The 57,671-nt window shown below is 66.1% G+C and carries 50 protein-coding genes and 1 tRNA gene (2 of these 51 running past the window's edge); 24 read left to right on the forward strand and 27 right to left on the reverse strand.

Going from position 1 to position 57,671, the window contains the following annotated elements:
• The 5 genes in view from U1739_RS10330 to U1739_RS10350 are tightly spaced (at most 9 nt apart) and all read left to right on the forward strand, a layout consistent with a single transcriptional unit that may run on beyond the window.
• Positions 1–211, forward strand: partial view of a type II toxin-antitoxin system Phd/YefM family antitoxin gene (locus U1739_RS10330; RefSeq protein WP_332707564.1) — the 3' portion only. The gene continues 65 nt to the left of window position 1, outside the view; only the last 211 of its 276 coding nucleotides appear in the window; the start codon falls outside the window, past its left edge; its stop codon occupies positions 209–211.
• Position 212: 1 nt separating this feature from the next.
• Complete coding sequence (locus tag U1739_RS10335) at positions 213–599, forward strand: type II toxin-antitoxin system VapC family toxin (RefSeq protein ID WP_332707567.1); 387 nt, start codon at positions 213–215, stop codon at positions 597–599.
• 9 nt (positions 600–608) lie between these two features.
• On the forward strand, positions 609–1,403 hold the full coding sequence (locus U1739_RS10340; protein ID WP_332707570.1) for a hypothetical protein: 795 nt from the start codon (positions 609–611) through the stop codon (positions 1,401–1,403).
• Positions 1,400–3,232, forward strand: coding sequence for a cobaltochelatase subunit CobT (cobT, locus tag U1739_RS10345; protein ID WP_332707573.1), 1,833 nt, complete (start codon positions 1,400–1,402; stop codon positions 3,230–3,232). The genes U1739_RS10340 and cobT overlap by 4 nt, the downstream gene beginning before the upstream one ends.
• A complete protein-coding gene (locus tag U1739_RS10350; RefSeq protein ID WP_332707576.1) occupies positions 3,225–3,467 on the forward strand; it encodes a ribbon-helix-helix domain-containing protein in 243 nt (80 codons plus the stop codon). Before cobT ends, U1739_RS10350 begins: the two co-directional genes overlap by 8 nt.
• 169 nt (positions 3,468–3,636) lie before the next feature.
• Here the strand turns inward: U1739_RS10350 and U1739_RS10355 are convergent, their stop codons facing one another.
• On the reverse strand, positions 3,637–8,253 hold the full coding sequence (locus tag U1739_RS10355) for an NAD-glutamate dehydrogenase (protein WP_332707579.1): 4,617 nt from the start codon (positions 8,251–8,253) through the stop codon (positions 3,637–3,639).
• 90 nt (positions 8,254–8,343) lie between these two features.
• Positions 8,344–9,573, reverse strand: a complete 1,230-nt coding sequence (locus U1739_RS10360; RefSeq protein ID WP_332707582.1) for a PAS domain-containing protein — start codon at positions 9,571–9,573, stop codon at positions 8,344–8,346.
• A 183-nt stretch (positions 9,574–9,756) separates the two neighbouring features.
• Between U1739_RS10360 and U1739_RS10365 the strand changes: the two genes are divergently transcribed.
• A tRNA-Thr gene (locus U1739_RS10365) sits at positions 9,757–9,832 on the forward strand.
• A gap of 150 nt (positions 9,833–9,982) precedes the next feature.
• Positions 9,983–10,309, forward strand: a complete 327-nt coding sequence (locus U1739_RS10370; protein ID WP_332707587.1) for an Arm DNA-binding domain-containing protein — start codon at positions 9,983–9,985, stop codon at positions 10,307–10,309.
• Positions 10,310–10,665: 356 nt separating this feature from the next.
• Here the strand turns inward: U1739_RS10370 and U1739_RS10375 are convergent, their stop codons facing one another.
• Complete coding sequence (locus U1739_RS10375; protein WP_332707590.1) at positions 10,666–11,535, reverse strand: LysR family transcriptional regulator; 870 nt, start codon at positions 11,533–11,535, stop codon at positions 10,666–10,668.
• Between the two features lie 117 nt (positions 11,536–11,652).
• Between U1739_RS10375 and U1739_RS10380 the strand changes: the two genes are divergently transcribed.
• Positions 11,653–12,531 carry an NmrA/HSCARG family protein gene (locus U1739_RS10380; protein WP_332707593.1) on the forward strand — a complete coding sequence of 293 codons (879 nt, stop codon included), beginning with the start codon at positions 11,653–11,655 and terminating at the stop codon, positions 12,529–12,531.
• Between the two features lie 31 nt (positions 12,532–12,562).
• Positions 12,563–12,946, forward strand: coding sequence for a hypothetical protein (locus U1739_RS10385; RefSeq protein WP_332707596.1), 384 nt, complete (start codon positions 12,563–12,565; stop codon positions 12,944–12,946).
• A gap of 143 nt (positions 12,947–13,089) precedes the next feature.
• Here U1739_RS10385 and U1739_RS10390 read toward each other — a convergent pair whose 3' ends face one another.
• Entirely contained in the window at positions 13,090–14,085 is a 996-nt protein-coding gene (locus U1739_RS10390) for a hypothetical protein (RefSeq protein WP_332707599.1), read from the reverse strand.
• 142 nt (positions 14,086–14,227) lie between these two features.
• Here U1739_RS10390 and U1739_RS10395 point away from each other — a divergent pair, with 142 nt between their 5' ends.
• Positions 14,228–15,019, forward strand: coding sequence for a helix-turn-helix domain-containing protein (locus U1739_RS10395; RefSeq protein WP_332707602.1), 792 nt, complete (start codon positions 14,228–14,230; stop codon positions 15,017–15,019).
• Positions 15,020–15,157: 138 nt separating this feature from the next.
• Positions 15,158–15,607, forward strand: coding sequence for an SgcJ/EcaC family oxidoreductase (locus U1739_RS10400; protein WP_332707603.1), 450 nt, complete (start codon positions 15,158–15,160; stop codon positions 15,605–15,607).
• 123 nt (positions 15,608–15,730) lie between these two features.
• On the opposite strand, the gene U1739_RS10405 is transcribed toward U1739_RS10400, so the two are convergent.
• Both U1739_RS10405 and U1739_RS10410 read right to left on the reverse strand, forming a co-directional pair.
• Entirely contained in the window at positions 15,731–17,350 is a 1,620-nt protein-coding gene (locus tag U1739_RS10405; protein ID WP_332707605.1) for a TPM domain-containing protein, read from the reverse strand.
• Between the two features lie 48 nt (positions 17,351–17,398).
• Positions 17,399–18,241 (reverse strand): DUF3667 domain-containing protein, encoded by an 843-nt coding sequence (locus U1739_RS10410; RefSeq protein ID WP_332707608.1) that lies wholly within the window; start codon positions 18,239–18,241, stop codon positions 17,399–17,401.
• Between the two features lie 344 nt (positions 18,242–18,585).
• On the opposite strand from U1739_RS10410, the gene U1739_RS10415 reads away from it, so the two are divergent.
• The gene (locus tag U1739_RS10415; RefSeq protein ID WP_332707968.1) at positions 18,586–18,912 is read left to right on the forward strand and encodes a DUF4174 domain-containing protein; all 327 of its coding nucleotides are present in this window, start codon (positions 18,586–18,588) and stop codon (positions 18,910–18,912) included.
• 177 nt (positions 18,913–19,089) lie between these two features.
• Positions 19,090–20,244 carry a metallophosphoesterase gene (locus tag U1739_RS10420; RefSeq protein ID WP_332707611.1) on the forward strand — a complete coding sequence of 385 codons (1,155 nt, stop codon included), beginning with the start codon at positions 19,090–19,092 and terminating at the stop codon, positions 20,242–20,244.
• Between the two features lie 131 nt (positions 20,245–20,375).
• On the opposite strand, the gene U1739_RS10425 is transcribed toward U1739_RS10420, so the two are convergent.
• Together U1739_RS10425 and U1739_RS10430 are read right to left on the reverse strand one after the other, a co-directional pair.
• Positions 20,376–22,100: a putative bifunctional diguanylate cyclase/phosphodiesterase gene (locus U1739_RS10425; RefSeq protein WP_332707614.1), complete on the reverse strand. Its 1,725-nt coding sequence runs from the start codon at positions 22,098–22,100 to the stop codon at positions 20,376–20,378.
• Between the two features lie 192 nt (positions 22,101–22,292).
• Positions 22,293–23,360: a winged helix-turn-helix domain-containing protein gene (locus U1739_RS10430; RefSeq protein WP_332707619.1), complete on the reverse strand. Its 1,068-nt coding sequence runs from the start codon at positions 23,358–23,360 to the stop codon at positions 22,293–22,295.
• An 84-nt stretch (positions 23,361–23,444) separates the two neighbouring features.
• Between U1739_RS10430 and U1739_RS10435 the strand changes: the two genes are divergently transcribed.
• The 3 genes from U1739_RS10435 (at position 23,445) to U1739_RS10445 (ending at position 27,059) form a co-directional block, all read left to right on the forward strand.
• Positions 23,445–24,017 carry a hypothetical protein gene (locus U1739_RS10435; RefSeq protein ID WP_332707622.1) on the forward strand — a complete coding sequence of 191 codons (573 nt, stop codon included), beginning with the start codon at positions 23,445–23,447 and terminating at the stop codon, positions 24,015–24,017.
• Positions 24,018–24,259: 242 nt separating this feature from the next.
• Entirely contained in the window at positions 24,260–25,570 is a 1,311-nt protein-coding gene (dctA, locus tag U1739_RS10440; protein WP_332707625.1) for a C4-dicarboxylate transporter DctA, read from the forward strand.
• A 49-nt stretch (positions 25,571–25,619) separates the two neighbouring features.
• Entirely contained in the window at positions 25,620–27,059 is a 1,440-nt protein-coding gene (locus U1739_RS10445; protein WP_332707628.1) for a carbohydrate porin, read from the forward strand.
• Positions 27,060–27,087: 28 nt separating this feature from the next.
• On the opposite strand, the gene U1739_RS10450 is transcribed toward U1739_RS10445, so the two are convergent.
• The gene (locus tag U1739_RS10450) at positions 27,088–28,476 is read right to left on the reverse strand and encodes an aminotransferase-like domain-containing protein (RefSeq protein WP_332707631.1); all 1,389 of its coding nucleotides are present in this window, start codon (positions 28,474–28,476) and stop codon (positions 27,088–27,090) included.
• Between the two features lie 109 nt (positions 28,477–28,585).
• Between U1739_RS10450 and U1739_RS10455 the strand changes: the two genes are divergently transcribed.
• Positions 28,586–29,428, forward strand: coding sequence for a PhzF family phenazine biosynthesis protein (locus U1739_RS10455; protein ID WP_332707634.1), 843 nt, complete (start codon positions 28,586–28,588; stop codon positions 29,426–29,428).
• A 54-nt stretch (positions 29,429–29,482) separates the two neighbouring features.
• Here U1739_RS10455 and U1739_RS10460 read toward each other — a convergent pair whose 3' ends face one another.
• Positions 29,483–30,121, reverse strand: a complete 639-nt coding sequence (locus tag U1739_RS10460) for a TetR/AcrR family transcriptional regulator (protein WP_332707636.1) — start codon at positions 30,119–30,121, stop codon at positions 29,483–29,485.
• Between the two features lie 85 nt (positions 30,122–30,206).
• Between U1739_RS10460 and U1739_RS10465 the strand changes: the two genes are divergently transcribed.
• The 3 genes from U1739_RS10465 to U1739_RS10475 are packed head-to-tail and all read left to right on the forward strand — an operon-like array spanning position 30,207 to position 34,373.
• On the forward strand, positions 30,207–31,640 hold the full coding sequence (locus U1739_RS10465) for an efflux transporter outer membrane subunit (protein ID WP_332707639.1): 1,434 nt from the start codon (positions 30,207–30,209) through the stop codon (positions 31,638–31,640).
• Positions 31,640–32,794: an HlyD family secretion protein gene (locus U1739_RS10470; RefSeq protein ID WP_332707642.1), complete on the forward strand. Its 1,155-nt coding sequence runs from the start codon at positions 31,640–31,642 to the stop codon at positions 32,792–32,794. Before U1739_RS10465 ends, U1739_RS10470 begins: the two co-directional genes overlap by 1 nt.
• A gap of 10 nt (positions 32,795–32,804) precedes the next feature.
• On the forward strand, positions 32,805–34,373 hold the full coding sequence (locus tag U1739_RS10475) for a DHA2 family efflux MFS transporter permease subunit (RefSeq protein ID WP_332707645.1): 1,569 nt from the start codon (positions 32,805–32,807) through the stop codon (positions 34,371–34,373).
• On the opposite strand, the gene U1739_RS10480 is transcribed toward U1739_RS10475, so the two are convergent.
• The 3 genes from U1739_RS10480 to U1739_RS10490 all read right to left on the reverse strand — a co-directional run bounded on the left by U1739_RS10480 (position 34,359) and on the right by U1739_RS10490 (position 40,777).
• Entirely contained in the window at positions 34,359–35,579 is a 1,221-nt protein-coding gene (locus U1739_RS10480) for an MFS transporter (RefSeq protein WP_332707648.1), read from the reverse strand. The two genes, U1739_RS10475 and U1739_RS10480, sit on opposite strands and share 15 nt — an antisense overlap.
• 279 nt (positions 35,580–35,858) lie before the next feature.
• Positions 35,859–38,267, reverse strand: a complete 2,409-nt coding sequence (locus U1739_RS10485; RefSeq protein WP_332707651.1) for a TonB-dependent receptor — start codon at positions 38,265–38,267, stop codon at positions 35,859–35,861.
• Positions 38,268–38,539: 272 nt separating this feature from the next.
• A complete protein-coding gene (locus U1739_RS10490) occupies positions 38,540–40,777 on the reverse strand; it encodes a TonB-dependent receptor plug domain-containing protein (protein ID WP_332707654.1) in 2,238 nt (745 codons plus the stop codon).
• An 88-nt stretch (positions 40,778–40,865) separates the two neighbouring features.
• Here U1739_RS10490 and U1739_RS10495 point away from each other — a divergent pair, with 88 nt between their 5' ends.
• Positions 40,866–41,912 (forward strand): phytase, encoded by a 1,047-nt coding sequence (locus tag U1739_RS10495; protein WP_332707657.1) that lies wholly within the window; start codon positions 40,866–40,868, stop codon positions 41,910–41,912.
• Positions 41,913–41,981: 69 nt separating this feature from the next.
• The gene (locus U1739_RS10500; RefSeq protein ID WP_332707970.1) at positions 41,982–43,604 is read left to right on the forward strand and encodes an NAD(P)/FAD-dependent oxidoreductase; all 1,623 of its coding nucleotides are present in this window, start codon (positions 41,982–41,984) and stop codon (positions 43,602–43,604) included.
• 213 nt (positions 43,605–43,817) lie between these two features.
• Here the strand turns inward: U1739_RS10500 and U1739_RS10505 are convergent, their stop codons facing one another.
• The 9 genes from U1739_RS10505 to hisG all read right to left on the reverse strand — a co-directional run bounded on the left by U1739_RS10505 (position 43,818) and on the right by hisG (position 51,473).
• A complete protein-coding gene (locus tag U1739_RS10505; protein ID WP_332707660.1) occupies positions 43,818–44,918 on the reverse strand; it encodes an NADH:flavin oxidoreductase in 1,101 nt (366 codons plus the stop codon).
• Between the two features lie 64 nt (positions 44,919–44,982).
• Positions 44,983–46,050, reverse strand: a complete 1,068-nt coding sequence (locus tag U1739_RS10510; RefSeq protein ID WP_443025536.1) for an oxidoreductase — start codon at positions 46,048–46,050, stop codon at positions 44,983–44,985.
• Between the two features lie 150 nt (positions 46,051–46,200).
• A complete protein-coding gene (gene msrA, locus U1739_RS10515; RefSeq protein ID WP_332707666.1) occupies positions 46,201–46,713 on the reverse strand; it encodes a peptide-methionine (S)-S-oxide reductase MsrA in 513 nt (170 codons plus the stop codon).
• Positions 46,710–47,159, reverse strand: a complete 450-nt coding sequence (gene msrB, locus U1739_RS10520) for a peptide-methionine (R)-S-oxide reductase MsrB (protein WP_332707668.1) — start codon at positions 47,157–47,159, stop codon at positions 46,710–46,712. Before msrB ends, msrA begins: the two co-directional genes overlap by 4 nt.
• Positions 47,160–47,211: 52 nt before the next feature.
• The gene (locus U1739_RS10525; protein WP_332707671.1) at positions 47,212–48,447 is read right to left on the reverse strand and encodes a chymotrypsin family serine protease; all 1,236 of its coding nucleotides are present in this window, start codon (positions 48,445–48,447) and stop codon (positions 47,212–47,214) included.
• 5 nt (positions 48,448–48,452) lie between these two features.
• Positions 48,453–48,629 carry a DUF4169 family protein gene (locus tag U1739_RS10530; RefSeq protein ID WP_332707674.1) on the reverse strand — a complete coding sequence of 59 codons (177 nt, stop codon included), beginning with the start codon at positions 48,627–48,629 and terminating at the stop codon, positions 48,453–48,455.
• Positions 48,630–48,765: 136 nt separating this feature from the next.
• Complete coding sequence (nusB, locus tag U1739_RS10535; protein ID WP_332707677.1) at positions 48,766–49,233, reverse strand: transcription antitermination factor NusB; 468 nt, start codon at positions 49,231–49,233, stop codon at positions 48,766–48,768.
• Positions 49,234–49,426: 193 nt separating this feature from the next.
• Positions 49,427–50,710 (reverse strand): histidinol dehydrogenase, encoded by a 1,284-nt coding sequence (hisD, locus tag U1739_RS10540; RefSeq protein ID WP_332707680.1) that lies wholly within the window; start codon positions 50,708–50,710, stop codon positions 49,427–49,429.
• Between the two features lie 43 nt (positions 50,711–50,753).
• Positions 50,754–51,473 carry an ATP phosphoribosyltransferase gene (hisG, locus tag U1739_RS10545; protein ID WP_332707683.1) on the reverse strand — a complete coding sequence of 240 codons (720 nt, stop codon included), beginning with the start codon at positions 51,471–51,473 and terminating at the stop codon, positions 50,754–50,756.
• 71 nt (positions 51,474–51,544) lie between these two features.
• Here hisG and U1739_RS10550 point away from each other — a divergent pair, with 71 nt between their 5' ends.
• Complete coding sequence (locus U1739_RS10550; RefSeq protein WP_332707686.1) at positions 51,545–52,636, forward strand: DUF2332 domain-containing protein; 1,092 nt, start codon at positions 51,545–51,547, stop codon at positions 52,634–52,636.
• A gap of 147 nt (positions 52,637–52,783) precedes the next feature.
• On the opposite strand, the gene U1739_RS10555 is transcribed toward U1739_RS10550, so the two are convergent.
• The 4 genes from U1739_RS10555 to U1739_RS10570 form a co-directional block, all read right to left on the reverse strand.
• Positions 52,784–53,668, reverse strand: coding sequence for an alpha/beta fold hydrolase (locus U1739_RS10555; RefSeq protein ID WP_332707689.1), 885 nt, complete (start codon positions 53,666–53,668; stop codon positions 52,784–52,786).
• Between the two features lie 112 nt (positions 53,669–53,780).
• Positions 53,781–54,683, reverse strand: a complete 903-nt coding sequence (locus U1739_RS10560) for a pirin family protein (RefSeq protein ID WP_332707691.1) — start codon at positions 54,681–54,683, stop codon at positions 53,781–53,783.
• Entirely contained in the window at positions 54,673–55,110 is a 438-nt protein-coding gene (locus tag U1739_RS10565) for an NUDIX hydrolase (protein WP_332707694.1), read from the reverse strand. Before U1739_RS10565 ends, U1739_RS10560 begins: the two co-directional genes overlap by 11 nt.
• An 81-nt stretch (positions 55,111–55,191) precedes the next feature.
• Positions 55,192–55,476 (reverse strand): BolA family protein, encoded by a 285-nt coding sequence (locus U1739_RS10570; RefSeq protein ID WP_332707697.1) that lies wholly within the window; start codon positions 55,474–55,476, stop codon positions 55,192–55,194.
• A gap of 39 nt (positions 55,477–55,515) precedes the next feature.
• Here U1739_RS10570 and U1739_RS10575 point away from each other — a divergent pair, with 39 nt between their 5' ends.
• Positions 55,516–56,124, forward strand: coding sequence for a J domain-containing protein (locus U1739_RS10575; RefSeq protein WP_332707700.1), 609 nt, complete (start codon positions 55,516–55,518; stop codon positions 56,122–56,124).
• Between the two features lie 103 nt (positions 56,125–56,227).
• On the opposite strand, the gene U1739_RS10580 is transcribed toward U1739_RS10575, so the two are convergent.
• Positions 56,228–57,671, reverse strand: the 3' portion of a protein-coding gene (locus U1739_RS10580) for a DUF885 domain-containing protein (RefSeq protein ID WP_332707703.1). 377 nt of this gene lie beyond the right edge of the window; only the last 1,444 of its 1,821 coding nucleotides appear in the window; its start codon lies beyond the right edge, outside the window — the gene reads right to left on this strand; its stop codon occupies positions 56,228–56,230.

Consider the following 57,671-nt stretch of genomic DNA (forward strand, 5'->3'; position numbering starts at 1 on the left):
GATCGACCGTGCGCATGCCGGCGAGGAGATCGTGCTCGCCAAGGCCGGCATTCCCTGGGCGAAAATGGTGCCATATGCCGATCCCGCCAAGCCGCGGCGGAAGCCTGGACGCTGGCCGGAACTGCGCAATATTCCCGCCGAAGCGTGGTTCGATCCTTTGCCCGAGGACGAACTGGCCGCGTGGGAAGGCAAATATTCGAACATCATCTGAGATGCACATCCTGATCGACACCCACATTTTGATCTGGTGGTGGGCCGAAGATCCACAATTACCCATGCCACTGCGTGACTTGATAAGTGCAGACGAAACCACGGTCTATGTCAGCGCGATTTCGGCGCTTGAGCTAGGCATCAAGGTCCGATTAGGACGACTGCCGCAAATGGTGCAGCGCCTTCATCAGTTCAACGAAGGTGTCGTCGAGGATGGCTTCTACCACCTCAATATTCATTATGAACATGCCCGCCGCGCCGGCCTTTTGCCGGGCGAACACCGCGATCCGTTCGACCGAGTACTTGCAGCCCAGAGCTTGTACGAGCAGATGCCGATCGTCACGAGCGACCGCGAGATTGCGGCATTCGGTTGCGATGTAATCTGGTAGAGCTGCGGGATGATCCGCCTGCTCAGACTTTCCCCACTGCTGTTGCTGCTCGCTGCCGCGCCCGGCGACTACAAACTCGGCGCGCCGCCGTTACGGCTGCTGCCGTCGACGACAGCGGCGGGTGAGCAGCTCGTCACGCCCGGCGCGATCGTCGCGACCAGCGTGCTCGGGCGCCCCGATGCGGCGATCATGGCGGATGGCGTGACGCTAGCCCAGGCGGGCGAGCAGCGTAGCTTCCCGCGCGGTACCGTGCTCTCTGCGGCGAACGTGCGCGGGCTGCCGGGCGAGCATGAGCGCGTGTTTTGCGAGGATCGCCAGGAAGGATCCACCGCCAAGCTGATGACCGGGCAGATGCTGTTCGGCCTGGTCGGCGCGTTGCGCCCGACCAAACAGGATACGCAATATTGCCTGATCGATGCCGACAAGGATTCGTTCTTCGATCACGCTTTCCTGATCGGCGCGAAGGGCAAGGCCAGATTGCCCTACGCGATCCCGAAGGCGGAATATGGCTTGATCGAGGGCATGCCGCTGGGTGGTGAGGCGACCGTGCGGCTGCGCTATGTCGGGTCGGGCGGGGAGAAGGATGCGGTGGCGTTCGATCTCGAAGCGATCGGCTTCGGGCGGATGCGCGCCTTGGCCGGGGCGCGCCATGTCGTATCGATCGCCAAGCTGCCGGCGCATGAGATCATCGCCGGGGCGGTGCTCACCGTGCTGGCCTATGACGCGAAAAGCGGGGCGGCGACGATCGTCATCAACCGCGACCTTGCGCCGGGGCATATCGTGCTGCCAGAGATGGTCGAATGACCACCGAAACCCCGCTCGATCGATTCAAGGCCGTGCTCGGCGGCACGTCGCGCGCACTGGCCGACGAGCCGGAGATCGAGCTCGCCTTCACCGCCGATGCGCCGACCCAGTCGGGCAAGCATATCAAGGTGCCGATGCCGGCGCGCACCTTGCCGGCCGATCAGGTGGCCGAAGCGCGCGGCTTTGCCGATGGCTTCGCGCTGCGCTTGAAGCATCACAATGTCGCGCTGCATGCGCGGGGCGCGCCGGGCGACGCGGTGGCGCGGGCGGTGTTCGATGCAGTCGAGGGCGCGCGCGTCGAGGCTTTGGGCTCGCGTGGCTTTGCCGGCATCACCGCCAATCTCGCCACCGCGCTCGACATGCGGCTGCGCGCCGATCCGATTACGCGGGCGCGGAACCGGGAGGAAGTGCCGCTTTCGACGGCACTTTCGTTGATGGTGCGCGAGCGGCTGACCGGGCAGCAGGCGCCGGCGCTGACCGCGCCGGGCATGGCGCTGGTGCGCGAGTGGATCGAGAGCAAAGCGGGCAAGGATCTCGACGGCTTGGCGCTGGCGATCGACGACCAGCGCGCCTTTGCCACGCTGGCCACGCGGCTGCTCGAGGATCTCGAGCTGATCGAAGGGGACATGATCCCCGACGAGAGCGACGAGGGCGGCAATGACGACGAGGGCAGCGACGAGCAGCAATCGGACGAAGGCGACGACGGCGAGAGCGACAGCGAGGAAGGCCAGGGCGAGGTCGAAGCGCGCGGCTCCGAGCGCGACGCCGATAGCGAGCAAGGCGAGTCCGGCGAGGAAGGCGAGCAGGAGTTTGACGACGCCGAGGGCGAACCCGGCGATGCCGGCGAGGACGGCATGCTGCCGGTCCGCCCCAATCGCCCGATGCAGGATTTCACCAGCCAGTTCGACTATAAGGCCTGGACCACGTCCTATGACGAGGTGATCGCGGCCACCGAATTGTGCGACGCCGACGAACTGGCGCGGCTGCGCTCCTATCTCGACCAGCAATTGGTCCATCTGCAGGGCGCGGTGACCAAGCTCGCCAACCGCTTGCAGCGCCGGCTGATGGCGCAGCAGAGCCGGTCGTGGGACTTCGACCAGGAAGAGGGCATGCTAGATGCCGCGCGGCTGGCCCGCGTGGTGGTCAATCCGATGCAGTCGCTAAGCTACAAGATCGAGCGCGAGACCGATTTCAAGGACACCGTCGTCACTTTGCTGATCGACAATTCCGGATCGATGCGCGGCCGCCCGATCTCGATCGCGGCGATCAGCGCGGACATTCTCGCGCGCACGCTGGAGCGCTGCGGGGTCAAGACCGAGATTCTCGGCTTCACCACGCGCGCCTGGAAGGGCGGGCAGAGCCGCGAGACCTGGCTCGCCGCTGGCCGCCCGCCGCAGCCCGGCCGCCTCAACGACGTGCGCCACATCGTCTACAAACGCGCCGACGAGCCGTGGCGCCGCGCCAAGCCCAATCTCGGGCTGATGATGCGCGAGGGGCTGCTCAAGGAAAATATCGACGGCGAGGCGTTGCTGTGGGCGCATTCGCGGCTGATCGGCCGGTCCGAGGATCGCAAGATCCTGATGGTCATTTCAGACGGCGCGCCGGTCGACGATTCGACGCTGTCGGTCAATTCCGGCTCCTATCTCGAACGGCATCTGCGCCAGGTGATCGGCTGGATCGAGGGCAAGTCGCCGGTCGAGCTGGTGGCGATCGGCATCGGCCATGACGTGACGCGCTATTACCAGCGCGCGGTGACGATCATGGATGCCGAGCAATTGGGCGGCACGATCATCGAGCAACTTGCGGCCCTGTTCGACAAGAATGATTGATCCGCCGCCAGGCGGGTTCGTCGGGCCGGTCAAGCGCTCGGTGACGATCGCCGGGCACCAGACGTCGATCAGCCTGGAGCCGGTGTTCTGGGCGGCGGTGGAGCGGGCGGCGGCGGTGCGGGAATTGCCGTTGAGTGCGCTGATCGCCGAGGTGGATGCGGTGCGCATCCTGGCGGAGGATCCGCCGAACCTGGCGAGCGCGCTGCGGAGCTGGGTGTTGGCGGAGAGCACCTAATTCCTCCCCCAGCTTGCTGGGGGAGGGGGACCGCCCGGCTTCTTCAGCCGGGTGGTGGAGGGGTTCTGGCCGCGGACGCGGCGCCGATGGCAAGTACCCCTCCACCATTCGCGTGAAGGACGCGAATGGTCCCCCTCCCCGAGCGAAGCTCGGGGAGGAATAAGGGGAGTCACCGCCCGAGCAACACCCGCGCCTGGCCGGCAATCTGCGCCAGCATCGCCGCATTCGGCGCGGTGGCGCTTCGCGCGCGATCGACCACGGCCTTGAATTGCGCCACGCGCTCGGCATTCTTGCTCAGCCAGCTTTCCACCAGCGCCTGCGGGTCCGTCTCGCTGCGCCCGAGGAAATCGAGCCGCAACTGCTGGAAATCGCGCGCCAGGCCGGCGATGAGCAGCCGTTCCCACGGATCGCTTGGGGAAATGCGCGCGGCATTGGCCTGCGCCCAATCCAGCCCCAGCGCCTGGCCGAGCCGGGTAAAGGCCCGCGTCAGCACCAGTTCGTCGAGCCCCAGCCGCTGGCCGAGATCGGCCAGCCCCACGGCCCCGTCCAGTTCGAACAGCCGCACCACTTTCTGCACCAGTTTCCTGGGCGCGCCGACGCCTTCCAGCCGCGCGGCGATGCGCCCGCTCTGCGCACTGGCTTCCTCGAGCAGCAGTGCCTTGGTCTGCTTGTCGAGCGCGGCGATGCCCGGGGCGAGACGGGCGAGCAGTTCGGACGGGCCGGTGCCCGGGCGCGAGATGCGCAGCAGATCGGCGATCTGCGCGCGCGTGCCGACGGCCACCTCGTCGAACAGCGCGATCCGCGCTGCCTCGGGCATTGCCGCTGTCTCGATCTCGCGCCACAGATCGGGCAGGTCGAACAGCCGCTCCGCCACCACGAACAAGGCGGCGATGTCGGACATCGCCGCGCCTTCCTCCTCGGCCAGTTCGAACGGATAGAGCACGCCCATCCGGTTGATGATGCGATTGGCCAGCTTGGTCGCGACGATCTCGCCGCGCAGCCGATGCTCGTCGATCGCCTGGGCGAACTTCTTCTGCATCGCCTTGGGGAAGGCGGCGTGCAGATCGCCGCTCAGCGCCGGGTCGGTCGCCAGATCGCTCTGCTCGATCGCGTCCTGCAGCGCGAGCTTGGCGGTGGCCAGCAACACGGCCAGTTCGGGCCGCGTCAGCCCGCGCAATTCCTGCACGCGGCGCAGCAGATCGTCATTGCTGGCCAGCCCCTCGACCGCCCGATCGAGCCGGCCGGTGCTTTCGAAAATCTCGATCACCCGGACATAGCTCGGCAGCGCCTGCGGCCCGTCATGCTCGGCCACCGACAGCGCCAGCGTCTGCAGCCGGTTATCCTCAAGCACGAGATGCGCGACATCGTCGGTCATCCCGGCCAGGAAGGTGTTGCGCTTGGCGTAGCTGAGGCGCCCTTCGATCATCTCGCGGTTGAGCGCGATCTTGATATTGACCTCGTTATCCGAGCAATCGACGCCCGCGCTATTATCGATGAAGTCGGTGTTGATGCGCCCGCCCCGGTTCGAAAAAGCGATGCGCGCCGCCTGGGTGACGCCGAGATTGGCGCCTTCGCCGATGGCGATGGCGCGCAATTCCTCGGCATTGACGCGCAGCCGATCATTGGCGGGATCGCCGACCTGGATATTGTTCTCGGCCGCCGCCTTCACATAGGTGCCGATACCGCCGAACCAGATCAGATCGACCGGCGCCTTGAGGATCGCGGAAATGAGCGCGGTCGGCTCCATTTCCTCGGCAGTGATGCCCAGCGCAGTGCGGATCTGCTTGCTCAGCTTGATCGTCTTGTCGGTGCGCGGGAACACGCCGCCGCCCTTGGAGATCAAACTCGCGTCATAATCCGCCCAGCTCGAGCGCGGCAGCGCGAACATGCGGTTGCGCTCTTCCCAGCTCGCCGCCGGATCGGGATCGGGATCGAGGAAGATGTGGCGATGGTCATAGGCTGCGACGATCTTGAGCGTCTTGGACAGCAGCATGCCGTTGCCGAACACGTCGCCCGACATGTCGCCGCAGCCAACGACACGGATCGGCTCGGTCTGAACATCGACGCCGCGCTCGGCGAAGTGGCGCTGCACGCTGAGCCACGCGCCCTTGGCAGTGATGCCCATCGCCTTGTGATCGTAACCGACCGAACCGCCGGAGGCGAAGGCGTCGCCGAGCCAATAATCATGCTCCAGCGCGATCGCGTTGGCGACATCGCTGAACGTCGCCGTGCCCTTGTCGGCGGCGACGACGAAATAGGGATCGTCGCCGTCCAGGATCGTCACGTCGGCCGGGTGGATGACCTTATTCTCGACGATATTGTCGGTGATCGAGAGCAGGGCCCGGATGAACACGCGGTAGCTCTCGGTGCCTTCGGCCAGCCAGGCGTCGCGGTTGGACGATGGCGGCAATTGCTTCGGGTAGAAGCCGCCCTTCGCCCCGGTCGGCACGATCACCGCATTCTTGACGCGCTGCGCCTTCATCAGCCCGAGAATCTCGGTGCGGAAATCGTCGCGGCGATCGGACCAGCGCAGGCCGCCGCGTGCCACCGGGCCGGCGCGCAGATGGATCCCTTCGACACGGGGGCTGTACACCCAGATTTCGCGCCATGGCACGGGCGCGGGAAGGCCGGGAATGAGATGGCTGTCGAGCTTGAACGCCAGCGCCGCTTGCCCGGCCGGGGCAAAGGCGTTGGTGCGCAAGGTCGCTGCGATCACGCTGAGCAGCGCGCGCAGGATGCGATCGTCATCGATCGCCGAGACCGCGTCGAGCCCGCGTTCGATCGCCGCATCGGTGGCGACGATGCTGGTCGCGTGGCGCGCCGGATCGTGCGCCGCGGCGAAGCGGTCGATCAGCGATTTGGCTACCTGCGGCGCGCGGCGCAGCGCATCGACCACGGTGGTCAGGCTATAGGCCAGCCCGGCCTGGCGCAGATAGCGGAACCAGGCGCGGAACAGCACGACCGCATCCGGCGCCATATCGGCATCGACGATCAGGCGGTTGAACGCGTCATTCTCCGCTTGGCCCTCGAGCACCGCGGCGATGGCGTTTTCCAGCACGCTGGGGTCGCCGGTGAAGCTGCGCGCCGCTTCGACATAGAATTCGTGGACGAAGCCCTTAGCCTCGTCGGTCAGCGCATGGGGCAGTTCGGCAATCACGCGGAAGCCGAAATTCTCCAGCACCGGCACCGCATCGGACAGCGCCAACGCGCCGCCCTGACGGTAAATCTTCAGCCACACCGCGCCATCGGCGCCGTGATACAGCCGCACGTCGCGATCGCCGGGGTTTTCCAGCCGTGCCAGGCGCACGATGTCGCGTGCCGCTTCATCGGCGCTGGCATGGTTGCGATAGTTGGGTGGGAAGGTCGCGGCGTGACGCAAGGCGAGCCGTGCAGCGCGCGCGGGATCGAGCAGTTCGGCCAGCGCCGCTTCCACCGCCGGAGCCCAGCCGCGCACCATCCGCGCGAGGCGCGTGTCGAGCGGGGCGGGGTCGGGCATCTGCCCGTCACCGCGCAGATCGAACGTGTAGCGGATCAGCGCGACGACCCCGTCCTCGAGCGACAGGCTCCAGTTGAGCAAGCCGCCATTGCAGGCCTCGGCCAGCATGTCGCCGATCGCCACGCGGCGCGCGGTGCTGAGATCGTCGCGCGGCAGCCACACGAAGGCGAACATGTGCCGCCCGAGCATCGAGCGGACCAGCACCAATTTGGGGCGCGGGCGATCGGCCAGCGACATGGCGGTCAGCGCCAGGTCCTCGAGCGCGTCGGCCGCGAAGGCGGTGACCAGATCGTGCGGCAGGGCGGCCAGCGCATGGGTCAGCGCCTTGCCGGTATGGCCCTTGGGATCGAAGCCGAACTTGGCCTCCAGCGCGGCCAGCCGGGTGCGCAATACGGGCACGTCCTGCGGCGCCGCGCCGAGCGCCGCGCTGGTCCACAGGCCGGCATGGATCGACAGGCCGGCGACGCGGTCGCCATGCATCACCGGCACCAGCACCAGATCGAGCGGTACGTGGCGATGCACGCCCGAAATGAGGTTCGATTTGAGCAGCAGCGGGGCCTCGCCGCCGTGCGCGAAATGCGCCACGGCCAATTCGCGCGATGTTTCGGCGAGGATCGGCACCTGATGCGGGTTGCGCGCGATGCCGACGCGCGTGGCGCTTTTCCCGTCGATCCACGTTTCGTGGCCGAGCAGCGTGAAGTTCTGATCGAGCAGCCAGCGCAGCAACGCCGCCCCCTCGCCGTCGCTGTCATGATGGCTGCTGGCGAGCAAGGTATCGGCATCCTGCGCCAGCGCCTGTTGCAGCGCCGACCAATCGGCCACCGCAACGCGCACATCGGCGAGATTGGCGGTCAGTTCGGCCAGCAGGTCGCGCCGCTCGCGCGCATCGGCGCGTTCCAGCTCGATATAGATCATCGATTCCGGCTGGCCGGTATCGCCGACCGCGGTCAGCGCGCCGGTCTCGTCGCGCGTCACGCGCAGCACCGGATGGATGATGCGATCGATGCCGATGCCGTGCGCGCCGATCGTCGCGGCGATCGAATCGACCAGGAACGGCATGTCGTCGTTGATGATGGCCAGGCGCATGCGGCGGCGCGGGTCGGTGCCGGAGATCGGCTCCAGCTCCAGCGCCGGCGTGCCCGGCGCGCGGCATTCGGCGGTGGCGGCGACGAAGGCGGCGGCTGCCTGCCGCTCCGGCTTGTCGAAGCCCTGCAATTCTCCCGGAAGAGCGCCCTTGGTCAATCGGGCGGCAAGCGCGTCCGACAGCGATTTCAGCGTGGTTTTGGCCATGGCCAAGCCCTATGCGCCTGCCGCTTTTTTAGCTCAACCCCCGGCAGGGTGCTGATTTTCCGTGCACGAGGGCGATCGGCCGATCGCGCCTCAGGCGGCGGCGCGGATCGCCTTGTCGGTCAGCGCGGCGTCGTCGAGCGTGGCGACGACGTCGAGCGCCCCATCGACGCCGGCGCGCGCCAGGAGGATGACATAGTCGCCCGCCGCCGTACCCGTCTCGAGCGACAGGCTGGCGAGACTCGGGCGATCGTTCAGCGTGGTGCGATAATCCTTGGCCGCTTTGGCCGCGGGCGCGCGCAAGCCGCGCTCCGCCTTGACCACGCCCTTGATCCCGCCCTCGAACCCGTCGAGGAAATCGCCGAGCGCGCCCGCCGCGACGTTCACCCGCCGGGCATGGCCCAGCACGGCGGCATATTCGGCCAGTCGCGTCTTGTCGTAATCGGCGCCGAACACGAGCTTGACGATCGGCGTCATCGGCGCGCGCAATTGTATGGCGATGCCGGCCTGGTCGAGCAGCGCCTCATAGCCGCCGGGATCGCGGTCCGCGGCGATGGCGAAATCGTGCGCCCGGCCGAGCGCGCGGTACAAAGCGGCGCGGCCGCGCGTGTCGGCGGCGCGCACCGCGGCGGCGGTCTGCTGCGCCAGGCTGAGCTGGTCGGCCAGCGTGGCCGAGGCCGGGGCGTCCGCTTCGGCCGCGCCATCGTCATCGCTACCATCGCGTTCGGCGCTGGGGCCGTCGGCCCAGGCCGGGGCTGCGGTCAAGCTGCGCGGCGCGGCGCGGACCGAGGCGGCAACCTCGGCGTGGAGCTTGGCCTGCGTGCCGGGGTCGACCAATTCCTTCCAGTTGATCACGCCGTAGATGTAGTCGATCGTGTCCTCGTCGGACGAAAACGGCATCAGGATGCCGCGATACATCGTGTTGTGGCCGCGCGAGCTGACGAATTCCGCCTCGAACCCGATCGGCGCGCGGTTGGCGATGATCTGCAGATAATGGTCGGTCAGCCGCGACAGCAGCGATCGACCCGGCACCTGCGAAATCTTGCTCACCGAGGCATCCAGCGCGCATTCGTCGCGCAGCGCGCGGCCGAGAAAGGCGATCGCCGAATCGTCGATTCCGCGCGTGAAATCGAGCAACACGCTGTGCGGGCCGAAATCGGCGATATTGGCCGGATCGAGTTCCTCGATCGACGGATAGGCGCGCCCGCGCAGCAAGGAAACCCAATGATTATAGGCGCGTACGTGCATGCGCCGCTCGTCGTTACCGATCTCGACGGTCGGTTCCTCGACGCTTATGTCGGGCTCGTATTGGTCCTCGAACATCCGAACACTATCCATCGCAAACACCTCTGGCTCGGCCGGTCGCCCGGTCCGTTGCTCGCCCTGCTTGTGCACCGTGCGTGGTAAACGATGTGTAAAGGCACCCGCCGGCGCGTGGCCCTTGCCAGCACCAACCGACCCTGCTACCCGCGCCCCTCGCAGATGCCGCACGACGGGATCCGCCATGCCGCTTTAGCTCAGTTGGTAGAGCATCGCATTCGTAATGCGGGGGTCACAGGTTCGAGTCCTGTAAGCGGCACCAGTACATAAGCAGAACACTCCTAGAAAACCGCAGAAATATGCGGTATGCTGCCTTTCGGCGGTCCCATGGAATCTCACTTTGTCCCGCCGTGGCCCACTAAGAAGGGGCGACGAATCAAGGGGCCACGAACGATGCAGGAGGCGTGGCCCCATGCTTACGGTTGTGCAGATTCGTGTGCTCAAACCAGCTGAGCGTCCTTATAAAGTTGCCGACGCAGACGGTCTGTATCTGTTGGTGCAGCCGTCCGGCACTTTGCTCTGGCGTTTTCGCTCCCGGTGTTGCGGCATTGAGAGGAAGCTTTCGTTGGGCAGCTTCCTCAATGTCTCCCTGTCTCAGGCACGCAAAAAGCGAGACGAGGCCAAGGGAGAGCTGGATGATGGCATCGATCCTGTCGAGGAGAAGCGTCAGCGTCGGCTGAAAGCCGAGCTGGCGGCGCAGACCAGTTCGGGCTCGTCGCAGATCATGGCGCGATTATAGACGACCTCGAGCAGTATCAGGACGCTTACCTAGCGCTTGCGGATGGGAAGCAGTACGCCGCCGCGTCCTCTCCCGCAGTGCGCGCACGGATCGACCGCATTTACCAGGCGGGCCGGCCGTCCTCGATATATCCGTTCGTGCTTCAGCTTCTGCTTAACTTTGAGAAGGAGGCGACAACGGCCGCCGCGGGCGCGATGCGACGCCGCTCGCCTCGCAATGCCGGCACCGCATGGTCGATAAAGGCGCGAATGGCCGCACGCCTGCCAAGCGACACCAATCCTCCGAACCCCGCATTGACGACGCCGAGCGCTCCTGCCGGGGCCCGGTGACATAGACGGGCGCGCCCGTCGTTTAAGTTACATGAGCGACGTTAGCACGTCGAGAAATGCGCGGATTTTCGAGCTCGATAGGCGACGCGAGTTTTGCAATGCCCAGATCTCGACCTTCGGTCCGTCATCCACGCCCCAGGCGACCAATCTGCCGGCCGCGATGTTCTGCGCTGCGAGCAGTTTCGGCATGAGCGCGACGCCCGCGCCGGCGAGCACCGCGTCCTGCACCATCAAGAAAGAGGAGAAGCGCAGCCGTATCTGCGGGCTGAGCACGCGCACGCCCTGAGCGGTCCTGATCCGCCAGAGCGCGTCTGTCGACGTGGCTATATGCCCCACCGCAGCGACGGTCACCGCCGCGCCTTCGCGCTCCGCCACAAAGGCATTGGGCATCTCCGGCGATGCCACCAGGAGCCGCTCGTCTTCCAGGATCCGCCGCCCCACGAGCCGTTCGTCGGGGTTCGGGTTGATGCGGATCACCAGATCGTAATTGTCCTCGACCGGGTCGACCATGCGGTCCTCGGCGACGATCTCGACGACAACGTGAGGATAGGCCTCGACGAAATCCGCTGCCACGCGCGGCAGCAGGACGTGCGCGAGCACGATCGGCGCGCTGATGCGGAGCGTACCGCTCGGGATCGATGCCCCCGCGGCGACGGCTTGCTCGGCCTCGCCGATCTCGGCGAGCGGTCCCTGGGTGCGCTCGTGCAGCGCGCGTCCTTCGGGCGTGAGGCGCAGCGTGCGCGAGCCGCGGTCGATCAGCCGTACCCCCAGATGCGCTTCCAACTCGCTTACCTTGCGAGACAGGGTCGCCTTGGGACGGTGCGCCGCGCGGCTGGCCCGACCGAAGCCACCATGCGACGCAACGAGATTGAAGTCGGCAAGCGCCGCGAGATCCATAGTTCGTTCCACTTTCGAGACGATGCGTCCCAATCATGGCATCTTCCTCGCTTTATCGGAACGGCTATCTTGGTTGCAGGGACGACGAGATCGTCTCCACGATCAAGGAGATACGACATGACGATATTGGTAACCGGCAGTACGGGCACGATCGGCACTCAGGTCCTGGCCTTTCTCGACGGGCACGGCGCCGAGGTGCGCGCACTGACCCGCACACCGGAAAACGCGCAATTCCCCGCCGGCGTCACCGCCGTGCAAGGCGATCTGTCCGATATCGACAGCGTCCGCGCGGCGCTGCACGGCGTGAGCACGCTGTTCCTGCTGGCGCCGAACGCGCCCGACGAATTGACGCAGGCGATGCTGACGCTCGACGCGGCGCGCGCTGCTGGGGTGAAGGGGATGGTCTATCTGTCGGTGTTCAAGGGCGAGGCCTATGCCGACGTGCCGCACTTTGCGAGCAAGGTGACCGTCGAGCGCATGATCCACGCCGCCGCGCTGCCCGTCACCATCCTGCGCCCGGCCTATTTCATCCAGAACGACCTGCGGCAGAAAGACGCCCTGCTCGGCGGCGGCGTGTACGGCATGCCGATCGGCGCGCGCGGCATTTCGATGGTCGATATCCGCGACATCGGCGAGGCTGCCGCCAAGGAACTGCTGCGCCGCGAGCAAGCAGCGGCGCCACTGCCGCGCGAGACCTACGAAGTGGTCGGTCCCGATGTGCTCACTGCCGACACGATCGCAACATTGTGGAGCGACGTGCTCGGCAGGCCGATCGGCTATGCTGGCAACGATCTGGACGCGCTGGAACAGCGGCTGAAGGCGTTCGGACCGGCGTGGCTTGCCTATGACATGCGGCTGATGATGCAGCGCTATCAGCAGGATGGTGCGATCGCCACCGATGCCGAGATTGCCCGCCTCGCGACGCTGCTTGGTCACGCGCCGCGCACGTATCGCGCTTTCGCGGAGGCTGCGGCTACTGCGTGGGCGGCGGCCTGACCTCTGAACCCCCGTTACGAGGAGACCTCTCATGACCAGCATCCTGTTCGTCGGCCAGAAGCCGGAAACTGTGGACTTTACCGACCCGTCGCTGCCGCCCGGCTTTGATGCCGACAAGATCAACGCCGGCATCGCCATCGCGCTCGAAAAGATCCGCGAGCGCGGGTGGCACAGCGACACCTGCATGATCACGCCCGATGCTGCGGGCAGCGCGATGCTCGAGACGGCGCTACGCGACGCCGCCTATGATTGCGTGGTGATCGGTGGCGGCTTGCGGCTGCCGCCCAAGAGCCTCGGCCTGTTCGAGCGTGTGGTGAACCTCGTCCACAAGGCGGCACCCAATGCCGCGATCGCCTTCAATACGCGGCCGGAAGACACGGCCGAGGCGGCCGCCCGCCAACTCGTGGGGCGCTGACGGCGGTCGGCGCTCGGGTAGCAGGCCTATCCGAGCGCCACTTACATCGCCGGGCGGGTCTCACCCACTTTCCCACTGGCCTACCGCCGCCGCAAAACGCTCATCTGCAGTTCAGCCGCTGATCGCGCCCTGGAGGGAAGATCCTAGCGACCCGCGGGCGTTGAGCGCCCATTCCCCGCCGTTCCGACCACGCTGGGTGTGATGGCAGCCCAAGTGAGACCGGTCAGCGCGGCGAGCACGAACGTCTCGATGAAGAACTGCCCTTCGGCGGCAAAAGCCAACGGCCAACTGTCCTTGATCCAGAAACTGAACAGTCCGGTGGCCACGATCCGGCCCCTCATCAGCAGCATAAGCACGACGAATAGCGCAATACGGCGAGGCTTCGTGCCATCGAGGGCTGGCCAGAGCAGGTAGATCAAGACGAACGAGGCGATGGTCGGCTCGATGAACATGCCATAGATATATTTGTAGACGTATAGGCCGTACGGCATCGTGTGTACTTCAGGCGCTTCGGTCAGCTGTAGCGTGGCGGTGATCATGTCCGCGAGATACTTGAGCAGCGGCAACAGGCCGAAATAGCCGATCGCGCTTGCGATGAGGACCGCGACCAGCAGCGGCGCGGGCCGCTCTGGTCTCACTTTTCGGGCGATGACGAGCGCGATGGCGCCACTGTAGAAGGACAGCAACGCGTTAGGCAGCCGAGTCATCAGCAGGTAGACCCAGCGCAGGTCGATCCACCCATCGGAGACGATGTTGTCGACAACGATAACGCGCAGCGTTTCCTGCAGCAAAACGATCAGCAGCCCGAAGATCGTGGCAGCGAGCAACGTGCTTCGCCTATCGAGAAACCAGCTGGCGAGATGGCAAACGTACACCATCGCGCCAAGCCGCACGACTTGCCCGACATACCTAGCCCAGGGCGGGACATCGCCTTCATTCGGATAGGGTATACCGAGATGCGCGATAGCGAGGTCGTGTGATCCCAGCGCCAGAAATGCCGTGATGATCAAGCCCAACGCCAAGATGATCGCGTTTCTCACCGAAGGGGTCACCTGCCGGACCGGCTGCGCGTTGGTCACAAAATTCCTTACGATATGGGCAGGTGTCTTGCCTCTATAAGACAGGCGTTGACGATGCAATGAGCGTCATGGTGCCGGGCTGCCGACTTGATGCCGCCGGTAGCCACCAATTGGACAGCCTGTTCCCGACCAGATCGGCTATGGTGATCCTTGAAAAGATCGGTAGACTTCACCCCACCACGCTACGGATTGGTCCAGGATCATGCGGGTTCGCAATGCAACGGCCGGTCGCGCGATCAGATCGTTCGTCAGCGCGTTCAGCGAACGCCGCGCCGTGCTGAACGGCGATGTGGTCACAAAACCGCTGCCGGCGCGGCCCGATCAGTTCATCGAGATTTATCTCGCCGACCGCTACGGCGTGTCGCACGATGGTGGCCCGCACGAAGCCTCGCCCGACCTGGTCGTGGTCGGACCGCAAAGCTACCGGCGCACGCAGCTGTTGATGTCGGGCGATATCGATGTCTTCACGATACGCTTCCAGCCGGGCGGCTTTCACGCACTTTTTGGTATCGATATGTCTGCGCTGGTCGACGAGGGCGTCGTCGCCAGCGATATTGTCGGTGCGGCGTCCGAACGGCTCCGCGACGCGGTGCTGGGCGCGTCGGATTTCGCTGCGCGCGTTGCGAGGGCGGAACAGTGGGTCCAGGATCGGACGACCAATGCCCGACCGCTCGACGCCGTCGCCCACGCCGCTTGGCTGTTGTCACGCGCCAAGGGTCGGCTCCGGATCGATATGCTCGCCCGACGCGCCGGGTTGGGTGAGCGGCAATTCACCCGCCGGTTCACCACGCAGGTCGGGCTGCCGCCGAAGCTCTATGCCCGCACCATTCGCTTCAACGCGGTGCTCGCGACGAAGGAGGCCCGCCCCGACGCCACATGGACCGACCTCGTTCACGCCGCCGGCTATGCCGATCAGGCGCATTTCATTCGCGAGTGCCACGCGTTCAGTGGAACGACGCCCGCGCGGTTTTTCGCCGAATGGTCGGGCCCATGACGGATTCGTTCAATTCGGCGTAGTGCCGTTCGGCTAGCTTTCCCGCAACAACGGGAGCGGCAAGCAATGACACGACGTGATCTGGCCATCGGTTTGATGGCGCTACCGATGATGCCCGCGGCGGCACGAGGAACGACCATGGCACCGGACGCTACAACCCGGAAAGTCCAGGACCTGCTCGACCGGTGGCTGGCCGCCTGGAATGCTTCCGACATGGACGCGATGTTCGGTCTGTTTCGGACCGACGCGCACTGGGTCAATATCGTCGGCATGCACTGGCAGGGTCGTGCCCAAGTCGAGCATGCCCACCGGGTCTATTTCGATCTCATGTTCAAAGGTGTGCACCAGTCGCTGGAAGCGATCGAATCCATCGTGCCGATTGCGGGTGGCGCGGTGACCGTGGTGGTGCGGTGGTCGCTGGGCGCGTTCAAGACGCCCGACGGCCATCTTAATCCGCCCAGCCGCGACAGGATGTCGCTGGTGCTAGCGCCCGAAGGCGAGCGCTTTGTCATCGTTCACGGCGCCAATATCACGATCGTGGAAGAGGCGCAGCGCTTCGACCCGATGTTCGGCGCACCCAAATCGTGAACGCTGGTCATGCCAAAGCGCTGCTGACGGGCATGCTGCTGATCCATCCAGGGCGGAGGGGGGCATCCCGAACGTTTATTTGGGGCACCGCCACGGCCCGTCGCTCGACACTGCGATCGTGGATCAGATCTCGTCGTAGCTGAATAGCCACATCGAGGACGCCTGCTTGCTCGCTTTGTCACCGGTGCTGTGCAGGCGACCAACCGCCGTATAGTTGGCGCCGTTCTTCAGCGCGCCGGACGGCATCAGCGGCGCCAGCCGCGGTGCGACGTACAGGACCAAATCATGGCCATCGGTGGTGGTCATGTTAACGGCCGTATAACCGAGCTTCCCGCCGAGCAGCCGCGCGTTGGCCTGGCCGAACCCGGTCGATGATTTCAAGCTGGTGATGCGGCCCGATACCCGAATGAGGTGGCCATTGGGCTGATCGGTGTCCGGGTTGAACGGACGCTTGGTACGCCGCCGTTCGGCTGCGATCGTATTGTAATGATCCAGCAGCTGGCCGAGACTTTGATAGTCGATCGTCCATCTGCTGCGTTCCGCCCAGAACAACGTTCCGTTGAAGCTGCTGAGCAGTGCATCGGTCCAGCCAGCGCACCCGTCGGCATCCTCGCAATTCGGCCACGCCGCATCGATCCACTGCAGCAATTGCTTGTTCGGATCGGAGAATTCGGCTTCCTTCGCGAGGCCGGGACCGAACGCGACGGCGGCCTGATGCTGCCGGGGGGCGATAACGGCGACGGCGCCATTGCCGACGTCGAGCTTCCCGACGCGGAGCTGGCGCATCATCGCCCAGGCATAATCGTTTGCCGACAGGCCCTTGAGATCGTTGACGACCAGAATGCTCAGCTCGACGCCGGCATTCTTGGCCAAGCCGTACAGTCGCTGTTCCATCGTTTTCACGCGTACCGGATCGAGCCGTCCGGTTTCATCGACGATGAAGCGGCCGTATTTGAACGGGGTCGATCCCGGCGTGGGCAATGTGCGGGCGGGGACCGACACGTTGGCGATCGGCGGCACGGCGACAGAGGGTAGTGCCGGACCCCCTCGGGCTGCGGCGGCGGTCCCGCCGGAGGAGGCGCTCGGCGACGCCGCAGGCGCGCCGCCGCTGCGGCAGTCCAACCCGCCTAATTGAGTGCAAGACTCCACCCAGCCTTGCCGGATCGATTCGGCACGCTGGTTCTTCGGCGGATGCGTGGACGAGCCGTGATTGCTGCCAACGGCCATGATCATGCGCTGCGCATCGGCCAGCGGCGCGCCCATCTTCTGCAGCACGTAACCGCTGAATTTGTCCGCCTCCAGTTCGATCTCGGGACGGCTGCCGCCCGGGACGATCGTGTGCCCCGACAGATGGTGGGCGATCTCATGCGCCATGATGCTGATCGGCCCCCAGACGCTGCCGCCCACCTGCGCCTCGGCAGCCTTCATGAATTCGGGATTGAACGCGATAACCCGGCGCGGCACGCGCTTGTCATCGAGCAGGATGACCGCGGCCGCGTTGGGCACCGGGCCGGACACGACGACGAAATTGGCCGGCAGGCCGGTATAGCCCATGATCCGCGTGACGGCACTGGCGCAGTCCTGCGGCGCGCCGCCGGTCAGTGCGGATGCCGCGGCCTGGACCGGCTTGCCGTCATAGGAACAGGCTTGGAGCGTCGAGGCGATCGCTTCGACCCGGGCGGCGCTGGCGGTTTTGCTTGGGTCGTCCGCCTTGCCGCATCCGCCGATCAGAAGGGCCGCCATGGCAGCCGCCGATGCTCGATGCAGGTCCCGCACGTCGCCTTCTCCTCGTCAGCGGCTCACCAGCCACAAGATCGCCCATGCGTAGAGCCGCAGCAGCGCCCAATTGATCGCGACGAAGATCATGCAGGCCAAAAGCAGCCTTGGCCAGTCGCTCCGCCACGAAAGGAGGTAGAACTGACGATAGGCGATGGCGACGACCAGCGTCTTTAGTACCGGAATGTAGATCTGCGACGCCGCCTTATGGGTCAGGATGAAGGCCGGATCGTGCCATATCAGCGTCGGCAGCAGATTGACGCTGATGAACGCCAGAACGACCGACTGGCAGTAGATTGCCAGGACCATCACCTCGATCAGGTTGTAGCCGAGCCGCTCGCGGAACGTGAGCCGCGCCGCGGCGACGATTGCCACGATGCCGAGCGAGAAGCTCCAGTTAGAAAACGCCAGCACCTGACCGGCCATACGCTTGACCACGGCATCGCGATCCAGGTCGGCATAGACGCTGAAATACTGGCTGCCGGCGAGCACCAGCACCAGCATGGCGACGGTCGCAACGAGCAGCTTGAGCGGGTGCATGTAGGTGGCACGCCGGCCCAGCACATAGTCGCGGGCGACGGTGCCGGGCGCGACCACCAGCCGGCGAAGCGTGCGCACCGCTTTCAATTCGAACAGGCGGAGCCGATCCCAGGTCTCCGTGCGGATATCGCGCCACACAAACCGCTGCGCCGCCTTTTGCCCGCATGCACCGCAATACGCGCTGGTCATCGCCGTCCCGCAGTTCCGGCAGGCTGTGCGCCCGAACCACTGGTCCGACACCGCCCCCTCGGAAATATCAGGGCCGCGCGCCAAGTCTCCGACGGACTCGGTGTCAACCCTGTGCTGAAGGTCCGGCATTTCTCCTCCCGTCTTAACCCTGGGCTGCGCTAGCACACGCGCACAGAGCCGTGGAACCGCCGTTTTTGGACGCGGTGGCAGCGGGCGGTGAATGAAGCCGGCCGTTGAGAATCTGTAACGGCAGTCCGAACCGCGAATTGCGGATCGAAACGTTGGCGAGCAACATGCGCAGCCATCTTGGATGCGATGCCCCGCCTGTGGATTGCGATCGATCGCGGCGATCTCGGCCTAGGGTAAGGATCGATGCAACGGCATGTGCGGCGAAGCGTTCCGGTGAAATGAATTATCTCGCCCTGCTCGCCGCAGCGTCCGTGACAGCGGCCAACCCGGGCAGCATTGCTGCGATGAAATGGGAGCGCCGCGTGCTGCTGATCAGCGCGCCGATCGGCCAAGACGCGAAGCTTGCCGCCCAGCGCCGCATCATCGCTCGTTGGAAGGTCGCAGGTGTGGCGCGCGACCTGAGCATTGTCGAGGTCATCGGCGCCAAGGTCGCCGGCGCGACCGATACAAGTGCTGCATTGCGCACACGGTATCGCCTTGCCCCGACGAGCTTCACCGCCATCCTGATCGGCAAGGACGGTGGCGAAAAACTGCGGAGCGCGAATCCCATTGCGGCGAATGTGCTGGAAGAGATTATCGACGCGATGCCGATGCGCCGAGCCGGTGAGTGATAGCTGCGGGACAACCAGCCACGATTGGACGTCATTATCGGATCGAACGGTGCGCGCGGCGCTAGCCTCGACGGCGCATCGCCTACGCGATAAGGGGCTGACCGCGCGCCGGCATCGTGAGCATTGCGTAATTAAATCGCGCGCGTCCGACCTGCCATCTGATTAAGGCTGAGCGCAGTGCGCGGCGTCATCTCGCGCAGACGGAGAACGACCATCTTCCATCTCGTTTTCGCGGTGCCCAGCCTGCTCGTCATCGTTCGCTGGCTCTGGCCGCTATCGCTACCGCTATGGGGCAAAGGGGCGATCGCGCTGCTGTTGCTCTTCGTGTCGCAATATCATCTGTGGAGCCGTCTCTCCTCCGGGTCGGTGTTTGCGCCCGAGTTTCCGCGAGCGATCGTGGTCCTGTTCAACTGGGCCTTTGGCGTGATCGTCATCCTGCTCGTCCTGCAGATCCTGCTCGATCTCGGCACTTTGGCCGCGATGTTGCTGCGCCAGGGCTCGATCCGTGTGCCCGACAGTGCCCGCTATGCGATTGCCGCCGTCGCCGGGCTGATCTCCGCCATCGGCGTCGCCAATGCGACGCGCGTGCCGCCGATCAACGACATTGCGGTCGACATTCAGGGCCTCCCGTCGGAGTTCGAGGGATATCGGCTGTTACAACTGACCGATCTGCACATCAGCCGGCTGTTCCCCGCGACGTGGGCGCGGGCGGTGGTCGATCGGGCCAATGCCTCGGGTGTCGACCTGATCGTCGTCACGGGCGACTTTATCGACGGATCGGTCGAGATGCGTCGCACCGACGTGGCGCCGTTGCACGACCTGCAGGCACCGGACGGCGTCTATGCCATTCCCGGCAATCACGAATATTTCTTCGATTACGCCGCATGGATGCGCCATCTGGCGAGCCTGGGGATGCGCATGCTGCCCAACGCGCATATTGTCCTGACGCGCGGTGACACGCGGATCGTGCTCGCCGGTGTCACCGACCTGTCGGCGCCGGCGCACCAGCAAGCCGGACCGGACCTGAATGCGGCGCTGGCAGGTGCACCGGCTAATGCGCCGATCATCCTGCTGGATCACCAGCCCCGCGCGGCGGGTCATGCGGCGGCGCGCGGGGTGGCGTTGCAACTGTCCGGCCACACCCACGGCGGCATGATCGTCGGGCTGGACCGCCTCGTTGCCCGGGGTAATGCCGGATACGTTTCGGGGCGATATGCAGTGGGCGGCATGACCCTCTATGTGAGCAACGGCACCGCCTTATGGCCCGGCTTTGCGCTGCGCTTGGGCCGGCCGTCCGAACTGACGCGCGTCACCTTGCACGCCGCTCGCTGAGATCACCGCCGGCACATGCGCCGGTATGGCGGCTCGGCAGACGCATGAATGGCGGGTTTAGGAAGGGGCCATGGCAACGAGCCTGTATTCGGCAGAAACGGCGAGCATAGCCTGCCGGCCACGTGGATTGCTTACCGGGCGTCGGCCAACGGAAAGTAGTGCGGGTGATAGGCATGGACGATCTCTGGCGCCGGCATGGGCCGGCCATAGCGATATCCCTGTACCTCGTCGCAACCGAGCCGGAGCAAGGCCGCTTCTTGCTCAGGCGTTTCGACCCCTTCGGCGATCACTGCGAGGCCAAGACTTTTGGCCATGCTGACGACCGCTCTTACGATCGCCTCGTCACCGGCCTTTCGGTCGATCCGGGCCACGAAACTACGGTCGATTTTCAATCGGGTCAGGGGGTATTTTTGTAATAGGCTGAGGGACGCGAAGCCGGTGCCGAAATCATCGAAGGCGATGCCTACGCCCAGCGCCTTCAGTTTCCTGAGCGCCTTGGTCGACTGGTTGCTATGTCGCAGGACGGTGTTCTCCGTAATCTCCAGTTCCAAATTGCAGGGAGACAGTCCGTGCTTCTGCAACGCCGAGGAAACGACATCGAAGAGGCGGCCGGAGCGTAACTGAGCGGCGAAGAGATTCACGCCGACGCGCAACGATCCCAGGCCCGCGCGTTGCCAATTGGCGGCGGCGGCGCACGCCTGCTCGATGATCCAATCGCCGACATCTTCCGCTATGGCGCTGTCCTCCAGCACCTGGATGAAAATCTGCGGGATGAGCAGGTCGTGGTGCGGATGCCGCCATCGGAGCAGCGCCTCCACCCCTGCGAGAGAGCTGTCGTTCAAGCGGATCTGCGGCTGGTACCAGAGCTCAAATTCGTCGTTGGCGAGCGCCTGGCGCAGGTCCGAACTGAGGCGATGCCTTTCCTCCGACCTGTTCTGCATCGCCCGTGCGAAGAACGTCCGAACGCCGCCCCCGCTGTTCTTCGCGCTATACAGCGCCAAATCCGCGCTGGAGAGAAGTTGCTCCACGTCCGACGCGTCCTTGGGCGACATGGCGATGCCGATGCTCGTACCGATATAGACCGATTGCCCGGCCAGCTCGAACGGCGGGTGCAGGGCGTTGAAAATCCGATTGGCAAGCTCATCGAGGCGCAGCGGATCGGCGCAGTCCGCAAGAAGGATGGCAAACTCATCGCCGCCCAGCCGCGCGACGAAGTCGCTGGGTCCAGTAGCCGCGCGGAGTCGCGCAGCTACTTCGCTCAACAGTCGATCCCCAACCGAGTGCCCCAAGCTGTCATTGACGTGCTTGAACCCGTCGAGGTCGAGCAGCAGCAACGAACAGGGCACCCGGCCAACGTCCGCCGCCAAGGCCTGATGGAGCGCGTTGCGGTTGGGCAGCGATGTCAGGGTGTCGCAATGGGCCAGGTGTTCGAGCCGCTGCTTGGCGGAATGCCGATCTGCGATGTCGCGCAATAGGGCGCCGAACATTGGCCGGCCACCCTCGAACCACATCGAAAGCGAGAGATCGACCGGGATTTCGCTGCCATTCGCGTGCAGTGCCAGGATATCGACCGAATGACCGGCTAGGCGTGCCCGGCCGGTTTGAACCGCGCGGGCAAGGCCGGCATTGTGAGCAGCGCGGAGCCTGTCCGGGATGATGATCGACAGGGGCTGGCCGACCGCCTGTTCCGCACTATGGCCAAAAAGCTGCTCGGCCGCGCTGTTCCACGAGAGGATGAGATTGTCCGCGCTCGCGCAAATTGCTGCCGTCGCCGAACTGGCCAGCATTTGCTCGTATCGATGCCGATCGGATGCCTGATCCATGGTCCCGATCGCATCTGTGAACCGCGCCTGCATCTCTATTCCACCTCCACGGGCAGGGTAGGACGGGAGCATTAACACTTTGGAAGTGTCGCCGGCCTTGCCGCACCCGCCCGATACCGGCAGTCGTGAGCAGTTTCAGGCTGATAGATAGCGGGACACGCGGAGTTTTCGCTGGCCTTGCTACGATACCGGCGCATCAACAGCGAGCTAGCCGAAACGCCATCCTCAGGTCAGCGCGGTCGATCTGTTCGTATCGTCGGCTGCGGTCTGCAATCCCCAGACCAGCCCGACCGAAAAGACGGCGCCTTCCAACGCCGCCGTGACGGCGCGGCCGATCGGGCCGAGCCCCGTTTCGCCCAACACTTTCCCGACCCCATCGAAGCCGAATTGAGAGAATGGAAAGGCGGCGACCAGAGACTGTAGGCTGCCGGCCATCATCCGGCCATCCAGCAGCGCGATACCGAGGCCCGCAATAGCGCCGATAGCGCCAGCGAGGGCCCAATTATATGTCGGCCACCGCCGGCGCAGCAACATCGCCAAGCCGATCGCCCCCCCCAGCACCAGGCCTTCAATCGCCCCGGCGATTTTCACCGCATGGCCGAACAATAGTCGGAAGGCGTCGCCGCCGATCATATTGGCGAAGGCCCCGGTGAATAGGCCCCCCAATGCCCCGCCGGCGACGGTCCAACGGCCACGTTGCGGGTGGATGAAGCTCGACCAGGCGATGCCCGCCGCGATCCCGGCACCGCTGACCCCAGCGGACACAGTGGAAACCAGCATCAGAACGAGAAGCAGCGACAATGCGCCACCACCCCCTGCGTTGCCGACATGTGGGTGCGCCACGCCGACAAAGCCGTAGAGCAGTCCGATCGCTGCACCAGCAATGGCCGCGCCGCCCGATCCGGCAAGCGTCCAGCGGACCAACCGCCGGCGCGAAAATCCTTTCGCTGTCGCATGCTTTGCCGTGGGCATCGGCACCGTCACGACCGGCGCGATGAAGCGGTACCCGTGCTTCGGTATCGTTTGGATAAACCGGGATGTCGTCGCGCTGTCGCCGAGCGCGCGGCGCAACGTGCGGACAGCCTGGGTCAGCGCCTCATCCGTGACCGGTATCCCCCGCCAGACTTCATCCATGAAACGCTCCTTGGTGACCAGGGCACCCCGTGCTTCCACCAGCAAAATCAGCGCATCCAGATATCGTGCGTTGAGGTCCACGACATCGCCGTCTCGCACGAGCCGGCGATCGTGCGGATCGAGCTGGAAAGTGCCGAAACGCAACACAGCATGGCTCATTTCAGCATTTGCTCACTTTCCGCTCATGCCGCTCACCGCCGACATACGGCAGTGATGGCGCTCCGATCATCAGGAGACAAGGTCATGTCGCAGACGCCGCCGGTGCACACCGGCACCTCATTCACCCCATGGCGACTAGCCGGCTGGGCCACCATCGTCGGTTTGATCGCGCTGCCGGCCATCGCGATGCAGTTCACCACCGAAGTAAATTGGGCAGCGGAGGATTTTCTCTTTGCGATCGTCATGTTGGGCGGGGTCGGTGGTGCAATCGAATTGGCGGTTCGCGCTTGTGGTGGCTGGGCCTATCGCGCCGGCGCCGTGGTAGCGCTCGGCGCCGGATGCCTGACGCTGTGGGGCAACGCGGCGGTCGGCATTGTCGGCAACGAAAGCAATGATATCAATATGTGGTTCAATGCCGTCCCGCTGGTGGCACTCCTCGGTGCGATCGTGGCGCGGTTCCGCGGGCAAGGAATGGCGGCCGCGATGACCGTCACGGCCGCAGCTCAACTTTCGGTCGGCATCGTCATGGCGCTTTCCGGGCACGTCGTCTGGCCATTTACTATCGTATCGACAGCAGTCTGGCTCATCTCCGCCTGGCTATTTCGAAAGGCGGCGTATTCCCGTCCGACCGTCGTATGCGTCCAGCCGCTGCCATAATGTCGCGGTATCGACGTGCCGTCGTCGGCCGGCCCGGCACGAGTGCGGACCGGCCATGAGCGGCGAAATAGTCCCGCCAGGCCAGCATTTCCCAGGCGCCGGGCGCAGCGTTCGCCGCTCGTTCGCCCGGATGCCCAAGCATTTGGTCGCTTCTGCGTTGTCGTGGCCGACGCAACGGCCTAGGGGACCCCCACTTTGCCGTGCTGATGCGGCATGTCCGCCTCCCCAGTCAGGATATTCGCATGGCAGATGCTTCCAGCCCGCGCCGGTTCGGCGTTGTGGGCCAGCTCTGGTTCCAAGTGTTGGTCGGCACGCTCGCCGGCATCGCGCTGGGCCACTTCATGCCCACCGCGGGCGCCCAGATGAAGCCGCTCGGCGATGCCTTTATCGCGCTGATCCGGATGATGATCGGCCCGGTCATCTTCTGCACCGTCGTTCACGGCATTGCCGGGATGAACGACATGAAGCGGGTCGGCCGGCTCGCGCTCAAGTCGATCCTCTATTTCGAGGCGATCACCATTTTCGCGCTGGTCTTCGCGCTGGTCGCGGTGGATCTGTGGCAGCCCGGCGCGGGCATGAACGTCGATGCCAGCCAGCTCGATGCCAAGTCGATCGCCAGCTACGTCCAGACCGCGCATGACCAGAGCATCGGCGGCTATCTGCTGCACATCATCCCGACCACCTATGCCAGCGCCTTCACCCAAGGCGAAGTGCTGCAGGTGCTGTTCATCTCGGTCTTGTCGGGCATCGCGCTGGCCGCGCTGGGCGAACGCGGCAAGCCTGCGGTCACGGTGATCGAGAGCATGTCGGGGGCGTTCTTCAAGATCGTCGGCTACGTCATGTACTTCGCGCCGATCGGCGCGTTCGGGGCGATCGCGTTCACCGTCGGCAAGTTCGGCTCGGGCTCGCTGCTGTCGCTCGGCGAACTGATCCTCGAATTCTTCATCGTCTGCGCGGTGTTTACCCTGGTCGTGTTCGGCGGCATCGCGCAGTATCTGGGGGTCAGCCTGTTCCGGCTGATGGCCTATATGCGCGACGAGATCGTCATCGTCGCCGCGACGACCTCGACCGAAACCGTGCTGCCACGCGTGATCGAGAAGATGCGCAAGCTCGGTTGCGAGGAAAGCGTCGTCGGCTTCGTCGTGCCTGCCGGCTATTCGTTCAACCTCGACGGCACCTGCCTGTACCTGACCACGGTGGCGGTGTTCCTCGCCCAGGCGACCAACACGCACCTCACTTTCTGGCACGAACTCGGGCTGATCGCGGTGCTGTTGCTCACCTCGAAGGGGGCAGCGGGCGTTGCGGGCGCCGCCTTTGTCGTGCTGGCGGCGACGCTCAGCACCACCGGCACGATCCCGGTGGCGAGCATCGCGCTGATCCTCGGCATCCACCGCATCCTCGCCGAAGGGCTCACCTTCGTGAACCTGATCGGCAACTGCCTGGCGACGATCGTCGTGGCCAAATGGGAGAATGCGGTCGACGAGAAATCGCTCGCCGCGCAGGTCGGGACCAAGGCGCATCGCCGCAAGCATCTCGATCCCGTCGCCGTCTGACCCCTTGCCCATTTCCCTGCCGGCAGAGACGGGCAGGGTAGGAATTGCCATGTTGTATCGCTTTTATCTGCTGGCGGGCGGCCTGCTCGTCTGCCCTACTCTGGCGCAGGCGCAGGCGCAGGCGCAGGCGCAGGTTGGGGCGCCACAGCCCGTGGCGCAGCCGGCGCAGGAGCCGGCAAAGCCGGCGCCCGATATCGCCGGGGCCACCACGCCCGTGCCAACCGGCATCGCCGGCTGGCAGAAGACCAACGCCGTGGGCAAGGCGCTGCGCGACCTGCGCGAGGACGGTATCGCGCTGACCGCCAATTATGTCGGCAATGTCGCGGGCAATCCCGTGGGCGGCGTCAAACAGGGCGTCGCGGAATCGCATTGGGTCGATGTCGGCGCCGAACTCGATCTCGAGAAGCTGCTCGGGCTGTCGGGCACCACGCTGCACATCCAGGGCGCGGCGTTTGGCGGCACCAGCCTGGCGGCGGAGAAGATCGGCAATTCGATCAGCTTCCAGCAGACCTGGCGCCCGGTGCCCGGGCTGCGGCTGACGCAGTTCAACATCGACAAGGATTTCGGCAAGCACCTCAACGTGCTGGTCGGCCGCGCCGCGCTCAACAGCTATTTCGCCAATTCGCCGCTCAACTGCGTGTTCATGAGCAACACCTCCTGCCTCACCGCTTATGGCCCGATCACCGCGATCGGCATTACCGCCTTCCCCAATTCGTCCTGGGCGGCCAAGGCGCGCTGGGGCTTTACCAAGCAGACCTACGTCCAGCTTGGCGTGTTCGATTATAACAACGAGCTCAATCTGCATGGCAAAGGCGGGCTCGACCTGTCGCTGTTCCAGGGCACCGGCGTGCTGATCGCGGGCGAGGCGGGCTATGAGACCACGCTGGCGCAGGATCGCTACGCCAAGCGCTACCGCGTCGGCTTCTATGCCAACACCGACGGGGGCACCGATCCGCTGCACGACCGCAACGGCGCGTCTGCAGCGCTGACCGGGCTACCGCGCGTGCAGCAGGATGGCGCGCGGCTCGGCCTCTACGCGATCGGCGACCAGACCGTGTCGCGCCCCGATCCCAACAGCCCACGCAACCTCGCGCTGTTCGCGCGCGTCTTTTACAATGCCGGCGAGACCAGCACGATCGACTGGTTCGCCTCCGCCGGGTTCGTCCAGACCGGCACGTTCCACGGCCGCAATGCCGACACGATCGGCTTTCTCGTCTCCGACACGCATTTCAGCGATGACGAGGTAACCTATTTGCGCGATCTGCGCGCCAAGGCCGGCGGCAGCGGCACGCCGCCGCGCAACGAAATCGTCGGCGAAATCAATTACGGTTTCGCGGCGGCCGCCGGCGTGCGGCTGCTCCCCAACGTGCAATATGTGCTGAACCCCGATCCGATCAACGCGACGCGCTTCGCCAAGGATATTCCCTCCGCGGTGGTGATCGGGCTCCGGGTGGATATCCGCCTGGCCCAGGTCTTCGCTGGATCCTGACGCCCGCCTTTGTTGCGAAGTGTCCGCTCTAGCAGCGGCTCCGGCGCAGAAACGCGGACAAGCGATCCTCGTCGCTGCGCGCGACGTTGAAGCGCATGTGGTTGCGCCAATGGCCATGCGCGCTGAACACCGGACCGGGGGCCAGCACGATATCCTCGGCCAGCGCCTGGCGCGCCAGCTCGACCGCGTCGAGGCCATCCGGCAGGCGCGCCCATAAGAAGAGGCCGGCCGCCGGCTCGATCCAGGGCGCGATGCCGACGTCGCGCAGTCGCTTCACCACAAGCACCGTCGCGCGGGCCAGGCGGGTGCGGACGCCTTCCACATGCCGCCGGTAACTGCCGTCGGTCAGCACCGTATGGAGCAGTTCCGCCGCCAGCGGACTGCCCGCCATGGAGGTGGCGATGCGCAGGTCGGCCAGCGCTTCGATCCAGTCGGGCCGTGCAGCGATATGGCCGCAGCGCACCGCCGCGGACAGCGACTTGGAGAAGCTGCCAATGCGGATCACACGGTCGAGCCCGTCCAACACGGCGAGACGCGGCGATCGCGCATGTTCGAAATCGGCAAAGATATCGTCCTCGACGATGACGAGATCGTGTGCTTCGGCGATCTTCAACAGCCGGTGTGCGGTCGCCGCCGCCAGCGTCGCGCCGGTGGGATTATGGACGGCCGAGTTGGTCAGGTAAAAGCGCGGGCGGTGCGTGGCGGCGGCGGCGGCGAACGCCGCCAGATCCGGGCCGCCGGGAGTCATCGCCACGCCCACCACCTGGACGCGGTGGGCACGAAGCAGCGCCAGGAAATTGAAATAGCAGGGATCATCGACCAGCACCGTGTCGCCCGGCTGGAGCAAGAAGCGACAGACGAGATCGAGCGCATGCGTACCGCTGTCGGTGAGCAAGACCTGATCTGGATTGGCCTCGACGCCCTGTTCGGCCAGTCGGCGCGCGAGCAAGGCGCGCAGCGGCGGGAAGCCGAGCGGGGAGGCATGGCCGGTGAGGGCCGTCGCGTCGTTCGCCCGCGCGGCGGTTCGCATCGCCTTGCGCAAGGCATCGCCCGCCAGCCAGTCGTCGGGCAACCAGCCGCAGCCCGGCATCAGCGCATCCTTGCTGTCGCCGAGCGACTGGCGCAGCATCCACAGCGGATCGACCTCGCGCTCGATCGCCGGCCCCAATCGATCGAGCGTCAGTGGCGCCAGCGGGACGGCGACGTAGAAGCCCGAACCGGCGCGCGACCGGATCATGCCCTCGCTCGCCAGCCGCTCATAGGCCTCGACCACGGTCGAGCGCGCGACGCTGCTCGCCTCGGCCATCGCCCGGATCGACGGCAGCTTGGCGCCCGGCGTCAGCATGCGGGCATCGATCCGGTCGCGGATCGTGCGGACGACGCGGCCAGTACGGGTCTCGGCGGGCGGGATTGGCATTGTATCGCTTTTACAACCAATACAGTTTCACGCAATCGTACCGATCCATACCTGTTGCTGCTCGGCCGCTGCGGGCACAGGGTGCTTCACCAATCAGGAGCTATCGCGCGTGAACCATCCCTTCCGTCTCGTCGACGTTTTCGGCACCGATCCCTTCACCGGCAATCCCCTCGCCGTCGTGGCGGTTGCGGAAACGCTGTCGACCGAGGAGATGCAGGCCATCACCCGGTGGCTCAACCTGTCGGAGACCGCGTTCCTGCTGCCACCGACCCATGCCGGGGCGGATTACCGGGTGCGCATCTTCACGCTGGCGCACGAACTGCCCTTTGCCGGCCACCCGACGCTCGGCAGCGCGCATGCCTGGCTGGAGGCAGGCGGGCGGCCCCGGCAAGACGGCGTGATCGTGCAGCAGTGCGGGGCCGGGCTGGTGACGCTCCGGCAAGAGGGCGATCAATTGTCTTTCGCCGCCCCACCGTTGCTGCGCAGCGGCACTCCGAGCGAAGCGGAAATTGCCGAGGTGGCCGCCGTATTGCGGATCGACCGCGACGCGATCGTCGACGCCGCCTGGGTCGATAACGGGCCGGGCTGGATCGCGGTGCTGCTGGCCTCGGCCGAAGCCGTGCTGGCGCTGGAGCCCGCGCGGCATCACCAAAACCGTATCGACATCGGCGTCGTCGGTGCGCATCCGCCGGGCCAGGCGACCGCCTTCGAACTGCGCGCGATCTTCAGCGATGCGCATGGCGCGTTGATCGAGGATCCGGTGACGGGAAGCCTCAACGCCTCGGTCGGCCAATGGCTGTTCGCCAGTGGGCGGGCGACCGGCGCCTATCTTGCCGCCCAGGGCACACGGCTTGGGCGGACCGGGCGTATCCAGGTCACACAGGACGATACCGGGCAAGTGTGGGTCGGTGGCGCAACGCGGACGCTCTTCTCCGGCCAGCGTGAAGGCTGATGCCGGGGCCAGCCTGATCGGCCGCGCCGTCCGTACGCGCTCGACCGCCGCGCATTATGCGGGCGCGGGCCGGTCAGGGGCATAAGCGCGGTTGAACAGGTCGAGCGCTTTCACCGCGTGATCGTGCACTTCCTGCGCATCGGGCATACCGACCACGCCCCACAGCCGCAGATTATGCTGCATCTGGGTGAGCTGCAGCAAATTCAACGCGGCCTGCATCGGATCGTCGCTGCGCAGATCGCCCGCGTCCATGCGGCCGCGGATATAGTCGGACAGCCGTTCCAGCACGAATTGCGGCCCCCGGGCATAGAAGATCCGGCCGATCTCGGGAAAACGTCCGCCCTCGCCGACGATCAGGCGGTGCAGTCTTATGCTGTCGGGATTGAGCAGCTTGAGCAGGAAGCGCCGGGAGAAATCCAGCAACGTGGTGTGGCAATCCCGTCCGGGGCGCAACGCGTCCTCGAGGTTTTGCCGAAAGCTGACGGTGACGTCATCGAGCACCGCGGCGAACAGATCCTCCTTGGACGGGAAATACGCCCATAACGTGCCCTTCGATCCCCCCAATTGCGTGGCGATGGTCGACATCGAGGTGGCGGCATAGCCATGTTCGAGAAACGCGCTGCGCGCCGCCGCCACGATCGCCGCGCGGCGTGCCTCTCGGTTCTGACTACGGCGGGTTTCGATGGCCGGCATTCATCGTACTATAGAGTACGGTTATCGATTGACAAGCCGGCAGGGCGGTACCATTGCGCGCCGTACCCAGGAGTACGGTAATTCAATGCGACTGATTCGAACCTTGTGCTGCGCGACCGCCGCAGCGTCGTTGGCCGGCTGCGCGGTGCCCGATCTGGGGCCGCGCCCCGAACTCGCCACGCCCGATGCGTATGCCTCGCGCGATAGCTTGGGCGCGGCAACCGGTATGGCGTGGCCCGCGGCGCAATGGTGGCGTGGCTATGGCGATCCGCAGCTCGATGCGCTGATCGCCGAAGCCTTGGCGGGATCGCCCGATATCGCCATCGCCACGGCGCGGGTGCGCACCGCCGAAGGCGCGGTGCAGCGCGCCGGCGCGGCCAATCGCCCGACCTTGGACGGCGAGGGCTCGGCCGGGCTCAACAAGCAGAGCTACAATAATGGCATCCCCGCGGAGTTCGTGCCCAAGGGGTGGAACGATGTCGGGCGGGTGGCGCTCAGCGCCGGGCTCGATCTCGATTTGTTCGGGCGCAATCGCGCGTCGCTGGTCGCGGCGACCTCGGACGCGGAAGCCACGCGGCTGGACGGCGAGCAGGCCGCGCTGACGCTGGCGACCGATATCGCCGCGCGCTACGCCGATCTGGCGCGACTCTATGCCGAACAGGACGTGCTCGAACGCGCGCTGGCGGTGCGCAGCGCGACCGGGAAACTGGTCGGCGACCGTGTCGCCATCGGCCTCGATACGCAGGCCGAGCTGAAACAGGCCAGTTCGGCCGTGCCAGCGGCGCGGGTCGATCTCGCCGCTAATGCCGAGCAGATCGCGCTGACCAAGAACGGCATCGCCGCACTGACCGGCGCCGGGCCGGATCGCGCGCTGGCCATCACGCGCCCGGCGGTACCGGTGCTGGCGACGGAACTGCCTGCCGACGCCGGAATCGCCCTGATCGGCCGGCGGCCGGACATTGCCGCCGCGCGTGCCCGCGCCGACGCCGCGGCGAGCCGCATCAAGGTCGCGCGGGCCGATTTCTATCCCAATATCAGCCTGTCGGGGCTGATCGGTTTGCAGTCGCTGGGGCTCGATTCGTTGATCAAGGGCGGATCGAGCTTCGGCAGTATCGGTCCCGCGATCAGCCTGCCGATCTTCCGCGGCGGCGCGCTGCAGGGCCAGTACCGCCAGGCGCGCGGGCAATATGACGAAGCGGTGGCGAGCTATGACCGGACGCTGATCGGCGCGCTGCGCGAGGTGGCCGACGCGGTCACCAGCCGGCGCCAGGTCGCCGCGCAATTGACCGACGCGCGCGCGTCGCTGAGCGATGCGGAGGGCGCGTACAACGTCGCGCAACTGCGCTTCCGCGGCGGCCTGTCGAGCTTCCTCAACGTGCTGAGCGCCGAACAGACCGTGCTGACCGCCAGGCGCTCGCTCGCCGAGATCGAGGCGCGCCGCTTCGCGCTCGACATTCAATTGGTCCGCGCGCTCGGCGGCGGCTTCCAACCCACTCTCCAGACCAGCGGGAAACGATGATGGACACGCCATCCCACGACAGCGACCAGGCCCCGGCCGAGACCAAGATCGACACCGCCAATCCGGGCCGGCGCAAGCGCCTGCTGCTGATCTTCGCGGCTGTCTTGATCGTCATCGCGGTGATCTACTTCCTCTACGATACGCTCGTCCTGTCGAAGCGGGTGTCGACCGACAATGCCTATGTCGCGGCCGAAACCGCGCAGGTCATGCCCTTGGTCAGCGGGCAGGTGATCGATGTCACGGTCAGCGATACGCAGACCGTCAAGCGCGGCCAGGTGCTGATGCGGCTCGACGATGCCGATCAGCAGATTGCGGTGGCGCAGGCCGAAGCGGATCTCGCCGGCGCCGAGCGCCGTTACGGCGAGACTGCGGCGACCGGCGACGCGCTGCAGGCGCAGGCCAATGCGCGCACCGCCGATATCGGCACCGCACGCGCGCAATTGTCGCTCGCCCAGGGCAATCTGGAGCGCGCGCAGACCGACTATCGTCGCCGCCAGGCATTGATCTCGGCCGGCGCGGTATCGGGCGACGAAGTGACCGCAGCGACCAATGCGCTGCGCACCGCGCGCGCCAATGTCGCGGTCGCGCAGGCCGGCATCGCGCAGGCCATCGCCACGCGCGCCTCCGCGTTGCAAGATCGCGCCGCCAACACCGCGCTGACCCGCGGCACGACCCAGGCGACCGCCCCCGAAGTGCTCGCCGCCCGCGCGAAACTGCGCCAGGCCAAGCTCGATCTGTCGCGCACCGTGGTGCGGGCGCCGATCGACGGCATCGTCTCGCAGCGCAACGTGCAGATCGGCCAGCGGCTCGCCCCCGGCACCGCGGCGATGGCCATCGTGCCGATCGACAAATTGTACGTCGATGCCAATTACAAGGAAGGCCAGTTGCAGCATGTCCGCGTCGGCCAGCATGCAACATTGACCTCCGATCTACATGGTGGCGACGTCGTCTATCATGGCCGCGTGGTCGGGCTGGCCGGCGGGACGGGCTCGTCCTCCGCGCTGATCCCGGCGCAGAATGCGACCGGCAACTGGATCAAGGTGGTGCAGCGCCTGCCGGTGCGCATCGCGCTGGACGCCAAGGAATTGCACGATCATCCGCTGCGGGTCGGGCTGTCGATGGACGCCGAGATCGACATTTCGGCCGATCGCTAGGAGCCGATAGATGGCCGCCTCCGCCCCCGCCACGGCCCCCGGCAACGGCGGCGCCAGCGACACGTTCGTGCCGGTGTTGACCGGCCCACGGCTCCTGCTCGCCGGGTTCGTACTGGCGCTGACCAATTTCATGGTGGTGCTCGACACCACCATCGCCAACGTGTCGGTGCCGCATATTTCGGGCGGGCTGGGCGTATCGCCGACGCAAGGGACGTGGGTCGTCACCTCCTATTCGGTGGCCGAGGCGATCTGCGTGCCGCTGACCGGTTGGCTGGTCCGCCGCTTCGGCACGATCCGCGTGTTCATGACGGCGATGATCGGCTTTGCGATCTTCTCCGCGTTGTGCGGCCTGGCCTCGTCGCTTGGCGAAATGGTCGCATTCCGCATCGGCCAGGGCTTTTGCGGCGGGCCGCTGATGCCGCTGACGCAGACGCTGCTGCTGACCATCTTCCCCCCCAAGCAACGCGCCGCGGCGATGGGCGCCTGGGCCATGACGACGGTGACCGCACCGATCCTGGGGCCGATCCTGGGTGGCACGATCAGCGACAATTGGTCGTGGCCGTGGATCTTCTACATCAACCTGCCGATCGCGATCTTCTGCGTGATCGGGGTGTTCACGCTGTTGCGCAAGGCGGAGACCAAGACCGAGATCGTGCCGATCGACCGTGTCGGCCTGGTGCTGATGGTGGTGTGGATCGCGGCCTTGCAGGTGATGCTCGATCTCGGGCGCGAGAATGACTGGCTCGGATCGAGCTTCATCGTCGGCTGTGCGATCATCGCCGCGATCGGCTTCGTCACGTTTCTGATCTGGGAGCTGACCGAGCGCAACCCGATCGTCGACCTGCGCGTGTTCCGCCACCGCGGCTTCTCCGTCGCGGTGGTCGCGCTCGCCTTCAGTTTCGGGACGTTCTTCGCCTCGGTGGTGATCATCCCGCAATGGCTGCAATCGACCATGGGCTATACCGCCACCGACGCTGGCTACATCACCGCGTTTAACGGCGTGCTGGCGGTGATCTTCTCCCCCATCGTGGCCAAGCTCAGCAACAAGGTCGATCCGCGCGCCTTGGTGTGTTTCGGCATCTTCTGGCTCGGCATGACCTCGATCCTGCGCACCTTCTGGTTCAGCAGCGCGGATTTCTGGATCCTGGCGCTGCCGCAACTCGTCCAGGGGCTGGGCATGCCGTTCTTCTTCATCCCGCTGACGATCATCGCTTTGGGCGCGGTGGACCCGGCGGAAACCGCGTCGGCGGCGGGCGTGATGAGTTTCCTGCGCACGCTGGCGGCGGCGATCGGCACCTCGATCGGCACCACCTTGTGGCAGAATGGCGCCCAGGCCAACCGCGCCGAGCTGACCAACATCCTCAATGGCGGCGATCAGGTGATCGCCAACGCCCAGCAGCACGGCTTCACCGCGGAGCAGGGGCGGGGGTTGATCGAGCGGATGGTCGATCAGGAAAGCTTCGCCTTGGCGACCAACCATATCTTCGCGCTGGCCGCGGTGGTGTTCTTCATCTCCGCCGCGATCATCTGGCTGGCGCCGCGCCCGGCGCGACCGGTGGATACCTCAGCCGCGCACTAGCGCGGATGATCGCGCGCTGATCCGCCAGGCGACGAACCAGATCGCCAGGCCGGCCAGCGCGAGCAGCGCGCCGATCGGGCCGGTCGAGGTCCAGCCCAGCCCGGCGGCGATCGCCACGCCGCCGAGCCACGCGCCCAGCGCATTGGCGAAGTTGAACGCGCTATGGTTGAGCGAGGCGGCCAGCGCCTGCGCGTCGGCAGCGATATCCATCAGCCGCGTCTGCAGCGGCGGTCCCATCGACAGCGCGGCGAAGCCGACGAAGAACATGTTGATGGTGATCGCCACGACATTGGGCGCGGTCAGCATGACGAAGCCGAGCGCGACGATGTTGAGCAGCAGGGTGATGCAGATCGCGCGCATCACGCCGCGGTCCGCCAGCCAGCCGCCGAACAGGCTGCCGCCGACCATGCCCAGGCCGATCACCGACAGGACCAGCGGCACATGCGCCTCGGTCATGCCCGACACATTGGTCAGCATCGGCGTGATATAGCTGTACACGGCGAACACCCCGCCAAAGCCGATCGCGGCGATCGCCAGCGTCAGCCATACCTGCCCGCGCTTGAGCGCGCCGAGCTCGGTCAGCGGGCTGGCATTGTCCGGCGCCGGGATCGGCTTCAGCGCGACGCGGCACAGCAAGGCGGTGGCGGCGCCGAGCGCGGCGACGACAACGAATGCCGCGCGCCAGCCGGCAACCTGGCCGACCCAGGTGGCGAAGGGCACGCCGACGATATTGGCGGAGCTCAGCCCCAACATCATCCGCGCCACCGCCTGGGCGCGCTTGTCGGGCGCGACGAGCGACGCGGCGACCAGCGAGGCAATGCCGAAATAGGCGCCATGCGGCAGCCCGGCGCAGAAGCGCGCGACGACGATCAGCCCGTAACTTGAGGCGACGGCGCATAGAATATTGGCCAGGGCGAAGAACAGCATCAGCCCGATCAGCATCGTGCGGCGCCCGGCGCGGGCAAACACGGTTGCCAGCAACGGCGCGCCGATCACCACGCCCAGCGCATAGGCGCTGATCATATGCCCTGCGACGGGCACGGTGACGTGCACGTCGCGGGCGACATTGGGCAGCAAACCCATCGAGGCGAATTCGCCGGTGCCAAGGGCAAAGCCGCCGAGCGCCAGCGCCAGTTCGGCCAGGGCGGCGCTCCGCGGAGGCGTATCGTCGCGCGCGGGCGCGATCGCGGAAACGGCTGTCGGCATTGGGGGATCCTCGGGTGCGGTCTGGCCTCTCCCGATCCGGTGCTGCTGCACTCGATGCCGCCATTTGGTGTCGGGCGGTGCGACTTGCAACCCGGTGCTGCGGCAAACCGCAACAGCGATGATCACCTGGTGAGCCGGTCACCTCTGCCTGATCCGCCCGTCATCCCCGCGACGGCGGGGATCCCGCTTCGTCTGCTGACTCCGGGGCCAGGCAGCGGGACCCCGGCTCAAGGCCGGGGTGACGGAGAGGGCAGGGGCCATGCGGCTATGTGGCGGGCCCTAGAAGCTCTTGCGCATGGTCACGCCAATCGTCCGCGGCTGGTTGACGCTGAAGCCGAGCCGCGCGCGGCCGCCGCGTTCGCGGTCGAAGGCGAGCAGCGCATTCTCGTCGAGCAGATTGTTGACATAGACCGACAGCTCGATCTTGCTCGGCAGCGTCACGCCCGCGCTCAGATTGACCAGCTCATAGGCCGGCAGCGTCAGATCGAGCACGTTGACCGATGCGGCCGGCGCACCGCCGAAGGTGAAGCCGGGGGTAAAGGTGCGCGGATTGTTTTCCTGGTCGCCAGGCTGGGTGAAGCGGCTGCCGACATGCTGGAACGCCGCGGTGATGAACGCATCGCTCTCGGCGCCGATCGGGAAGTTGTAGGTGGCGGAGCCCGAAATCTGGAACTTGGGCACCGAGGGCAGGCGGTTGCCGTCGCGGATGCCCTCGATCACGCTGCCATCGGGGCGGGCCAGCGTGGAATCGAACTGGGCCTCGAGCAGGCTGCCGGACAGCGACAGATCCAGCCCGGTGAGCGGCGTCGCCGCGATCTCGAGTTCGGCACCGACGGTGTGCGCCTTTTCGACGTTGAACACGACGCGCGACGAACAGCTGCCGGCATCCGCCGTCACCTGCAGGTTGCGGATATCGGTGTAGAAGCCGGCGGCGTGCAGCCGGAACGCGCCGCTCTGCACCTTCACCCCGCCCTCGTAATTCCACAGGCTCTCGTCGTCATAGCGTGGGATGCCGCCGAACGTCGCCGCATCGTCCGGTCCGCAGAGCGGCAGGTTGAGTGGGTCGTTGACCCCGCCCAAGCGAAAGCCCTTCGCCGCCTGCGCGTTGAGCGTGATCGCGTCGGACACTTCATAGCGCAGCAGGAAGCGCGGGTTGAACCCGTCCGATTGCGTGCGATCGCGATTGTCGTCGAGGTTGGTGAACAGGCCACCCGACAGGAACCGGCGTTCCTCGTTAAAGCCATAGTAACGCAGGCCGGCGGTGGCGGTTAGTCGATCGGTGAGATCGTAATTGAGCTCGGTAAACACGGCGAGCTGCTTCAGGATATAGGGGATTTGCGCATTATACGGCGAGTTTGGCGCGAAGCCGTTGCGCGTCGCCGCGGCAGTGCCGGCGCCCAGCGTGGCATCGGTGAACGCGTCATAGCCCGGCGTCGGCAACACTTGCTGATATTGCCGATCGGTATGCGCGTAGAAGCCGCCAACCAGCCATTGGAAAGGCCCGCTACCGTTCGAGGCGAAGCGCAGTTCCTGCGTGAACTGCTTCACCTTGGTGGTGTCGCGCAGGTTGGACGGCAGCAGGATACCGGCGGTGGGGAAGCCGAGATCGGCGGAGACGCTACCGGTCAGCGCGCTGGCGTCGCGACTGACCAGAATGTCGCGCCGGGTATAGCTGGTCACCGAGGTGAAATCGACCGGCCCGAGCGACACCGCCAGCGTGTTGTCGGCAATGAAGATCTCGTCGTCGAACGATTCGTCGAGCAGCAGATATTGCTCGCGTTCGTCGAACGTCACTTTTGGTCGGGTCGTCGTGAACTGGTTGGCGTAGAGATTGTACACCTCCTGCCGGTTGAAGCCGTCGGTGGTGATCTTCTGATAGATCACGCGCGGCGTGATCGCGACGCCCGGCGCCGGCTCGAGCAGCAGCGATACTCGCCCGCCATAGCGTTCGCCCGAATTGACGTTCTCGTCGCGCCGGCCGCCTTCGCGGAGCGCATCGATGAACCCGGCATAGCGCGTATAATAGCCGACCGCGCGCACTGCCGCATTGCTGCCGAGCGGCAGGTTGATCGCGCCTTTCACATGCCCGCCGACGCTGTCTTCGTCGACCATGTTGATATTCGCCTCGACCTTACCCTCGATGCCGCGGGTGGTCGGCTGGTTGGTGATGTAGCGGATCGTGCCGCCGACCGAACCGGAACCGAACAGCGTGCCCTGCGGCCCGCGCAACGTCTCCACGCGGTTGAGATCGAACAGGTCGAGATCCGGCGTGAACAGCGACAGCGAGACGACGGTTTCGTCGAGATAGATGCCGACCTGCTCCTTCACGCCGGGCTGGTCGCGCGCGATCTGCCCGGCGGAGACCCCGCGCACTGCGACCTGGCTTTGCCCGGGTCCAAGGTTCTGGATCGACAGCCCGGCCACGTTGCGCGACAGATCCTCCAGCGTGCCGGCATTGGCGCGCGTGATATCCTGCTCGGTCTGCGCGTTGATCGAGAAGGGCACGTCCTGGATCGTGGTCGCGCGCTTGGTCGCGGTGACGATGATCTCGCCGCCGGTATCGTCGTCGGTCGTCGAGCCTTGTTCGGTCGTCGCCGATGGCGCGGTCTGCGCCAGCGCCGGCGATGCCAGTAAGGTAATGCTACCGGTCAACCAGCGAGCGATGCGCTGCGTGCGTGCTTTTGCCATTTCCTGATCCCCCCTGCGAACTTGCTCTTCGGCATGTTTCTAGGAAGTATCGTAGCCGTAATCCGCGTCAGGTCAACAAAGCACGGAACGGTAGATCGAGTGCCGCACGTCGGCGCTGCAACAATATTACCTATTCCCTGGCCGAGATATCGATCGGATAGATCGTCTATAGTATAACAGGATTGAAAATTGCGTTTTTAACTTAAAAATTTTGCCGGACATGGTGGCGACGGGACCGGTTGGCCGGTTCCCGTCGCGGGCTTTGCTGCGTCTTAGAAAGCGGCGCGGATCGTCACCTGATACAGCGGGCCGGCATTTTCGCGCTCCAGCTCATATTCATCGACATTGCCGGTGCGGCGGTTGTTGAGAATATCGGTGACCGAACCGCCGTCATATTTGCGGAACGTCTCGGACTTGGTTCGACGCAGGATGTCCTGCACCGAGAAGCGCAGCACGAGATTCTTGCCCAGCCGCTTCTCGACGAACGCTTCGAGATCGGGATCGTATTTGAGCTCGACCGTTTCGTCGAAGTTCGATTCGGTCGCCTTGCTGCGGCCCGAGATCGTCGCGCCGAAGCTCGCGTCCAGCCCGGTCAGCGTCTGGATGAAGCCGACATTGTAGACATGGTGCGGCTGGTTGTTGAAGCGGCGCTTTTCGTTGGTGAAAGGATCGGTCACTTCGCTGTCGAGATAGGTGTAGTTGGCGAAGATGCCGGTATCGGGCATGCCGACTGCGGTGAGCGGCGTCGACAGGTCGATCTCGAACCCCCAGGTCTTGCCGTCGCCGATATTCTGCGGCGTGAAGCTTTGACCTTCCTCGTTCTTGGGGTTCTCGCCGGTCGCAACCAATTCGATCACATCGGTGATATCGCGGTAGAAGAAGTTGATCCCGGCCACGCCGCGCCCGCCGATGCGGCGTTCGTAGCCGACGTCAAGGCCCCAGGCGCGTTCGTTCTTCAGCGATGGATTGCCGGTCGTCACATCATCGTCGCCCGGCGTTTCATCGTCCTCATAGGGCGAGATCAAGTCGTAATTCGGCCGTCGCACAGTGCGCGCGCCCGAGATGCGGAACTGATCGAGCGCGGTCGGTGCATAGCGCAGGTGGAGCGAGGGATTGAGCATCTCGGTCTCGTAATCGGTCGTCGCAACGTCGTCGCTCGATACCGAGCGGCGCGTGATCTCGTAACGCAGGCCGGCATCGACGGTGATCTCGGGCGTCGGCGTCAGCGTGAGGCGGGCATACGGATCATAGCGGTCTTCCTTGATCGTAAAGATGCGGCTCTGGAAATCGCCGTCGTTCAGACCGTTGCGATCCTTGTGCAGCAGATCGATGCCGACCTTGAAGCGCGCCGCATCGCCGCCGAAGCCGAGATTGACGGTGCCGGTATATTCGTCGTCCTTGATCTTGATGCTGCTGACTTCGTCGAGCTCGAGATCGGTCAGGTCGTCCTCGTTTTCGCCGACCATCACGGTGGACTTGGTATCCTCGCGATAGCCCGACCAGCCCGCCGCCAAGCCAAGCTCCACCGCGCCGAGCGGAATGCGCGCGTCGCTGCTCAGCGTATAGGTCTGCTGGTTGATGTCCTCGAGCTGCGTTTCGATCCCGTCGAACGCCAGGTCGCTGTCCTTGTAGGTTACCGAGGATTCATATTCCTCGCGATTGGTGTCTACGAAGAAGCCCTGCAGGCGGAAAAAGCCCTTGTCGCCGAAGTCGGTGCGGATCTCGGCGCTGCCGGAAAGATCGCTGCCGTCGCGCGTATCGGCCTGCAGCTCGGTATCCTTGAACACCGCATTGGTTTCGTCGAGCGCACCCTCGGCGACATCGTCGAAGCGCAGCGAGACCTTCTTCTTGGGGTTGCGGCGTTCCTGATAGTTGAGCGCCCCCCAATAGGAGGTGTTCTCGCCGATCCGCCCGGCATAGGCCGCGCCGAGCGACGGACGGACCTTGCCATCCTTGTTGATCAGCGCGCCGGCCTTGGCGAAGCCGCCTTCGAACGTCGCCGCTTCCTTGGTGACGATGTTGAGCGTGCCGGCCACGCCTTCGCTCGGCTGATCGGCGCGCGGCGAACGCACGATCTCGATCTTCTCGACCAGTTCGGCCGGGATGCGATCGACGAAGAAGCTGCGATCGGCCTGACCGCCCGGCGCGCGGCGGCCGTTGATCAGCACCTGGGTATAGCCAGCGGGCAGGCCACGGAACTGCGGGCCGTCATATTCGAGCACGTCGGAGGTGAAGGTTACGCCGGGCACGCGCTTGAGCATCTCGCCGACCGAGACGGGCTCGAAGCGCTGGAAATATTCCAGGTCGTAGGACAGCACCGGGTTGACGTCGGCGGTGCGGTTGCGGAACGCGATCGTGCCGGTGACGATGATGTCGCTGGCGTCTTCGGGCGCGGCAGGGCCAGCGGCGGGGGCGGCGGAATCCGCCGGCGTGGTCTGGGCGTTGGCCGCCAGTGGCAGCATCAGCGCCGCGACCGCGCAGCCGGCGAGAAGAATAGTCGATTTGCTCATCAGGAGCCCCCGGTAAAAATGTTCTGGATTTGACCGGCGGCAACACTGCTGCCACGGCCCCCACGGGCTTGGCTGCTAGGGTTTGATTATGACGGCATCGCGCGATCTGTGTTTCAGTTTGATGGCAATGGCGCTTTTTACGAGCGTTGCAGGCTGCGCGCCGGGCGAAATTCCCGTGGCGACGCGCATCGCCAACGCGCTGCCCGCCAAGGCGGTGCCGGCGTCGGGCGAGACGGCGGCCGTCGCCACCGCCAATGCCGATGCGGCGGACGATCCCGCGATCTGGCGCAACGCCGCAAACCCTGCGCAGAGCCTGATCGTCGGCACCGACAAGAAGGCCGGGCTGTACGTCTATGGGCTGGACGGCACGGTGCGCGACTTCACCGATGCCGGCCGCGTCAACAATGTCGATCTGGCCGAGCATGACGGGCGCATCATCGTCGCGGCAAGCGATCGCAACGATCCGCTGGTCGGCCATATCGCGCTCTATGCGCTCGACAAGGCGACCGCCAAGCTCAGCCCGCTTGGCCGCGTGGCGAGCGGCGCGGGCGAGGCGTACGGCATCTGCCTGTATCGCGATGCGACCACGCTTTACGCCTTCATGGTGATGAAGGACGGCACGATCCGCCAGGTCGCGCTCGATCTGACCGGCGCAACGCCGGTGGGTCGCATCGTCCGCACGATGAAGCTCGGCACGCAGTCCGAGGGCTGCGCGGTCGATCCGGCCAGCGCGCGGCTGTACGTCGCGGAAGAAGATGTCGGGCTGTGGCGCTTCGATGCGCGGCCGACCGGGGCGGTCGATCCGGTCAAGGTCGCCGCCGCCGACGGCAAGGCGATCGTCGCCGATGCCGAGGGCGTGGCCGTGGCCGATGGCTATGTCATCGTCTCCAGCCAGGGCGACAATGCCTATGCCGTGTACCGGCTGTCCGACGAAGCCTATGTCGGCCGCTTCCGCATCGCCGCGGGCGCGTTCGGCGCTACCGAGGAAACCGACGGCATCGAACTGGCCGCCGGCGATTTCGGCCCGGCCTATCCCGATGGCCTGTTCATCGCCCAGGACGGCGCCAATCCGCCCCGCGCGCAGAATTTCAAGCTGGTACGCTGGGGCGCGATCAAGGCTGCGCTCGGCCTGTAGGGCGCCGCGTCTTTAGGCGCCCGAGATAGCGGCGTGGCGTCGTCCGTCGCCAGCCGCTACAGCGCCGCCATGCTCCGTATTACCGAACTAACCTTGCCGCTGTTCCATGCCGACGAGGATCTGCCCGCGGCGATCTGCAAGCGGCTGCGCATTTCCCCGCGCGAGCTGATCAAGCAGGTCGTGGCGCGGCGGGCGCACGATGCGCGCGACAAGGCCAACATCCTGTTGGTCTATTCGGTCGACGTGAACGTGAAGAACGAGGATGCGGTGCTCGCGCGCTTCCGCAAGGACCGCAACGTCCAGCGCACGCCGGATACGCGCTATCGCTTCGTCGCCCAGGCGCCGGCGGATGCGCCGCGGCCGGTGGTGATCGGCGCAGGCCCGTGCGGCCTGTTCGCTGGCCTCATTCTGGCCCAGATGGGCTATCGGCCGATCATCCTCGATCGCGGCAAGGTGGTGCGCGAGCGGACCAAGGATACTTGGGGGCTGTGGCGCAAGGCGGTGCTCAATCCCGATTCCAACGTGCAGTTCGGCGAGGGCGGGGCAGGGACGTTTTCGGACGGCAAATTGTGGAGCCAGATCAAGGATCCGCGCTATCTCGGGCGGAAAGTGCTGACGGAGTTCGTCAAGGCGGGTGCGCCGGCGGAGATTCTGACCGAGGCGCATCCGCATATCGGCACGTTCCGGCTGGTGACGATGGTGGAGAGCATGCGCGAGACGATCGAGGCGCTGGGCGGCGAATATCGCTTTTCTACGCGGGTCGATGGGCTGGATCTCACGACCGACGGCGGTGGCGCGCGGCGGGTGCGCGGGCTGCACCTGCAGGACGGCGGCTATCTCGAGGCCAGCCATGTGGTGATGGCGATCGGGCATAGCGCGCGCGATACGTTCGCCTTGCTCCACGATCAGGGCGTGCATGTCGAGGCCAAGCCCTTCTCGATCGGCGTGCGTATCGAACATCCGCAAAGCTGGATGGATGACGCGCGGTTCGGTCCGTGCGCGGGCAATCCGATCCTCGGCGCGGCGGATTACAGCCTGTCGCATCACTGCGCCAATGGCCGCACCGTCTACAGTTTCTGCATGTGCCCGGGCGGCACGGTGGTCGCGGCGACGTCCGAGCCCGGCCGCGTGGTGACCAATGGCATGAGCCAATATTCGCGCAACGAGCGCAACGCCAATTCCGGGCTGGTCGTCGGCATCGATCCGGCGCGCGACTATCCGGGCCACCCGCTGGCGGGCATCGCGCTGCAGCGCCAGTGGGAATCCGCCGCCTATGTCGCCGGGGGCTCCAGCTATGCCGCGCCGGCGCAGAAACTGGGGGATTTCATGGCCGGGCGGGCGTCATCGGCGCTGGGTTCGGTCGTGCCGTCGTACAAGCCGGGGGTGACGCTGACCGATCTGGCGGAATGCCTGCCCGATTTCGCGGTAACGGCGATGCGCGAGGCGCTGCCGGTGTTTGGGCGGATGATCCCCGGCTACGATCATCCCGATGTGGTGATGACCGGCGTGGAGACGCGCACCTCGTCGCCGGTGCGCTTCACGCGGGGGGAGGATTTCCAGAGCCTCAATACCGCCGGGCTGTTTCCGGCGGGGGAAGGGGCGGGTTATGCCGGGGGGATTTTGTCGGCGGCGGTCGACGGGATCAAGGTGGCGGAAGCGGTGGCGCTGAGCATCGGTCGGGCGGCGGGCTGACGGGGGGCGCCGCACCCTTCTTCGTCACCCCGCACTTGTTCGGCGCTTGTACCATCCGAACATATACTCCCCAGTTCTCCTGCGAACGCAGGAGCCCAGGAGTCCCGAACGCCGTCTCCCGTAACCCTGGGCTCGTGCGTTCGCAGGAGAACCGCGGTTAAAGGTCGGAATGGGATAACCGCCGGCTTTGTCCGGGGTGACGGCGGGTTCGCCCTACGACAACGTCGCCAACGCCTCCCGCCGGAACGGCTCGAGCTCGTCCGTCCGCCCTTCCTTGATCTTGCTCGCCCACAGCGGATCCTGCAGCAACGCGCGCCCCACGCCGACGAGATCGAAATCCCCGCGATCGAACCGCCGCAACAGTTCGTCCAGCGCCGCCGGCTCCGATCCCTCGCCGCCGAACGCGGCGATGAACTCGCCCGACAGACCAACCGAGCCGACGGTGATGGTCGGCTGCCCGGTCAATTTCTTGGCCCAGCCGGCGAAATTGAGGTCCGATCCGTCGAATTCCGGCTCCCAGAAGCGGCGCTGCGAGCAATGCAGGATGTCCGCGCCGGCATCGACCAAGGTGCCGAGCCAGGCCTGTAGCTCGTCCGGCGAATTGGCCATGCGCACGGCATAATTCTGCTGCTTCCACTGGCTGATGCGGATGATGATCGGATAATCCGGCCCGACCGCCGCGCGCGTCGCCTTCAGAATTTCCGCGGCGAATTGCGAGCGCTCGACCAGGGACGGGCCGCCGAACGGATCGTTGCGCTCGTTGGTGCCTTCCCAGAAGAACTGGTCGATCAGATAGCCGTGCGCGCCGTGCAGTTCGATCGCCTCGAAGCCGAGCCTTTTGGCATCCGCCGCGGCCTGCGCGAAGGCGGCGATCGCATCGGCGACCTCGTGATCGGCCATCGCCTCGCCGAATTGCTTGCCCGGGCGCGCGAGTCCCGAGGGGCTGTCATAGGCGCCGGGCGGGGTCCAGCTGTCGTGCCGCGTCTTGACCGCGCCGACATGCCACAATTGCGGCGCCATCACGCCGCCCACCGCGTGCACTTCGTCGATCACCTTCTGCCAGCCGGCCAGTTCGCGCTCGCCGTGAAAGCGCGGCACATCGGGATCGTTGAGCGAGGCGGGGCGATTGACGCCGGTGCCTTCCGACACGATCAGCCCGACATCCGCTGCCGCACGCCGTCGGTAATAGGACGCGACCTCGTCAGTGGGGATGCCGCCGGGCGAATGCGAGCGCGTCATCGGTGCCATGACGATGCGGTTCTTCAGGCTGAGCGACTTGTACGTGAACGGCGAAAACAAAGCGGCAGCAGTCATTGTGTACCCTCTCGTTCGATCGGTATCGCCGATACTATGCCTGCAAGGATGGCGATAGGGGGTTTTAGACGCCGCGGTATGCCTGCGACCAGGCGATGCGCTCGTCGTCGGTAAGCGCCGGCGTGACCGAACGATGCGATCGCGCGGATTCTGCCGCAGCCTCGAGACAGGCCATTACCGCAATGGCTTGCACAGGCGGAACCGGATTCGGCGCAGCGCCACGCAGCGCGTCGACAAGGTGGGCGTAGAACAGGCGCTGATCGCCGGGCGTTGCGGCGATCTCCCGCTGGCCGCCGTTGCCGTCATGCAGGATCAACGGATCGGGATCCGCACCCCAGCCATCGGCGCCGGGCGTCATGCCGGCGAGCAATTGCTGTTCCTGCACATCGGTGCGCTGCTTGACGATACTGCCGGCCGCGCCGTGGACGATGAAGCGCGGCGATCCACCGGCGGCGAGCATGCTCGCCTGCAGCACGACGCGCGTGTCCGGATAGTCGAGCACGACATGCGCCCAATCGTCCGAGCGTGCCCCCTGGCGCAGCACGGCGAGATTGCCGGCGACGCGTTCGGGGAGGCCGAACAGCAGCAGTGCCTGATCCAGCAGATGCGGCCCGAGATCGAACCAGATGCCGCTGCCCGGGCCATCGCCTTCGCGCCAGCGATCGCGGACCTCAGGGCGGAAGCGATCGAAGTGCGATTCGAAGTGTTTGACTGCGCCGATCACGTCGTCGGCGAGCGCCTGGCGGACGGTGAGAAAGTCGCTGTCGAAGCGGCGGTTGTGAAAGACGGTCAGGAGCCGGTCGTGCCGCAGAGCGGTGGCGGCAAGCGTGCGGGCGGAGGCGAGGTCGAGCGTGAAGGGCTTGTCGACCACGACATGCTTGCCGGCCTGGAGCGCGGCTTCAGCGAGCGGGGCATGGCTGTCGTTCGGCGTGGCGATGACGACGAGATCGACGTCGGGCGAAGTCGCGGCTGCCAGCGGTTCGGCGACGACGGTGATACCGGGCAGGTCGGCATGCACCTTGGCGGCGTCGCTGGAGCCAATCAGGCACAGGTCCAACCCTGGCACGGCGCGGATCAGTGGCGCGTGGAACGTTTTGCCGGAAAAGCCGTAGCCGATCAGGGAAACGCGCATCGGGGCTGGGTTCATTAAAAGCCTCACGGGCAGCCTGCTCCCCGGCGAAGGCCGGGGCCCAGTCGCGGCGCGGCCGGTAACCACGCGCTGCGCACGATCACGTCAACCTGCGCAACTGGGCCCCGGCCTGCGCCGGGGATCAGCGTCGGTTTACGCCGCCGCCGCTTCGCGCCGCGGCAATTTCCAACCTGGCCTTACGAAGTGGCACGTATACCCGTTCGGCAGCCGCTCGAGATAATCCTGATGCTCGGGCTCGGCCTCCCAGAAATCACCCAGCGGCGCGACTTCGGTCACCGCCTTGCCCGGCCACAGGCCCGAGGCGTCGACATCGGCGATGGTATCCTCGGCCACCGCCTTCTGCTCCTCGTCCGCATAGAAGATCGCCGAGCGATAGCTCACGCCGACATCGTTGCCCTGACGGTTGGCGGTCGAGGGATCGTGGATCTGGAAGAAGAATTCGAGCAACGCGCGATAGGTCGTCTGCGCGGGGTCATAGACGATCTCGATCGCCTCGGCATGGTTGCCATGGTTGCGATAGGTGGCGTTGGGGACCTCGCCGCCGGAATAGCCGACGCGCGTGGAGACCACGCCCGGCAGCTTGCGGATCAGATCCTGCATGCCCCAGAAACAACCCCCGGCAAGGACGGCGCGCTCGGTGCTCATGCGACATTCTCCACTTGGTTGAGATATTGGCCGTAACCCTCGGCCTCCATATCGTCGCGGTGGACGAAACGGAGCGAGGCGGAATTGATGCAATAGCGCAGGCCGCCACGATCGCGCGGGCCATCCTCGAACACGTGCCCCAAATGGCTGTCGCCATGTTTGGAGCGCACTTCGACGCGGCGCATGAACAATGAATTGTCGCTCAGTTCGGCGACGTTGGCGGGCTCGATCGGCTTGGTGAAGCTCGGCCAGCCGCAGCCGGATTCATATTTGTCGGCGCTGGCGAACAAGGGTTCGCCCGAGACGATATCGACATAGATGCCGGGCTCCTTATTGCCGAGCAACGCGCCGGTGCCGGGGCGTTCGGTGCCGCTTTCCTGCGTCACGTGATATTGCTCGGGAGTCAGCGCGGCGATGGCGTCCTGGTTCTTGCTGTAGCTGGTCATGGCGGCCTCCGTTTCGAGCCTGAAGATGGGGGTTCGCGCGCCCCGCGACAAGCTATCCGCGCAGCAGCGTCCACCCTTGCGGCAGGTAATCCACCGACATGTAGAAATAGAAGGCGCAGGAGCCGTCGCGGCGATAGCTGCCGCCCTTGAGGATGCCGAACGCAGTGCCGCCGCTGAACACCGGCGAACCGCTATCGCCCGAATTGCACGTCGGCCCGGCGACGGTGACCCAGGTCGGCAGACAGGCGCCGCCGCAGATATCGCCGGCCGGCGCGAAGTCGGTCAGTTCGACCAAGGCGCAGCTATAACCGGTGCGCTCGCCGCGATGGCACACGACGTCCCCCGAGCGCGTGCCGGCCCGCGTGCGCTGCCCGGTGACCGCGCGAACCCGCGTTTTGGCGGTGTCGGCGTAGAAGGTCGGCGGCAGCGGCTGGGCGCTGGCGTTGATCTGCACGTCGCGATAGCCCCAGCCCCATTGCCCGACATAATCGAGCGGCAGCAGCCCCGCTTGGGGATCGCGATAGCTGATCTGGTCGAGGCAATGCGCCGCCGTGGCGACGGCGTCGCGCGTGCCATCGGTGACGGTGAAGCCGGCGGTGCAGACATAGCGTTTGCCGTCGGCCGGGCTGACCCCCTCGAGCCGCGCGCCGCCGGCCATGTCCATGTTGCGATCGACCTGGTTGAGGATGCGGATCTGCACCGGCACGCCGGCAATGCCCTCGAGCTTCGCCTTCAACGCCGCCGCCCCGCCACGCGCCTGCGCGCTGGGCACGATCACGACGAGTTCGCCGGTGCGCGGATCGAAGCCGATGCCGGGCGCACTTGGCAGCGCGGCGCGGATCGCCGCCTGATGCCAGGTCAGCGCCCAGATACCCTGCTCGCGCGTGCCGCGCGCGCCGGTCGCGAACGTCACCGGCACGGTCATCGCTTCGGTCTTGATCCGCGTCGGGCGCACCGGCGTATCGCCGGTCAGGTGGACGACGATGCGGTAATCCGGGCGATGCTCGATGACGATGCCGGCCAGCCGGTCACGATATTTCTCGGCCAGCTTGTCCGTCGCGGCGACGCTTTGCTGCTGCGCGACAAGCCGGCGCACCGCTTCGTCGACCGGCACGCCGAACTGGCGGGCATAGTCCGCGCCGTCCTGCGCCAACGCATCGTCCGGCGCCTGCAGGATCGGCGCGGGCAGCGCGACGGCGCTATCCGGCGCGACGCGCGCCGGCACCTGCGGCGTGGCGGCATAGGCGGGCAGCGCGAGCGCCGCCGCCATGGCCATCAAGAAACGCAAGCCGTTCAATCCTCGCGCTTCGCGCCATCGAGCAAGCGCTCGCGTCGCACGACTGCCTGCGCGCTCGCCTCGCGCTCTGCCTTGCACCGCCCGAACGCCGCGCGATTGGTATCGGCGACGACTGCCGCCGCATTGCGCGCCTTGGCTTTGCGAACGCGGCGAAGGTTGACGATCTCCGCCACCTAAATTCCTCCCCCAACGGGGGAGGGGGACCGTTCGCGTTCTTCACGCGAATGGTGGAGGGGCAGCCAAGCAGCGCTACCGTTCGGGGCTGCCCCTCCACCACTGCGTGGTCCCCCTCCCCGTTCCGGGGAGGACTTAAACACGCACGTCCTTGGCGATCGCGTCGAGCAGCCCGTTGACGAAGCCCGCTTCGCGCTTGTCGAAGAAAGCATGCGCGACATCGACATATTCGGTGATCACAGTCGCGGCCGGCACGTCGGCGCGGGCGAGCAATTCATAGCTGCCGGCGCGCAGGATCGCGCGCATCGATTTGTCGAGCCGGGCCAGCGTCCAGCCGGTCGACAGCTTGGCCGCGATCGCCGCGTCGATCTCGTCGCGGCGCGCGGTCGCGCCCTTGACGATATCATCGAAGAAATCGACTTCCGCCTCGGCATATTCGGCGTCCTCGATCGTCGCGCCGAGCCGGTGCTGGTGGAATTCGTGCAGCAGGCTGGGCACCGGCGTGCCCTCCATATCGTGCTGGTACAGCGCCTGGACGGCGGCAAGACGGGAAGCGGCGCGCGCCTGGCTGCGGGCTTTGGTGCGGGGATTGGGGGAGGTCATGGGCCGGGCCTATAGAGGATGGCGTTCCAAAAATGAACCTGCTTAGCCGGAGGGGCGAGGGAGTGGGTTAGGCCCTTCCGATCTTTACGCTACCGTTCTCCTGCGACAGCAGGAGCCCAGAGTTGCGAACGCAGTCTCCTGTGATCCTGGGCCCCTGCTTTCGCAGGAGAACGAAAGGGGCGGCTGACGGCCCTCAGAGCCGCAGCGCGACCGACTTGGCATGGGCCGGCAAGCCTTCGGCTTCGGCCAGCGCCACGGCCGCCGGTCCGATCGCGGCAAGGCTCGCCGGATCGAGCTGCAGGAAGCTTGTCCGCTTCATGAAATCGAGCACCGACAAGCCACTCGCGAAGCGCGCACGCCGCCCGGTCGGCAGCACATGGTTCGGCCCCGCGACATAATCGCCGATCGCCTCGGGCGTGTGCCGCCCCATGAACACCGAGCCGGCATGGCGAATACGATCGAACAGTGCCTGTGGATCGTCGCAGGCCAGTTCGAGATGCTCGGGCGCCAGCCGATCGACCAACGGAATCGCTTCTTCCAGCGTAGCGGTGACGATGATCGCCCCGTTCGCATCCCACGCGGCGCGCGCGGTCTGCGCTGTCGAGAGCGTACCGATCTGCAGGTCGACCGCCTCTTCCACGGCACGCGCGAAGGCGGCATCGTCGGTGAACAGGATCGACTGGCTGGTGGGATCGTGCTCGCTCTGGCTGAGCAGATCGGCGGCGATCCAGTTCGGGTCATTCTGCCCATCGGCGACGACGACGATCTCGGACGGCCCGGCAACCATGTCGATGCCGACCACGCCGTATAACTGCCGCTTGGCCTCGGCCACCCAGGCATTGCCCGGGCCGGTGATCACGTCGACAGGCGCGATCCGCCCGGTGCCGTAGGCCAGCGCCGCGATCGCCTGCGCACCGCCGACGCGCCACATTTCGGTGACCCCGGCGATATGCGCGGCGGCGAGCACCAGCGGGTTGATCTCGCCATTGGGGGTCGGCGTGACCATGGCGATCCGCGTCACGCCGGCGACGCGCGCCGGGATCGCGTTCATCAGCACCGACGACGGATAGGCGGCGCGGCCGCCGGGAATGTAGATCCCCGCCGCCTCGATCGCGTTCCACCGCGCACCAAGCCGGACGCCGGCGTCGTCGGTGGTGTCGCTGTCGGCGGGGCGCTGTTTCTCGTGATAGGCCGTGATGCGCGCGGCGGCGAGCTCGAGCGCATCGCGCAACGGCGCGTCGAGACTCTCATAAGCGGCGAGCCATTCGCTCTTTTCGATCCGCCAGCCGGTGTCGTTCAGATCGTGGCGATCGAACTTCTTGGTGAAGGCGGCCAATGCGGCATCGCCTTCGTCGCGCACGCTGGCCACGATCGTGCGAACGTCGCGCGCGACGTCGGCGTCCGCTTCGCGGCGCGCGTTGACGAGCGTGGTGAAGGCGCGGTCGAACGCGGGGTCCGAAGTGGAGAGGCGGATCAAATCCCCCTCCCACTTGTGGGAGGGGTTAGGGGAGGGCGTGTCGTCACTTGGCGGCCTCCATGGCGACAGGCCCTCCCCCAGCCCCTCCCGCAAGCGGGAGGGGGGAAGAAACGGCACGACGAAACGCCTCCACCAGCGGCACGATCTCGGGCCGTGTCTTGAACGCCGCCCGGTTGACGATCAGCCGCGACGTCACCTCGGCGATCACTTCGACTTCCACCAGACCATTCTCCTTCAGCGTCCGCCCGGACGAGACCAGATCGACGATCCTCGGCGCCAGGCCGAGCAGCGGCGCCAGCTCCATCGCGCCGTTCAGCTTGACGCATTCCGCCTGCACGCCGCGCGCCTTGAAGTGCGCCGCCGTCACATGCGGATATTTGGTGGCAATGCGCACATGGCTCCAGCCGCGCGGATCGTCGTTGGCGGCAAGTGCCGCTGGCTCGGCGACCGAGATGCGGCAATGGCCGATGCCGAGATCGACCGGCGCGTAGAGCTCGGAATAGTCGAACTCGGCCAGCACGTCGGACCCGACAATGCCGAGCTGCGCCGCGCCGTGCGCCACGAACGTGGCGACGTCGAACGCGCGGACGCGGATCAGGTCGATGCCAGGCTGGTTGGTGGCGAAGCGCAACGCGCGGCTCTGCTCGTCGCTGAACGCCGCCTCGGGCTCGACTCCGGCGCGGCGCAGCAGCGGCACGGCCTCTTCGAGGATACGGCCTTTGGGTATCGCGATGATCAGCGGGGGGATCGGTGGTTGGGGCATGTCGTCGGGGGCTTTACGTGGGGGTGGGGCTAGGAGCAACACACGCCCGACAATTGCGGGAGATGCCAGACATGAGCGACGCAGTACGGGAAGCGTTCCGGATCCAGGAACATTATTGTGCGGCAATGAACGCGCCGATCTACGCGCGCATCTGCGCCGCGGTGGCGGAAGGCCTCAGCCACGACAGCGCGGTTGGCGCACGCGTGCTCGATTGGCCGGGCGAACCGACGCGCGACGCCTTGCCGCTCCGATTGATCGGCGGGCTGCACGCGCTGGTAATCGCCGGGCAGGACGATGCGCTGGCCTCGCTGTTCGACGGCAAGATCGAGGATGGGATGGCCATTGCGTCGATCCTGGAGCGCGTGCTGGCGCGCCACGAAGCGGCGCTGATGCCGTGGCTCGACGGGCCACCGCAGACCAACGAGCCGGGCCGCTCGGCGGCGCTGATGATCGGGCTGCTGGAAATTGCCCGGCGGCACGGCCCGAAGCTCGAGGTGCTGGAGATCGGCTCGAGCGCAGGGCTCAACCTGCTGATCGATCGCTATCGCTTCGATCTCGGCGGCACGATGATCGGGCCGGCCGAGTCGCCGGTGACGATCGTCCCCGACTGGAGCGGCGCCGCGCCCGCGTCGGTGCCGATCGACATCGTCTCGACGCGTGGCTGCGACGTTGCGACCATGGATGCGACCGATCCGGCGGTCGAGGCGCGGCTGTCCGCTTATGTCTGGGCGGAAACGCCGGCGCGGCTGGCGCGGTTGCGGGCGGCGATCGGCATGTTGCGCGCGAAAGGCGTCGCGCTCGACCAGGCCGATGCGGCGGACTGGGTCGAGGCGCGACTGGCCGAACCCCAGGCGGCGGGCGTCACCCGCGTGCTGATGCATTCGGTGGTGTGGCAATATCTGCCCGAGCCGGTGGCCGAACGGATCCGCGTGGCGATGGCCGCGGCAGGCGCGCGGGCGACGGTGGACCGGCCCTTGGCATGGGCGACGATGGAGCCGGATCGCTCGCTCGCCCACCAGGTGGTGCGGGCAAGGAGCTGGCCGGGGGAGAGCGGCTGGCAAGTGCTGGCGACGGCCCACGCGCACGCCGCCTGGGTGAAGTATGGCGCGGCAGAGGCAGGCGAGGGCATCGCACTGCCGGCGGGAGCGAAGATTACCGTCTAAATTCCTCCCCGAGCTTTGCTCGGGGAGGGGGACCGCCCGGCGCAGCCGGGGGGTGGAGGGGTAGGCCACGAAGGCTGCATTTGGGGCCTACCCCTCCACCACGCCCTGCGGGCGCGGTCCCCCTCCCCCAGCAAGCTGGGGGAGGAGTTAGTTGAGCCAACTCCTCATCGTATGCACCACCGCCTCCGGCGCTTCCCACGGCACGAAATGCCCGGCATCGACATGCACCACCGTCAGATCCGGCACCAATGCCTCCAGCCCCTCCAACTGGCTCGGCAGCAACGCCTTGTCCTGCATGCCCCAGATCACCAGCGTCGGCTGCGTCACCGGCGGGAAGGGCGCGTCGAGGAATGCCGGCCGCGCGGGCGTCTCGTCCATGCCCGGCACGACGATCTGGCTCGCGCGATACCAGTTGAGCATCGCGGTCATCGCGCCGGGCTGGCTCCACTCGTCGAGATAGGCGGCCTTGTCCTTGCCCGCAACGGTGCTGGTCAGCACCTTGGCGAAGGTCGTGCCGAAGAAGCGTTCCAGCCCGCTGCCGATCAGGCCCTTGTCGATTCCCGTGTCGCGGAAGGCGGTGATATATTGGCTCGCCTTGCGCTGATCGAGGTCGTCGAACAGCGTTTTCTGGAAGACGTATGGGTGCGGCGCGTTGAGGATGATCAGGCGGGCGACGCGGTCGGGCTTGGTCAGCGCCGCCATCCAGGCGATCGCCCCGCCCCAATCGTGGCCGACCAACGTAAAGCGGTCGATCTCGAAGTGATCGGCGAGCGCGATCAGGTCGGCGACGATCTTGTCCGGCGTGTAATCGTTGACGTCCGCCGGTTTGGACGAGCGGGCATAGCCGCGCTGGTCGGGCGCGATGACGTAATGCGTCTTGGCCAGCTCGGGGATGATGTACCGCCAGGTGCGGTGCGATTCGGGGAAGCCGTGCAGCAGGATGATCGCGGGGTTGGCGGGGTCGCCCTCCACGGCAACGTCGAGCGTGACGCCGGTGGCGAGGTCCACGCGCTGCAAATCGAAATCGGTCATTTCTTCTCCCCTCCCGCTTGCGGGAGGGGTCGGGGGAGGGCCTGACCAATCACGCGCGGAACTTGTGGGACATGCCCTCCCCTAACCCCTCCCGCAAGCGGGAGGGGTGTTTTTACGGATAACTCACCGTCAGCGGCACTTCCGGGATCGGGATCCATTCCTTGTCATCCCCCGGCACTTTGGGAAACGCCCCCGCCTGCCACGCGCGCTTCGCCTCGTTGATGCGATCGCGGCTCGAACTGACGAAATTCCACCATACGTGGCGTGGCGTCGCGAACGCCTCCCCACCGCACAGCATCACCCGCGCGCCCGTCGCGGATTTGAGCGAGGTCGAAATCCCCGGCTTCAATACATACAGCACCATCGGCTCCAGCGTCATGCCGTCGAGCGTCGCCGCGCCCATTGAGAGATAGACGGCCCGCTCGTCCGCACCGGCATCGATTGGCACTTCGCCACCGGCGTCGAGCACGATATCGGCGTAGATCGTGCTGGCATAGGTGGTGGTCGGCGCCGAGACGCCCCACAGATCGCCCATGATCACGCGCGCCCGCGCGCCCGTCGTCTCGACCGTCGGGAGCGCGGCCTTTTCGACATGCTCGAACGCCGGGTCCATCTCCTCGTCTTTCTCGGGCAGCGCGATCCAGGTCTGGATGCCGGACAGTTCCGGCCCGGCCGCGCGCTCGGACAGTGGCGAGCGTTCGGAATGGACGATGCCGTGGCCGGCGGTCATCAGATTGACCGCGCCGGGCGCGATCGTCGCCATCGTGCCGAGCGAATCGCGATGCTCCAGCCCGCCGGCATACAGATAGGTCACCGTCGCCAGATTGATGTGCGGGTGCGGGCGCACGTCGATACCGGCCCCGATGGCGAGCTGCGACGGGCCCATCTGGTCGAAGAACAGGAACGGCCCGACCATCGTGCGCTGCTTGTTGGGCAAGGTGCGGTGGACCTTGAACCCGCCGAGATCGTGGCTGACCGGCAGGATCGTCTGCAGGATCAGGTCGTCATTGATCATCATTGGCCTCCAGCAGGGCGAGCAGGTCGTGCGGGTAGGTCACTTCATCGTGCGCCGCGATGTCGCCGCGTGTAAACCAGCGCCAGTCACGCATCACGCGGCGTTCCAGCGCGGTATGGCCGGCGGTGTCGATATCTGAAGCGTCGGTGGTGACGCGGAAATAGCGTTCGTCGGCGGTGACCTCGACGCCCTCGATGGTCAGGAAATCGGCGGTGCGCTGGGCGATCTGCGGGCCGGGATCGAGCGCCAGCCCGGTTTCCTCGATCAGTTCGCGCGCCGCGGCCTGCTCATAGCTCTCCCCGGGATCGACCGCCCCGCCCGGCGTGCACCAGAAGGGCGGGCGATCGTCGGGGGTAAAGCGGAACAGCAGCACGCGGCCCGCTGCGTCGGTGAGCAGGATGCGCGCGGCGGGGCGGGGGAGTCTCACGCCGCATCCAACGCACGATGGCGCAAGAGGCGCGCGGTGTTGAACGCCCCCACGGGCTGCTGGTTATGGCAATAGACCATATTATTCACCCGGCGCGCGTGCCCGGATCGCCAGCGCATGGATGCGGTCCCGCAGCAGGTCCGCCAGCGCCTGGTTGATCAGCCGCTGCCGCTGCACGCGCGATAAGCCGGCAAAGGCCGCGCTCTCGATCTCGACCGAGAAATGCGATTCGCCGGTGCCATTGTCGCCCATATGGCCGGCATGCTGCGCGCTATCGTTGCTGACGATGAGATGCGTCGGATCGAGCGCTGCGGTCAGCCGAGCGGAGATCTGGTCGACGAGGGGCGTGGTGGCGAGGTCTGTCATCCACCCTATATAACCTCCTTTTGGCATTCGGGGAGCCGTGTGACGGAGCAGCGCGAAAAGAAGGACCGGCCGGGGGTGCGCTTCCACGGCCGGATTCCCGATACCGGGCAGGGCTGCGCCGAGCCCGGCTGCCCCGAGCCGGGCGAATTCCGCGCGCCGTTGCTGGAGGGCGTCGGCGGCGGGCATGAGGGCCCACGGCCGTATCGCTGGCTGTGCCTCGAGCATGTCCGCGCGTTCAACGCCGGCTATAATTTCTTCAACGGCATGAGCGTCGACGAGATCCACGACGCGCAGCGCCCGTTCGCCGGCTGGGAGCGCGAGACGCGTGCCTTCACCGGTAATGGCGGCGCGGACCGGCCGCCCAAATGGGCCGACTTCGCCGATCCGCTGGATGCCATCGGCGCCCGCTTCCAGCGCCGGACGGAAGCGCGCCAGGACGGGCGGCCCCTGTCGGAGGTCGATCGCCGCTCGCTCAAGGTGCTCGGGCTGGGCACCGATGTCGATCGGCGCGGCTTGCGCTCGCGTTATGCCGAACTGGTGCGGCGCTATCATCCCGACCGCAATGGCGGCGACCGCAGCCACGAAAAAGCGCTGCAGGACGTGATTGCCGCCTATACGCAGCTCAAGAGCGCGGTGGCGTTCGCGTGATCCCGCCACCGCTGTGCTCCTGCGAAGGGAGGAGCCCAGGGCCACGAACGGTGTGCGTGCTACTCTAGGCTCCTGCTTCCGCAGGAGTACAGCGGTGCGGAGATTACTTCTGCGATGCGATCCAATCGTCGATCTTCTGCTCCAGCACCGGCATCGGCAGCGCCCCCGAATCGAGCACCGCGGCATGGAACCCGCGCGGATCGAACTTCGCGCCCAACGCCGCCTTGGCCTTCGCCTTGGCGCGCAGAATCGTCAGCTGCCCGATTTTGTAGGCCAGTGCCTGCCCCGGAATGGCGATATAGCGCTCGACCTCGGCCGTCGCGTCGGTCTTCGCCATCGGCGAATTGTCGAGCATGTATTTGATCGATTGGTCGCGGCTCCAGCCCTTGGCGTGGATCCCGGTATCGACCACCAGCCGCATGGCGCGCAGCATCTCGTCGGAAAGCCCGCCCATGCGCTGGTACGGATCGGTCTCCATGCCGAGCTCGGGCCACAAGGTCTCGGCATAGAGCGCCCAGCCCTCGACATAGGCGGTGTTGCCGCCGAAGCGCATGAACGCCGGCAGCTTCTCGTTCTCCGCTGCCAAGCTGATCTGGAAATGATGCCCCGGCACCGCTTCGTGCAGGAACAGCGTTTCCGTGCCCCAGGTGTAGCGCGAGGGCAGGTCGTAGGTATTGTAGAAGAACGTGCCGGGCCGCGAGCCATCGACCGTACCGTCCTGGTACGAGCCGCCGGCATCGGTCTTTTCCTTATAGTCCGGCACCGGGCGGATCACGAGCTTGCTGCGCGGGATCAGCGAGAATTGCTCGCGGATGCGCGTATCGATGCGCCGGCCGATCGCTTCATAGGCAAGCCGCAATTCTTCCTTGGTCTTGGGCTGGAAGCGTGGATCGCTGCGCAGGAAAGTGAAGAACTCCGCCAGCGTGCCGTTGAAGCCGACCTTCTGCTTCTGCGTCTCCATGTCCGTCAGGATCCGCGCCACTTCGGACAGGCCGAGCTGGTGGACGTCCTCGGCTTTCAGCGGCAGGGTCGTGCTCTGCTCGATCAGATAATCGTACAGCTTGGCCCCGCCCGGCATCGCGGATAGGCCGACGCTGTCGCGCGCCGCCGCCAGATAGGTGTTGGCGAGGAAATCGCGCATGCGCTGATGCGCCGGGATCAGCACGTCCTTGATCTGCGCCGCATAAGCCGCGCGCAGCCGCGCTTGCTCGGCCGCCGGGATCGTCGCCGGGAGGGTCTTCACCGGCCCGTAGAAGGTCGATCCCTCCACGCCCTGTGCGATGATATTGTCGAACTGCTCGATCATGTTGCGCACGGTCAGCTTGGGCTGCACCACGCCGCTCTTCATGCCCTGGCGAAAGCGCGCGATCGCCGCATCCAGCTGCACCGCATATTGCGCGTTGCGCTTCAGATTGTTCTGGTAATCGAGCAGGGTCTTGAACGGCGCTGCGCCCTGGCCCGAGGCGATGTCGGGATAGAAGCCCTGGATGCCGTTGAAATGGTCGAGCGGGCGGACGATCGTCAACGCGACGATATCGGGCTCCGAG

Source organism: Parasphingomonas puruogangriensis, assembly GCF_036663635.1.
Taxonomy (GTDB): domain Bacteria; phylum Pseudomonadota; class Alphaproteobacteria; order Sphingomonadales; family Sphingomonadaceae; genus Sphingomonas.

Coding starts and splice junctions, on each gene's coding strand:
- U1739_RS10335 (WP_332707567.1), top strand. CDS start 213: ATGCACATCCTGATCGACACCCACATTTTGATCTGGTGGTGGGCCGAA.
- U1739_RS10340 (WP_332707570.1), top strand. CDS start 609: ATGATCCGCCTGCTCAGACTTTCCCCACTGCTGTTGCTGCTCGCTGCC.
- cobT (WP_332707573.1), top strand. CDS start 1,400: ATGACCACCGAAACCCCGCTCGATCGATTCAAGGCCGTGCTCGGCGGC.
- U1739_RS10350 (WP_332707576.1), top strand. CDS start 3,225: ATGATTGATCCGCCGCCAGGCGGGTTCGTCGGGCCGGTCAAGCGCTCG.
- U1739_RS10355 (WP_332707579.1), bottom strand. CDS start 8,253: ATGGCCAAAACCACGCTGAAATCGCTGTCGGACGCGCTTGCCGCCCGA.
- U1739_RS10360 (WP_332707582.1), bottom strand. CDS start 9,573: ATGTTCGAGGACCAATACGAGCCCGACATAAGCGTCGAGGAACCGACC.
- U1739_RS10370 (WP_332707587.1), top strand. CDS start 9,983: ATGCTTACGGTTGTGCAGATTCGTGTGCTCAAACCAGCTGAGCGTCCT.
- U1739_RS10375 (WP_332707590.1), bottom strand. CDS start 11,535: ATGGATCTCGCGGCGCTTGCCGACTTCAATCTCGTTGCGTCGCATGGT.
- U1739_RS10380 (WP_332707593.1), top strand. CDS start 11,653: ATGACGATATTGGTAACCGGCAGTACGGGCACGATCGGCACTCAGGTC.
- U1739_RS10385 (WP_332707596.1), top strand. CDS start 12,563: ATGACCAGCATCCTGTTCGTCGGCCAGAAGCCGGAAACTGTGGACTTT.
- U1739_RS10395 (WP_332707602.1), top strand. CDS start 14,228: ATGCGGGTTCGCAATGCAACGGCCGGTCGCGCGATCAGATCGTTCGTC.
- U1739_RS10400 (WP_332707603.1), top strand. CDS start 15,158: ATGGCACCGGACGCTACAACCCGGAAAGTCCAGGACCTGCTCGACCGG.
- U1739_RS10405 (WP_332707605.1), bottom strand. CDS start 17,350: ATGGCGGCCCTTCTGATCGGCGGATGCGGCAAGGCGGACGACCCAAGC.
- U1739_RS10410 (WP_332707608.1), bottom strand. CDS start 18,241: ATGCCGGACCTTCAGCACAGGGTTGACACCGAGTCCGTCGGAGACTTG.
- U1739_RS10415 (WP_332707968.1), top strand. CDS start 18,586: ATGAAATGGGAGCGCCGCGTGCTGCTGATCAGCGCGCCGATCGGCCAA.
- U1739_RS10425 (WP_332707614.1), bottom strand. CDS start 22,100: ATGCAGGCGCGGTTCACAGATGCGATCGGGACCATGGATCAGGCATCC.
- U1739_RS10430 (WP_332707619.1), bottom strand. CDS start 23,360: ATGAGCCATGCTGTGTTGCGTTTCGGCACTTTCCAGCTCGATCCGCAC.
- U1739_RS10435 (WP_332707622.1), top strand. CDS start 23,445: ATGTCGCAGACGCCGCCGGTGCACACCGGCACCTCATTCACCCCATGG.
- dctA (WP_332707625.1), top strand. CDS start 24,260: ATGGCAGATGCTTCCAGCCCGCGCCGGTTCGGCGTTGTGGGCCAGCTC.
- U1739_RS10445 (WP_332707628.1), top strand. CDS start 25,620: ATGTTGTATCGCTTTTATCTGCTGGCGGGCGGCCTGCTCGTCTGCCCT.
- U1739_RS10450 (WP_332707631.1), bottom strand. CDS start 28,476: ATGCCAATCCCGCCCGCCGAGACCCGTACTGGCCGCGTCGTCCGCACG.
- U1739_RS10460 (WP_332707636.1), bottom strand. CDS start 30,121: ATGCCGGCCATCGAAACCCGCCGTAGTCAGAACCGAGAGGCACGCCGC.
- U1739_RS10465 (WP_332707639.1), top strand. CDS start 30,207: ATGCGACTGATTCGAACCTTGTGCTGCGCGACCGCCGCAGCGTCGTTG.
- U1739_RS10470 (WP_332707642.1), top strand. CDS start 31,640: ATGGACACGCCATCCCACGACAGCGACCAGGCCCCGGCCGAGACCAAG.
- U1739_RS10475 (WP_332707645.1), top strand. CDS start 32,805: ATGGCCGCCTCCGCCCCCGCCACGGCCCCCGGCAACGGCGGCGCCAGC.
- U1739_RS10480 (WP_332707648.1), bottom strand. CDS start 35,579: ATGCCGACAGCCGTTTCCGCGATCGCGCCCGCGCGCGACGATACGCCT.
- U1739_RS10485 (WP_332707651.1), bottom strand. CDS start 38,267: ATGGCAAAAGCACGCACGCAGCGCATCGCTCGCTGGTTGACCGGTAGC.
- U1739_RS10490 (WP_332707654.1), bottom strand. CDS start 40,777: ATGAGCAAATCGACTATTCTTCTCGCCGGCTGCGCGGTCGCGGCGCTG.
- U1739_RS10495 (WP_332707657.1), top strand. CDS start 40,866: ATGACGGCATCGCGCGATCTGTGTTTCAGTTTGATGGCAATGGCGCTT.
- U1739_RS10500 (WP_332707970.1), top strand. CDS start 41,982: ATGCTCCGTATTACCGAACTAACCTTGCCGCTGTTCCATGCCGACGAG.
- U1739_RS10505 (WP_332707660.1), bottom strand. CDS start 44,918: ATGACTGCTGCCGCTTTGTTTTCGCCGTTCACGTACAAGTCGCTCAGC.
- U1739_RS10510 (WP_443025536.1), bottom strand. CDS start 46,050: ATGCGCGTTTCCCTGATCGGCTACGGCTTTTCCGGCAAAACGTTCCAC.
- msrA (WP_332707666.1), bottom strand. CDS start 46,713: ATGAGCACCGAGCGCGCCGTCCTTGCCGGGGGTTGTTTCTGGGGCATG.
- msrB (WP_332707668.1), bottom strand. CDS start 47,159: ATGACCAGCTACAGCAAGAACCAGGACGCCATCGCCGCGCTGACTCCC.
- nusB (WP_332707677.1), bottom strand. CDS start 49,233: ATGACCTCCCCCAATCCCCGCACCAAAGCCCGCAGCCAGGCGCGCGCC.
- hisG (WP_332707683.1), bottom strand. CDS start 51,473: ATGCCCCAACCACCGATCCCCCCGCTGATCATCGCGATACCCAAAGGC.
- U1739_RS10550 (WP_332707686.1), top strand. CDS start 51,545: ATGAGCGACGCAGTACGGGAAGCGTTCCGGATCCAGGAACATTATTGT.
- U1739_RS10555 (WP_332707689.1), bottom strand. CDS start 53,668: ATGACCGATTTCGATTTGCAGCGCGTGGACCTCGCCACCGGCGTCACG.
- U1739_RS10560 (WP_332707691.1), bottom strand. CDS start 54,683: ATGATCAATGACGACCTGATCCTGCAGACGATCCTGCCGGTCAGCCAC.
- U1739_RS10570 (WP_332707697.1), bottom strand. CDS start 55,476: ATGACAGACCTCGCCACCACGCCCCTCGTCGACCAGATCTCCGCTCGG.